This is a genomic window from Brachybacterium epidermidis, assembly GCF_015209585.1.
Classification (GTDB): domain Bacteria; phylum Actinomycetota; class Actinomycetes; order Actinomycetales; family Dermabacteraceae; genus Brachybacterium; species Brachybacterium epidermidis.
The window spans coordinates 1-56,095 of record NZ_JADEYR010000013.1; the positions used below are offsets into that span (position 1 = coordinate 1).

General features: G+C 70.8%; 58 protein-coding genes and 1 pseudogene (1 of these 59 cut by a window edge). 39 read left to right on the forward strand and 20 right to left on the reverse strand.

Annotated features, from left to right (window positions below):
- Positions 1-192: 192 nt before the first annotated feature.
- The 3 genes from IOE58_RS10910 (at position 193) to IOE58_RS10920 (ending at position 2,725) form a co-directional block, all read left to right on the forward strand.
- Positions 193-1,419 (forward strand): acyl-CoA dehydrogenase family protein, encoded by a 1,227-nt coding sequence (locus IOE58_RS10910; RefSeq protein ID WP_193866420.1) that lies wholly within the window; start codon positions 193-195, stop codon positions 1,417-1,419.
- Positions 1,420-1,768: 349 nt separating this feature from the next.
- The gene (locus IOE58_RS10915) at positions 1,769-2,119 is read left to right on the forward strand and encodes a hypothetical protein (RefSeq protein WP_228019776.1); all 351 of its coding nucleotides are present in this window, start codon (positions 1,769-1,771) and stop codon (positions 2,117-2,119) included.
- A gap of 201 nt (positions 2,120-2,320) precedes the next feature.
- Complete coding sequence (locus IOE58_RS10920; protein WP_193866422.1) at positions 2,321-2,725, forward strand: hypothetical protein; 405 nt, start codon at positions 2,321-2,323, stop codon at positions 2,723-2,725.
- 24 nt (positions 2,726-2,749) lie between these two features.
- Here IOE58_RS10920 and IOE58_RS10925 read toward each other — a convergent pair whose 3' ends face one another.
- The 4 genes from IOE58_RS10925 to IOE58_RS10940 form a co-directional block, all read right to left on the reverse strand.
- A complete protein-coding gene (locus IOE58_RS10925) occupies positions 2,750-4,228 on the reverse strand; it encodes a WXG100 family type VII secretion target (RefSeq protein WP_193866423.1) in 1,479 nt (492 codons plus the stop codon).
- On the reverse strand, positions 4,225-5,001 hold the full coding sequence (locus tag IOE58_RS10930; protein ID WP_193866424.1) for a hypothetical protein: 777 nt from the start codon (positions 4,999-5,001) through the stop codon (positions 4,225-4,227). Before IOE58_RS10930 ends, IOE58_RS10925 begins: the two co-directional genes overlap by 4 nt.
- 150 nt (positions 5,002-5,151) lie before the next feature.
- Positions 5,152-5,436: an antibiotic biosynthesis monooxygenase family protein gene (locus tag IOE58_RS10935; protein ID WP_133675197.1), complete on the reverse strand. Its 285-nt coding sequence runs from the start codon at positions 5,434-5,436 to the stop codon at positions 5,152-5,154.
- 187 nt (positions 5,437-5,623) lie between these two features.
- Entirely contained in the window at positions 5,624-6,199 is a 576-nt protein-coding gene (locus tag IOE58_RS10940) for an NAD(P)-dependent oxidoreductase (RefSeq protein WP_348981957.1), read from the reverse strand.
- Between the two features lie 124 nt (positions 6,200-6,323).
- On the opposite strand from IOE58_RS10940, the gene IOE58_RS10945 reads away from it, so the two are divergent.
- The 12 genes from IOE58_RS10945 (at position 6,324) to IOE58_RS10995 (ending at position 18,618) form a co-directional block, all read left to right on the forward strand.
- Positions 6,324-6,914 carry an SDR family oxidoreductase gene (locus IOE58_RS10945; protein ID WP_193866425.1) on the forward strand — a complete coding sequence of 197 codons (591 nt, stop codon included), beginning with the start codon at positions 6,324-6,326 and terminating at the stop codon, positions 6,912-6,914.
- Between the two features lie 98 nt (positions 6,915-7,012).
- Entirely contained in the window at positions 7,013-8,074 is a 1,062-nt protein-coding gene (locus IOE58_RS10950) for a substrate-binding domain-containing protein (protein ID WP_193866426.1), read from the forward strand.
- 283 nt (positions 8,075-8,357) lie between these two features.
- Positions 8,358-9,743, forward strand: a complete 1,386-nt coding sequence (locus IOE58_RS10955; RefSeq protein WP_193866427.1) for an extracellular solute-binding protein — start codon at positions 8,358-8,360, stop codon at positions 9,741-9,743.
- The gene (locus IOE58_RS10960; RefSeq protein ID WP_193866428.1) at positions 9,740-10,621 is read left to right on the forward strand and encodes a carbohydrate ABC transporter permease; all 882 of its coding nucleotides are present in this window, start codon (positions 9,740-9,742) and stop codon (positions 10,619-10,621) included. Before IOE58_RS10955 ends, IOE58_RS10960 begins: the two co-directional genes overlap by 4 nt.
- Before the next feature lie 64 nt (positions 10,622-10,685).
- Positions 10,686-11,507: a carbohydrate ABC transporter permease gene (locus tag IOE58_RS10965; RefSeq protein ID WP_193866429.1), complete on the forward strand. Its 822-nt coding sequence runs from the start codon at positions 10,686-10,688 to the stop codon at positions 11,505-11,507.
- A gap of 50 nt (positions 11,508-11,557) precedes the next feature.
- A complete protein-coding gene (locus IOE58_RS14405) occupies positions 11,558-12,073 on the forward strand; it encodes a glycoside hydrolase family 32 protein (protein ID WP_348981959.1) in 516 nt (171 codons plus the stop codon).
- Positions 12,007-12,870: a glycoside hydrolase family 32 protein gene (locus IOE58_RS10970; RefSeq protein WP_348981961.1), complete on the forward strand. Its 864-nt coding sequence runs from the start codon at positions 12,007-12,009 to the stop codon at positions 12,868-12,870. Before IOE58_RS14405 ends, IOE58_RS10970 begins: the two co-directional genes overlap by 67 nt.
- A gap of 275 nt (positions 12,871-13,145) precedes the next feature.
- Entirely contained in the window at positions 13,146-13,439 is a 294-nt protein-coding gene (locus tag IOE58_RS10975) for a hypothetical protein (RefSeq protein WP_193866430.1), read from the forward strand.
- Entirely contained in the window at positions 13,382-13,993 is a 612-nt protein-coding gene (locus tag IOE58_RS10980; protein ID WP_193866431.1) for a hypothetical protein, read from the forward strand. The genes IOE58_RS10975 and IOE58_RS10980 overlap by 58 nt, the downstream gene beginning before the upstream one ends.
- A 560-nt stretch (positions 13,994-14,553) precedes the next feature.
- Positions 14,554-15,153, forward strand: coding sequence for a hypothetical protein (locus IOE58_RS10985; protein ID WP_193866432.1), 600 nt, complete (start codon positions 14,554-14,556; stop codon positions 15,151-15,153).
- Between the two features lie 174 nt (positions 15,154-15,327).
- A complete protein-coding gene (locus IOE58_RS10990) occupies positions 15,328-17,499 on the forward strand; it encodes a 3-hydroxyacyl-CoA dehydrogenase NAD-binding domain-containing protein (protein WP_193866433.1) in 2,172 nt (723 codons plus the stop codon).
- A 132-nt stretch (positions 17,500-17,631) separates the two neighbouring features.
- Positions 17,632-18,618, forward strand: coding sequence for a hypothetical protein (locus IOE58_RS10995; RefSeq protein ID WP_193866434.1), 987 nt, complete (start codon positions 17,632-17,634; stop codon positions 18,616-18,618).
- A gap of 99 nt (positions 18,619-18,717) precedes the next feature.
- Here IOE58_RS10995 and IOE58_RS11000 read toward each other — a convergent pair whose 3' ends face one another.
- Positions 18,718-19,941 (reverse strand): aminotransferase class I/II-fold pyridoxal phosphate-dependent enzyme, encoded by a 1,224-nt coding sequence (locus IOE58_RS11000; RefSeq protein WP_193866435.1) that lies wholly within the window; start codon positions 19,939-19,941, stop codon positions 18,718-18,720.
- A 23-nt stretch (positions 19,942-19,964) separates the two neighbouring features.
- Complete coding sequence (locus IOE58_RS11005; RefSeq protein WP_193866436.1) at positions 19,965-20,534, reverse strand: GtrA family protein; 570 nt, start codon at positions 20,532-20,534, stop codon at positions 19,965-19,967.
- A 236-nt stretch (positions 20,535-20,770) separates the two neighbouring features.
- Here IOE58_RS11005 and IOE58_RS11010 point away from each other — a divergent pair, with 236 nt between their 5' ends.
- The 11 genes from IOE58_RS11010 to IOE58_RS11060 all read left to right on the forward strand — a co-directional run bounded on the left by IOE58_RS11010 (position 20,771) and on the right by IOE58_RS11060 (position 30,037).
- Positions 20,771-21,571, forward strand: a complete 801-nt coding sequence (locus IOE58_RS11010; protein WP_193866437.1) for a hydroxymethylpyrimidine/phosphomethylpyrimidine kinase — start codon at positions 20,771-20,773, stop codon at positions 21,569-21,571.
- A 159-nt stretch (positions 21,572-21,730) separates the two neighbouring features.
- Entirely contained in the window at positions 21,731-22,537 is an 807-nt protein-coding gene (locus IOE58_RS11015; RefSeq protein WP_284690647.1) for an amino acid ABC transporter ATP-binding protein, read from the forward strand.
- Between the two features lie 71 nt (positions 22,538-22,608).
- Positions 22,609-23,574 (forward strand): glutamate ABC transporter substrate-binding protein, encoded by a 966-nt coding sequence (locus tag IOE58_RS11020; RefSeq protein ID WP_193866438.1) that lies wholly within the window; start codon positions 22,609-22,611, stop codon positions 23,572-23,574.
- A gap of 70 nt (positions 23,575-23,644) precedes the next feature.
- Positions 23,645-24,343 (forward strand): amino acid ABC transporter permease, encoded by a 699-nt coding sequence (locus tag IOE58_RS11025; RefSeq protein ID WP_193866439.1) that lies wholly within the window; start codon positions 23,645-23,647, stop codon positions 24,341-24,343.
- Entirely contained in the window at positions 24,340-25,167 is an 828-nt protein-coding gene (locus IOE58_RS11030; RefSeq protein ID WP_193866440.1) for an amino acid ABC transporter permease, read from the forward strand. The genes IOE58_RS11025 and IOE58_RS11030 overlap by 4 nt, the downstream gene beginning before the upstream one ends.
- Positions 25,168-25,282: 115 nt before the next feature.
- A complete protein-coding gene (locus tag IOE58_RS11035; RefSeq protein ID WP_193866441.1) occupies positions 25,283-26,071 on the forward strand; it encodes a class II glutamine amidotransferase in 789 nt (262 codons plus the stop codon).
- 75 nt (positions 26,072-26,146) lie between these two features.
- Positions 26,147-26,986: an ABC transporter ATP-binding protein gene (locus tag IOE58_RS11040; RefSeq protein ID WP_193866442.1), complete on the forward strand. Its 840-nt coding sequence runs from the start codon at positions 26,147-26,149 to the stop codon at positions 26,984-26,986.
- Positions 26,983-27,663 (forward strand): ABC transporter permease, encoded by a 681-nt coding sequence (locus tag IOE58_RS11045; RefSeq protein ID WP_193866443.1) that lies wholly within the window; start codon positions 26,983-26,985, stop codon positions 27,661-27,663. Before IOE58_RS11040 ends, IOE58_RS11045 begins: the two co-directional genes overlap by 4 nt.
- The gene (locus IOE58_RS11050; protein ID WP_193866444.1) at positions 27,660-28,322 is read left to right on the forward strand and encodes an ABC transporter permease; all 663 of its coding nucleotides are present in this window, start codon (positions 27,660-27,662) and stop codon (positions 28,320-28,322) included. Before IOE58_RS11045 ends, IOE58_RS11050 begins: the two co-directional genes overlap by 4 nt.
- Positions 28,323-28,440: 118 nt before the next feature.
- A complete protein-coding gene (locus IOE58_RS11055; RefSeq protein ID WP_193866445.1) occupies positions 28,441-29,400 on the forward strand; it encodes an ABC transporter substrate-binding protein in 960 nt (319 codons plus the stop codon).
- A 163-nt stretch (positions 29,401-29,563) separates the two neighbouring features.
- Positions 29,564-30,037, forward strand: a complete 474-nt coding sequence (locus IOE58_RS11060) for an SRPBCC family protein (RefSeq protein WP_193866446.1) — start codon at positions 29,564-29,566, stop codon at positions 30,035-30,037.
- A 144-nt stretch (positions 30,038-30,181) separates the two neighbouring features.
- Here the strand turns inward: IOE58_RS11060 and IOE58_RS11065 are convergent, their stop codons facing one another.
- A complete protein-coding gene (locus tag IOE58_RS11065) occupies positions 30,182-30,529 on the reverse strand; it encodes a hypothetical protein (RefSeq protein ID WP_193866447.1) in 348 nt (115 codons plus the stop codon).
- Positions 30,530-30,762: 233 nt separating this feature from the next.
- Here IOE58_RS11065 and IOE58_RS11070 point away from each other — a divergent pair, with 233 nt between their 5' ends.
- Genes IOE58_RS11070 through IOE58_RS11080 form a run of 3 tightly spaced genes read left to right on the forward strand, consistent with a single transcriptional unit; the run spans position 30,763 to position 33,396 of the window.
- Positions 30,763-32,031 carry a DUF8612 domain-containing protein gene (locus IOE58_RS11070; RefSeq protein WP_193866448.1) on the forward strand — a complete coding sequence of 423 codons (1,269 nt, stop codon included), beginning with the start codon at positions 30,763-30,765 and terminating at the stop codon, positions 32,029-32,031.
- Positions 32,032-32,077: 46 nt separating this feature from the next.
- The gene (gene fdhD / locus IOE58_RS11075) at positions 32,078-32,950 is read left to right on the forward strand and encodes a formate dehydrogenase accessory sulfurtransferase FdhD (protein ID WP_193866449.1); all 873 of its coding nucleotides are present in this window, start codon (positions 32,078-32,080) and stop codon (positions 32,948-32,950) included.
- A complete protein-coding gene (locus IOE58_RS11080) occupies positions 32,947-33,396 on the forward strand; it encodes an ASCH domain-containing protein (RefSeq protein WP_193866450.1) in 450 nt (149 codons plus the stop codon). Before fdhD ends, IOE58_RS11080 begins: the two co-directional genes overlap by 4 nt.
- Before the next feature lie 148 nt (positions 33,397-33,544).
- Here IOE58_RS11080 and IOE58_RS11085 read toward each other — a convergent pair whose 3' ends face one another.
- A complete protein-coding gene (locus IOE58_RS11085) occupies positions 33,545-34,504 on the reverse strand; it encodes a sugar-binding transcriptional regulator (protein WP_193866451.1) in 960 nt (319 codons plus the stop codon).
- Between the two features lie 139 nt (positions 34,505-34,643).
- Between IOE58_RS11085 and IOE58_RS11090 the strand changes: the two genes are divergently transcribed.
- The 3 genes from IOE58_RS11090 to glpK all read left to right on the forward strand — a co-directional run bounded on the left by IOE58_RS11090 (position 34,644) and on the right by glpK (position 39,028).
- Positions 34,644-36,383: an FAD-dependent oxidoreductase gene (locus IOE58_RS11090; protein WP_193866452.1), complete on the forward strand. Its 1,740-nt coding sequence runs from the start codon at positions 34,644-34,646 to the stop codon at positions 36,381-36,383.
- Positions 36,384-36,598: 215 nt separating this feature from the next.
- Positions 36,599-37,342, forward strand: a complete 744-nt coding sequence (locus tag IOE58_RS11095; protein ID WP_193866453.1) for an MIP/aquaporin family protein — start codon at positions 36,599-36,601, stop codon at positions 37,340-37,342.
- 150 nt (positions 37,343-37,492) lie between these two features.
- Positions 37,493-39,028: a glycerol kinase GlpK gene (gene glpK, locus IOE58_RS11100; protein ID WP_193866454.1), complete on the forward strand. Its 1,536-nt coding sequence runs from the start codon at positions 37,493-37,495 to the stop codon at positions 39,026-39,028.
- Between the two features lie 407 nt (positions 39,029-39,435).
- Here the strand turns inward: glpK and IOE58_RS11105 are convergent, their stop codons facing one another.
- Together IOE58_RS11105 and IOE58_RS11110 are read right to left on the reverse strand one after the other, a co-directional pair.
- Entirely contained in the window at positions 39,436-40,356 is a 921-nt protein-coding gene (locus IOE58_RS11105) for an SMP-30/gluconolactonase/LRE family protein (RefSeq protein WP_193866455.1), read from the reverse strand.
- A gap of 117 nt (positions 40,357-40,473) precedes the next feature.
- On the reverse strand, positions 40,474-41,925 hold the full coding sequence (locus IOE58_RS11110; protein WP_193866456.1) for an MFS transporter: 1,452 nt from the start codon (positions 41,923-41,925) through the stop codon (positions 40,474-40,476).
- 92 nt (positions 41,926-42,017) lie between these two features.
- Between IOE58_RS11110 and IOE58_RS11115 the strand changes: the two genes are divergently transcribed.
- Entirely contained in the window at positions 42,018-42,506 is a 489-nt protein-coding gene (locus IOE58_RS11115) for an NUDIX domain-containing protein (protein ID WP_193866457.1), read from the forward strand.
- Positions 42,507-42,678: 172 nt separating this feature from the next.
- Here IOE58_RS11115 and IOE58_RS11120 read toward each other — a convergent pair whose 3' ends face one another.
- Positions 42,679-44,475: a 5-oxoprolinase subunit B/C family protein gene (locus tag IOE58_RS11120; protein WP_259891060.1), complete on the reverse strand. Its 1,797-nt coding sequence runs from the start codon at positions 44,473-44,475 to the stop codon at positions 42,679-42,681.
- On the reverse strand, positions 44,472-45,260 hold the full coding sequence (locus IOE58_RS11125; RefSeq protein ID WP_259891084.1) for a LamB/YcsF family protein: 789 nt from the start codon (positions 45,258-45,260) through the stop codon (positions 44,472-44,474). The genes IOE58_RS11120 and IOE58_RS11125 overlap by 4 nt, the downstream gene beginning before the upstream one ends.
- Positions 45,261-45,560: 300 nt before the next feature.
- Between IOE58_RS11125 and IOE58_RS11130 the strand changes: the two genes are divergently transcribed.
- Positions 45,561-46,640, forward strand: coding sequence for a PIN domain-containing protein (locus IOE58_RS11130; protein ID WP_193866459.1), 1,080 nt, complete (start codon positions 45,561-45,563; stop codon positions 46,638-46,640).
- A 52-nt stretch (positions 46,641-46,692) separates the two neighbouring features.
- On the opposite strand, the gene IOE58_RS11135 is transcribed toward IOE58_RS11130, so the two are convergent.
- Complete coding sequence (locus IOE58_RS11135; RefSeq protein ID WP_193866460.1) at positions 46,693-48,132, reverse strand: APC family permease; 1,440 nt, start codon at positions 48,130-48,132, stop codon at positions 46,693-46,695.
- A gap of 458 nt (positions 48,133-48,590) precedes the next feature.
- On the opposite strand from IOE58_RS11135, the gene IOE58_RS11140 reads away from it, so the two are divergent.
- Positions 48,591-48,830, forward strand: a complete 240-nt coding sequence (locus tag IOE58_RS11140) for a hypothetical protein (protein WP_193866461.1) — start codon at positions 48,591-48,593, stop codon at positions 48,828-48,830.
- Positions 48,831-48,837: 7 nt separating this feature from the next.
- On the opposite strand, the gene IOE58_RS11145 is transcribed toward IOE58_RS11140, so the two are convergent.
- From IOE58_RS11145 to IOE58_RS11175, 7 genes are all read right to left on the reverse strand, one after another.
- On the reverse strand, positions 48,838-49,236 hold the full coding sequence (locus IOE58_RS11145; RefSeq protein WP_193866462.1) for a type II toxin-antitoxin system VapC family toxin: 399 nt from the start codon (positions 49,234-49,236) through the stop codon (positions 48,838-48,840).
- Positions 49,221-49,478, reverse strand: coding sequence for a type II toxin-antitoxin system Phd/YefM family antitoxin (locus IOE58_RS11150; RefSeq protein WP_193866463.1), 258 nt, complete (start codon positions 49,476-49,478; stop codon positions 49,221-49,223). Before IOE58_RS11150 ends, IOE58_RS11145 begins: the two co-directional genes overlap by 16 nt.
- A 36-nt stretch (positions 49,479-49,514) precedes the next feature.
- Positions 49,515-51,152, reverse strand: coding sequence for an HNH endonuclease (locus tag IOE58_RS11155; protein ID WP_193866464.1), 1,638 nt, complete (start codon positions 51,150-51,152; stop codon positions 49,515-49,517).
- 156 nt (positions 51,153-51,308) lie between these two features.
- Entirely contained in the window at positions 51,309-51,485 is a 177-nt protein-coding gene (locus tag IOE58_RS11160) for a hypothetical protein (RefSeq protein ID WP_193866465.1), read from the reverse strand.
- Positions 51,469-51,756 carry a hypothetical protein gene (locus tag IOE58_RS11165; RefSeq protein WP_193866497.1) on the reverse strand — a complete coding sequence of 96 codons (288 nt, stop codon included), beginning with the start codon at positions 51,754-51,756 and terminating at the stop codon, positions 51,469-51,471. Before IOE58_RS11165 ends, IOE58_RS11160 begins: the two co-directional genes overlap by 17 nt.
- The gene (locus IOE58_RS11170) at positions 51,746-52,801 is read right to left on the reverse strand and encodes a Sir2 family NAD-dependent protein deacetylase (RefSeq protein ID WP_193866466.1); all 1,056 of its coding nucleotides are present in this window, start codon (positions 52,799-52,801) and stop codon (positions 51,746-51,748) included. The genes IOE58_RS11165 and IOE58_RS11170 overlap by 11 nt, the downstream gene beginning before the upstream one ends.
- Positions 52,798-53,472 (reverse strand): DedA family protein, encoded by a 675-nt coding sequence (locus IOE58_RS11175; RefSeq protein WP_193866467.1) that lies wholly within the window; start codon positions 53,470-53,472, stop codon positions 52,798-52,800. Before IOE58_RS11175 ends, IOE58_RS11170 begins: the two co-directional genes overlap by 4 nt.
- A gap of 215 nt (positions 53,473-53,687) precedes the next feature.
- Between IOE58_RS11175 and IOE58_RS11180 the strand changes: the two genes are divergently transcribed.
- The 4 genes and pseudogenes from IOE58_RS11180 to xylB all read left to right on the forward strand — a co-directional run.
- Positions 53,688-54,470 carry a DUF1206 domain-containing protein gene (locus IOE58_RS11180; protein ID WP_348981962.1) on the forward strand — a complete coding sequence of 261 codons (783 nt, stop codon included), beginning with the start codon at positions 53,688-53,690 and terminating at the stop codon, positions 54,468-54,470.
- Between the two features lie 8 nt (positions 54,471-54,478).
- Positions 54,479-54,802, forward strand: a pseudogene (locus IOE58_RS11185) (xylose isomerase); the annotation flags it as partial.
- A 16-nt stretch (positions 54,803-54,818) separates the two neighbouring features.
- The gene (locus tag IOE58_RS11190; RefSeq protein WP_193866468.1) at positions 54,819-55,889 is read left to right on the forward strand and encodes an NAD(P)-dependent alcohol dehydrogenase; all 1,071 of its coding nucleotides are present in this window, start codon (positions 54,819-54,821) and stop codon (positions 55,887-55,889) included.
- A 25-nt stretch (positions 55,890-55,914) separates the two neighbouring features.
- A protein-coding gene (xylB, locus tag IOE58_RS11195; protein ID WP_193866469.1) for a xylulokinase crosses the window boundary here: on the forward strand, positions 55,915-56,095 show its 5' portion. 1,202 nt of this gene lie beyond the right edge of the window; the window shows 181 of its 1,383 coding nt (coding positions 1-181); its start codon is at positions 55,915-55,917; the stop codon falls past the right edge of the window.

The following is a 56,095-nucleotide window of genomic DNA, read 5'->3' on the forward strand; positions in this document are numbered from 1 at the left end:
GCGCGCACCTCGGCCCCCGGCGCTGGCCGCCTGCGCCGCCGCCCTGGGGGTCGCCGCGCTGTCGCCGACCGGCCAGCAGCCCGACGCCCCGCTCTCCCCCCCCACCCTGGCCCCGCTGGCCGGCGCCCCCCCCCCCCCGCGCGCCCCCCCGCCCCCTCCCCTCCCCCGCCCCCCGCCGCCGGCCCCGGCCCCGTGATCTCCCTGCCCGACGCCGAGGCGAGCACCGCCGAGGCCCTGCTTCCCCGCACCGCTGACCACTACGCCCTGTTCCAGGACGTCGACGGCGAGGATCTCGAGGCCTGGCGGGTGGCCCGCTCCTTCGCCCCCGAGGTGCTGCCCCGCATCGACGAGTGCTGGGACCGCGGCGAGTACCCGACCGACCTCATCGCCCGTCTGGGCGAGCTGGACCTGTTCACCGACGGCATGGACATCCCCGGCCACCGCCGCCTCAGCCCCCTGGCGACCGGCCTGGTCACCATGGAGCTGTCCCGCCTGGACGGCTCCGTGGGCACCATGGTGGGCGTCCAGGGCGGGCTCGCCCTGCGCTCGATCGTGCTGCTGGGCTCCGAGGAGCAGAAGCAGCGCTGGGTGGAGCCCGTGGTGACCGGGCAGGCCTTCGCCGCCTTCGCCCTGACCGAGCCCGACCACGGCTCCGACTCCGTGTCCCTGGAGACCACCGCCCGTCGTGACGGCGAGCAGTGGGTGATCAGCGGCCAGAAGCGCTGGATCGGCAACGGGGCCGACGGCCACCTCACCGTGGTGTGGGCGCGGGTGGACGACCCCTCCGACGATGCCCTGCACGGCCAGGTCTCCGGCTTCCTGGTCGAGCAGTCCCTGCCCGGCTACGAGGCGCAGGTGATCCGCGGCAAGGTGTCCCTGCGCGCCATCCACCAGGCCCACATCCATCTGGCCGACGTGCGCGTGCCGCTGGATGCGCGCCTGCCCGGGGCCCGTTCCTTCAAGGACACGTCCCGGGTGCTGTTCGCTACCCGCGCCGGGGTGGCCTGGGGAGCGCTCGGCCACGCCGTGGCCTGCTACGAGGCCGCGCTCGAGCACGCTCGCACCCGCGTGCAGTTCGGACGCCCTCTGGCCAAGGCCCAGCACGTCCAGGTGCGTCTGACGGACATGCTCGCCACCCTCACCTCCATGCAGCTGCACTGCCGGCGCCTGGCGGACCTGGAATCGGCCGGTTGCCTGCGGCCCGAGCAGGCCTCGCTCGCCAAGGTGTTCTGCACCCGCTCGGCCCGCGCCATCGCGGCCGACGCCCGCGACCTCCTCGGCGGCAGCGGGATCCTGCTGGAGAACCAGGTGATCCGCCACATGGCCGACATCGAGGCGCTGCACACCTACGAGGGGACCGACACGATGCAGTCGCTGATCGTCGGCCGGTCGATCACTGGGACCAGCGCGTTCGCGTGATCGTTGAAGTTCCGTGACTCGGGAGGCGATGGGGAGTGCTCCCCATCGCCTCCCCTGTCAGCACGGGCTAGCGTCGGCGCCGAGAGACGATGACTCGAGTGACGGGGCGGGGCATGAACTTTCTCGGACAGGACACAGAGGCCGTGCGCGGCTGCGCGACCGCCTTGACGCGAGGGCAGACAGCGATCACGCAGGTCGTCTCCGACCATCCGCTGGAGAGGCAGACCAGCTAATGCAACGGACGGACGTCGGGACCAAGACCCTGACGCGGCGAGCGGCGCTCCTGCTCACCATGAGCGTGGTGACCGGATGCGGGCTCACACAACCTGCGGATGAAGGAGAAGGTGTCATGGAGCTGACCTCGGGAAAGGCGATCGACGACGCGATCGGTCCTCTGTGGGAGGGCGGTGGTGAGCGTGCTCTCGCCGACGTGGTCGACGTGGAGTTCGACGAGCTGATGGTGTTCCCGGAGGCCACCCCCGCAGATCGCGTCAACGAGGCGGCCGGCACGAAGCTGCTCACTGGGAAGTGCTACCAGTCCTCCACGCAGCTGTTCCTCTTCCGCGCGGGCGGCGCCGGCGTCCTCGCCGCGATGGTCTCCTCCGACGTGTTCGCGCACGAGGTGCAGAACGCGACCTTCGGCCCCGAGGTGCGGATCGTCGCGCCCGGCGGGAAGCAGCTGATCACCCTCGAGGGCTGAGGCCGCGTCCCTGCAGGAGCGCCATCGCCGGCGAGCCGCTGCACCTCGCGGAGCGCTGAGCGCGCAGGACGCCGGGGCCTGGAGCTCAGCGGGCGGACCGGGGAGACGCAACGACGGTGAGGGACCAGGCAGGATCTGCGATGCTGGAGCAATCGCAGCGGGGGATCAGGAGAGGCGGAGCGGATGCGGAGGCGAGTGCTGATGGCTGGAGGGCTTGCGGGCATGGTGGCCGCACTTGTGGGCTGCGGGCGCCTGCTGCCGTCGCGCACGGACTCGTTGAACGACCCGGTGGAGGAGTTCGAGCATGTGACCTCCTCGGAGATGGAGACCAGCGGCGGCGGGACCATGCGCACCAGCCTGCGCGGAGACATCCACTTCGACGTCGGGCAGGATCAGCTTCTGGAGGCCCTGGATCCAGTGTGGCGGGAGGTGACCGAGTACGTCTTCGAGCTCGACGACGGGTTCGAGATGCGCAGAGTCCTGGTGGTCGCCCACGGGGCAGATGGCTCCACCGTCGCGCCGAAAGAGCTGCTGGGCTCCGAGTATGCCGACCAGGACGCGGCCGTGCACTTCGGAGACTTCTTCGAGCACTACGGTCTGATCTGAGCGCTCCGAGGGGGCCGGATCGCGTCAGATCCGGCGGGCATCGATGACCACGTCCTCGGTGAGTGTGACGTCCTCGCCGATGTACAGACCGTCCATGCGATCCGCCTTGTCCGCCAGGGTCGGATGGTCGGGATGCTGGGTGAGAGTGCCGTAGTAGCCGGACGTATCCGAGTAGGAGCCGTCGCGACTGCGGTGCACCGACTCATGCGCGTTGTGGGCCGCGTCCGGCTGCGGGAAGTCCGGGTTCTCGTGCGGAGTCTGCATGTGCACGTCCTGCACGTTCTCCGCCGGATTGCCGCCGGGATGACGGAAGGAGCGCCCCTCGAGATCGAGCGTGGGGACGAAGTCCCCGTCGGTCCCCTCGTTCTGGACGTGCTGGACGTTGACCACATCGGTGGAGCTCTGCGCCGGGGTGTAGGTCTGCACCGGGGAGCCGACGGACAGGATGTCGGTGACGTTGTAGGTGCCCGCGGCGCCGGTGGAGGAGTTGAAGGCGGGATCGTCGGCCAACTGCGCGGCGACCAGGCCGCCCTGGGAGTGCGCCACGAAGGCGACGTCCGAGCCCGGGGGGATCCCGGCCTCCTCCATCGCGGCCGTCACGGCGTTCGCCCCGGCATTCTCCCGTCCCGCCATCGCGTAGATGTTGTTGGCCCAGCCGAAGGGCTGGCCCTGCCCGTTCCATCCCTCGAGGGTCCCCGGGAGACCGCCCTCCTCCGACCACAGGTCCGCACCCTGGGTCGGTGGCACGTGCACGATGTACCGCTCGGTGCCGTCGGCACCCTGGATGGTCTGGATCCGGATCTGTGCCGAATCCTCGGGGTCGTACTCTCCACCCGGCGGCACGGTCGTGATGTCGCGGCGGGTCTCGTCGTTGTCGAGGACGAGGTCGGCCAGATCCTGCGGGGCTTCGCTGTCCTGCACGTGGCGGGGCTCCTCGCCGAGCTCGATCTCGGATCGCTCGTCGAGGATCTCGATGTCCCCGTCGGGCAGGCCGTCGAAGAGGTCGCCGAGCGGTCCGGGCAGCCCCTTCAGGGTGTCGCGTCCGCCCTCGAGGAAGCCCTCGGCCCCTTCAGCGAGGTCGACGACGCCACCCGCGATCATCTCCGCCCAGGGGGTGTCGGGGAGCAGGCGCTGGAGCCCTTCGGGCAGTCCGCGGATCCCCTCGTCGAGCCGGTCCAGGAAGTCGGTGACGGACTCGGGCAGCAAGCTCTCGGGGTCGCCGCCGCCGTCGCCGCCTGGCTCCGAGGCCGCATCCTGCTGGTCGGCCTCCGCCTCGAGATCGAAGCCGAGTCCCTGGAGGCGCTCGCTCAGCGTGCTGACCTGCGGGCCGACCTGACCGCCCCATTCCTGGACGAAGGCCTCGCGGTCCGGGCCCACCCAGTCGACGCCCTGCACGATCGCGTCGATCTCGGCATGAATCTCATCGATCCGCCGGGATCCTGTGCGCAGGTGCTCGGCGTGGGTGCGCGCCTGCTCCGGGTCCATCCCCTGGAAGCCGCTCATGCCGCACCTCCCGCCGTTGAGTGCGCCCGGGCGATCCGCGTGCCCTCCTGCAGCAGGGGGATCACGGTGCCGAAGAAGTCCCCGTCCTCGACCGGGTGCCCCCCGGCGAGGGGCCCCGCCGGCCCGTCGGCGCTGTAGAGACCCCGCTCCCCGCTGGTCCACCGGCGCAGGAGGGTCACGCTCTCCTCCGGGGCGGGCGGGATGAGGTGGATCGCGAGGCTCGCTCGATCACCCTTGCTGGTCAGCGCATCGCGCAGGTCGGGATCGAGATCCGGGAGCGCAGCGATGGCGCTGTCGGCGGTGTCGCCGTGCTCGACGGCGCTGCGGATCTGCTCGACCTGTGCACTGCTCAGCTGCAGACGAGTGGCCTTTGAGCGGGTGGTCATGGACGCCGGGGCTGCCAGCCGGGATCCCGGAGGGGCCATCGATATGACGATCTCGGGGAGCGCCTCCGCGTCCACCGGCGACCAGCCGGCCGCTCCGTCGCCTCGCCGGGCGCAGACGACGGCGCCCTCGGCATCGACGGAGATCTGCAGCTCGGTGCGCGGGCCGTCGGCAGGGGTCACGCCGACCGCGGCCACGCACGGTGAGGTCAGGGCGCGCCGGAGGAGCGTCTCGTGCTCGGGATCGTGCTCGACCGGATCGAGGGACGGGGCGTCGGGGACGGTGATCATGGTCCGCCACAGCGGATTGAGGTCCGCGCCGGCGTCTCGTGCCCGTGCGGCGGCGTCGCGCACGAACGTGCTGTCCAGAGAAGCGGTGAACGCCGCCATCTGATTCCCCCTGAGGCTCGTGGTCCGTGCTTCCGAAGACTAGAGACCCGGAGGTGAGGAGGCCATGGGGAGTTCTCCCCGTCCCCGCGTCGGCCGAACGAGGCGGGAGGGTGGAGAGGCAGGGGCGGACCGGCGGGCCGAGCGCCCGAGTCACTCCAGGTCGACGACCTCGAACTCGAGCATGCCCTCGGCCCGGGAGACGGTGGTGGACGGGTCCCGCGCCTCGCGCTGGTCGGCCCAGGCCCGGAAGCTCTCCTCATCCGCCCAGCGGGTCAGGACGAAGTAGCGCTCCTCGCCCGCGACCGGGCGCAGCAGCTCGAAGCCCTCGAAGCCGGGCGCCCCGTCCACGGAGTGCTTCCGGGCGGCGAAGCGCTTCTCGAGCTCGGCCGCCTGTCCGGCGGGGACGGCGAGGCGGTTGATCTTCACGACGGTCACAGGGTCCTCCTGGTGGTCGGGACGTGGAACGGGCGGCGCGGCCGCCCTCTGCGGCCAGTATCGGCGCGCCGAACGCGACCGCACGCGACGGAGGGACCGGGACGACGTGCAGGGGTCGTGCTATAGGAGGTGCGGGGGGACCGGCTGATCGGCGCGTCGAGCGGGAACGGCGGCGCGCCGTCCAGGGTCAGGCACCGCGCTCCGCGACGAAGCGCCGTGCCACCGACAGGTCCTCCTCGCCGAGCCCCGCCGCGACCAGCTCGTCGTACGCGCCCCGCAGCGCATCGAGCAGGGCGGGGGAGGTGCCGGTGTCCTCGGCGACGTCGGCCGCGAAGCCGAGATCCTTGGTCATGTACGCGGCGATGCCGCCGGGGGAGTAGTCGTCGGTGACGAGCTTGTCGCGCTTGTCCGCTAGCAGCGTCGAGTCCGCGTAACCGCCCGCGAGAACCTCGAACAGGTCGGCCGGAGCGATGCCGCTGCGCTCGGCGAGGACGGTCCCTTCGGCGATCGCCATCATCGTCGCGCCGACGATCATCTGGCTGCACGCCTTCGCGACCTCGCCCGCTCCGAGCGGCCCGAGGTGGCGCACCGTCCCGCAGGGTTCCAGCAGCGTGCACGCTCGCTCGACGTCGGCCGACTCGCCGCCGGCCATGATCGACAGCGTCCCCGCCCGCGCCCCGGCCTCACCGCCGGAGACCGGCACGTCCACGAGGCGCACCCGGCCGCCCGACTCGCCGACCAGCCGGTCCGCGAGCTCGCGCACCCCGCGCGGGGAGCTCGGGCCCCGCTCGGGCCTGAGATCCTCCAAGGAAGCCCGGGCCCGTTCCACGGCCCGGGCCTCCTCGTCCGACCACGCCCCCGCACGTCCCTCACGAAGGAGAGACATCGTGTCCGACCTGTTCGACCTCACCGGCCGCACCGCTCTGGTCACCGGCTCCACCCGCGGCATCGGCCGTGCGCTCGCCACCGGTCTGGTCCGGGCCGGGGCGCGGGTGATCGCGCACGGCCGGGCGCCGATCGCGGATTTCGCCGACGAGGACTGGGACGCGCTGCTGGCCACGAACCTCTCCGCCGCCTTCTACTGCGCCCGCCGCGTCGCCCGCGGCATGATCGCGCGCGGCAGCGGGAAGACCGTGCAGATCGGCTCGGTCCAGTCCCAGCTCGCCCGCCCCTCCATCGCCGCGTACAGCGCGACCAAGGGCGGGATCGCGATGTTCACCAAGGGCCTCGCGGCGGACCTCGCCCCGCACGGCATCCAGGTCAACACCCTCGCCCCCGGTTACTTCGCCACCGAGCTCACGAAGGCCCTGGTCGAGGACGAGGAGTTCTCCGCCTGGGTCGCCCGCCGCACTCCCGACGGGCACTGGGGCGACGTCGAGGACCTCGTCGGCCCGCTGGTGTTCCTCGCCTCCGACGCGAGCCGCTTCGTCAACGGCCAGACCGTCCACGTCGACGGCGGGATGACCGCGGTGGTGTGAGCGGCCGGGCGGGCACGGGACGACTGGCCGGGAACGCGGGGAAGGAGCCACGGATCCCGGCCCGCCGCCGGTCGGAGGAGCCGCGTACCCTACGAGCTGTGAGCTCCTCGTCCCGCCGCCCCACCTCCGCCGACGTCGCGGCGCGTGCGGGCGTTTCGCGGGCCACCGTCTCGATGGTGCTCAACGGGCGCGTGGAGGGGACGGTCGCCGAGGCCACCCAGCAGCGCGTGCTCGCCGCCGCCGCCGAGCTCGGCTACACCCGCTCGGCCCTCGCGATCTCCCTCAAGGAGCGTCGCTCGCGCACGATCGGTCTCATCACCGACGAGATCGCGACCTCGCCCTTCGCCGGCCGTATGGCGCGCGCCGCCTCGATGGTCGCCGCCCAGCACGATCACCTCGTGATCACCGTGGACCTCTCGCTGCGCGACCACACCGTCGAGGACGCCGCTCGCCTTCTTGCCGAGCGCCAGGTCGACGGACTGCTCTTCGCGACCATGGGCCGCATGAGGGGCCCCCTCCCCGTCGTTCCGCCGGGGATCCCGCTGGTGCTGGCCAACCACGAACCGGTGTCGTCCGGGGCGGACGAGCGCGGCGAGGGTGCCGAGCTCCCGCCGACCTTCGTGCCCGACGACTACGGCGGCGCCCGACGTGCTGCTCGTCGCCTGATCGAGACCGGCCATCGGCGGATCGTCATGCTCTCCGGTGACGATCGCTCCGTGGCCGTTCTCGAGCGCGAGGCCGGCTTCTGTGACGAGCTGGCGGACGCAGGCCTCGATCCGCGGATGGTGAAGGCGGGGTGGCAGATCGACGACGGCTACCGGGCCGCCGCCCGGCTGTTCGCGGGGGAGGAGCCGCCGACGGGTGTGTTCTGCATCCGCGACCGGGTCGCTGCCGGGGTTCTCCAGGCCGCGGCGGCCGCGGGCATCGCCGTTCCGGGGGATCTCTCGGTGATCGGCTTCGATGACGAGGACTTCTTCGCCGAGCGGCTCGTTCCGAAGCTCACGACGATCGCTCTTCCCCACGAGGAGATGGGACGCCGGGCGATGGCTGCGCTGTTCGCGCGTCTGGAGGGCGAGGCGGCGGGCGGCGATGCGGGTCTCGTGGTCGTCGAGTGCCCGCTCGTTGAGCGGGAGTCGGTGGGGATCGCTCGCGGGCGCTGACCTCGCTCGACGTCTGCTGCGGGGGCTGGTCGAGGGGGACCGGTGCTGCTCCGGCTCGGTCGGGGCTGGTTCCAGGGCTGGGGAAACTGGGCCGCGTCGGGGGTTCCGAGTGCTGCCGCGGGATCAGGGTTGACACGTGTGAAAGCTGCGACCCATACTGGTCTCGCCCGACTTGGACACGTGTGCAAGTGGTGGCTCGGCGAGGACGCCGGACAGCCGCATCGACGCCCGCCTCCTCCCTGGAACCGCTTCAACCGTCCCGACTCTCAACGAAGAGGACCGCATGGCCAACCCCTCCACCCTCACCCGCCGCGCCCTCCTCGGCGTCGGCGGCGCGGCAGCGCTCGCCGGCACCGCAGCCGCCTGGCCCCGCCTCACCGCTGCCGACATCCCCGGCCGCGGCCAGGACGCCCTGACGATCCTGATCCTGGGCACCTCGCAGGACGCGGCCGGCCGTCAGGCGATCGCGGATGCCTTCATGCAGACCCATCCCGACATTCCCGTGCTGATCCAGTCGGTGCAGGCCACCGACTGGGGCGACTTCTTCGCGAAGATCCTCACCATGGTCGCCTCCGGCACCCAGCCCGACATCGTCTACACGGCGACTGAGGGGGCGCAGCTCTTCGCCGAACGCCTCGCGCTGCCGCTGGACGACTACCTCCTGCACGACGCGGAGGAGATGAAGGACTACTTCGAGGACGTCCACCCCAGCCTCATCGAGGCCTTCATGTACAAGGGCTCCCTCTACCAGCTCCCGCTCGACTTCAACGCCGCGAACATGTACCTCAACCTCGACGTCCTCGAGCGCAACGGCCTGGAGATGCCGGGGGAGGAGTGGACGAAGGACGACTTCACCGAGCTGCTGCGCGGCATGAAGGGCGACGCCACCCCGTACTACTGGACCAACCGACTCTTCGGTGGTGTGGTGCCTTGGCTGTACGTCAACGACACCTCCTTCCTGGTCGAGGAGCGGGCGAGCGGTGGCGAGGACTTCTGGTCCACCTTCTATCCGGGCGAGCAGCGCTCCGGCGGTTATCTCTGGACGGGTTCCAACGCGACCGACGACCGCGTCCACGAGAGCTTCGAGCACCTGCGCGGCCTCGTCAGTGAGGGTCTCGCCGTGCGTCCCGAGGAGGGCGGCGGCAACACCCTCGTGGGCCTGTTCGCCTCCGGTCGCATCGGCACCACCCCCGCGGGCGGCTACTGGGTCCAGGGGCTCGCCGAGGGCGGCATGCGCCCGGAGCAGTACGATGTGCAGTTCTTCCCGCGGTGGAAGACCCAGCGTCACCAGTTCGGGGGTGCCGGATACGCGGTCATGAAGACCACCGACAAGCCGGACCAGGCCTGGGAGTGGATCAAGTACACCGCCTCGAAGGAGGCGATGGAACTGGCCTTCCCCACCCCGGCCACCACCCCCACTCGGCGTTCCATGGTCAACGACAACCTCTACACCGGCATCGGCCCGGAGCACTGGTCCCGCTTCTACGAGACCCTCGACCGCTTCCCGTCCAGCGGCCCGATCCCCGCCCCGCCGCAGCAGGCCGCCGTGGAGACGGCACTGATCCGCAACGTCTCCACTGCCTTGTCCGCCGGGCCCGACCAGGTGGCCCGTTCCCTGGAATCCCTCGATCGCGACCTGCGTGACGTCTTCGCCGAGGAGGAAGCATGAGCACCGACCGATCCAGCGTGATCCTGCGCTGGCTGTTCCTGGCGCCCACCATGATCGGCGTGGGCATCTTCGTCCTGCTGCCCATCATCGGCTCGCTGCTGCTGGCCTTCTTCCGCTGGGACATCATCACCTCCCCCCAGTTCGTGGGCTTGCAGAACTTCACCGACCTGGCCACCGATCAGACGGTCGCCATCTCCTTCCTCAACACCGGGCTGTTCGTGGTGGCCGCGGTGATCGTGCAGCTGTCCGTGGCCATGCTGCTCGCGGTGCTGCTGCAGTCGAGGATGCCGGGATGGCTGCGGGTGTTCTTCCGCTCGACCTTCTTCTTCCCCCTCGTGCTCTCCGCCGCGAGCGTCTCGATCCTCATGAAGTACCTGTTCAACGAGAGCTACGGCGTCATCAACTGGGCACTGTCCTTGGTGGGGATCCCCGCGGTGCCCTGGCTGACCAGCCCCCAGTGGGCGATGGTCGTGGTGATCGCGGTGTATGTCTGGCAGAACTTCGGCTTCTCGTTCCTGCTGTTCGTCGGCGGCCTCTCCTCGATCCCCACCGAGGTGTACGAGGCCGGCTCCATCGACGGCGCCACCGGTTGGAAGAAGTTCAAGGACCTCACCCTGCCGCTCGTGAGTCCCACCGTGCTGGTGGCCTCGGTGATGGCGATCATCTCCGCTCTGCAGGTGTTCGACCAGCCCTACGTGCTCACCCGCGGCGGCCCCGGGGATTCCACCCGCACCGTGGTGATGGTGATCTACGAGAGCGCCTTCCGCCAGCTCGAGTTCGGCCGCGCCAGCGCCATCGGACTGGTGCTGATGCTGCTGATCATGCTGATCACCGCCGCACAGTTCCGGCTCGCCCGTCGATTCGTCTTCTACCAGTGAGCGCGGCCATGGAACGCGATGACGACGCCATGATCCCCGCTGCTCCCCACCCGAAGGACATCTCATGACACGCAAGCTTCCCGGGCTCGCCAGCTACGCCGTGCTGGCCGTGGCCGCCCTGCTCACCCTGGGTCCGGTGTGGTGGACCTTCACCACCTCCCTGCGACCGGCTGCCGAGTCCTTCAGCCTCCCGCCCAGCTTCTTCCCCCTGGAACCGGACTTCTCCAGCTATGCCGCGGTCTTCGAGCAGATCAGGATCCCGCTGCTGGTGCTGAACAGCGGACTGGTCACCGCCCTGATCGCCGTGGGCCAGATGATCACCGCTGCGATGGCCGGCTACGTGTTCGCACGCATGGATTTCCGCGGCAAGAACGCCCTGTTCGCGATCGTGCTGGCCACCATGATGGTGCCCGCCCAGGTGACCATCGTGCCGGTGTTCATGATCATCCGCGGGCTGGGACTGTCGGACACCCTGCTGGCGCTGATCCTCCCGGCCATCCCCACCGCCTTCGGCACCTTCCTGATGCGCCAGTACTTCCTGGGCCTGCCGCTGGACCTGGGCGAGGCAGCCGCGATCGACGGTGCCAGCCCCTGGCGCACCTTCTTCTGCGTCTATGCGCCGCTCGCGCTGCCCGGAATGGCGATCGTGGGGGTACTGGCGTTCAACTTCCACTGGAACGAGTTCTTCCGTCCGCTGATCTTCATGATCTCGGAGGAGAACTACACCCTCCCGCTGGGCCTGGTGACGCTGCAGGGCAACCTGGGCACCGGTTCGATCTCGATCGTGCTGGCCGGCGTGATCCTCTCGATGATCCCGGCAGTGGTGGTGTTCCTGTTCGGCCAGCGCTACCTGCGCGAGGGCCTCACCGCAGGCGCCTCGAAATGACCGACCCCGACCACCCCGATCACCATCGTCAAGGATCAGGAATTCCTCCCGTGACCACCTCGCTTCACTTCCCCGCCCTGCACCGGGTCCACCCCACGGGATGGATCAACGACCCCAACGGCATCATGCGCGTGGACGGTCGCTGGCACGTCTACTTCCAGTACAACCCCCAATCCGCCCGTCACGAGAGGATCCACTGGGGACACATGTCCTCGGCGGACCTCGCGCACTGGCGTGAGGAGCCGATGGGGCCCGTCCCGCGGGACGGCGAGGCGGATGCCGACGGCTGCTGGAGCGGCGTGGGGCTCCTGGATCGCCAGCAGGACCCGGCCGGGGTGCCGACCCTGGTCTACTCCGGGGTCGACGGGCGGGGCGACAACGCCTTCTCCCGGGTCCTGGTGGCGCGGGCCGACCGAGCGCTGGAGCAGCTCGTGGACCCGGGACGCGTGGTGGCCGAGGTGCCCCGGATCCCGGGGCTGATCGGGTGCGGGACCCGTTCGTGTTCGAGTTGGAGGGGCGACACTGGGCGATCCAGGGGGCCGGGGTCCGGGGTGAGGACGGCGTGACCCCGGTGATCCTGCTGTTCGCCTGTGACGATCTTGAGCAGTGGGAGTACGTGGGGGAACTGCTGCGCGGAGACGATCCCGTCGCGGCCGAGCATGCTCCGGCCGAGCTGTGGGAGTGTCCACAGCTGGTGCAGGTGGGGGAGCGATGGGTGCTGATCCTCTCGCTCTGGTACCGGCCCGAGGTGGTGGCCCGCTCGACGGTGCAGGTCAACTATCTGGTGGGCGACCTGGTGGCGGGGCCGGGCGGCTCCCCCCACTTCGAACCTGACGGTGGAGGAAGGGTTGATCAGGGCCCCGACTTCTACGCGCCTCAGGCCGTCGTGGATGCCGAGCAGGACCGCGTGCTGATGTGGGGCTGGTCCTGGGAGGGGCTCGCTCGCACGCAGGACGAGACGGACGAGCAGGGCTGGTCCGGCTGCCTCACCTTCCCCCGCGAGCTCGGGCTCGAAGGGGATCGTCTGGTGGCACGCTTCCCGGCTGAGCTGCGCACGCTGCGCGGAGAGCCACTGGACATCGCCCGGGGGCAGGGAGTGGAGGCGCAGGTCGATCTGCCGGCCCCCTTCCGCGCCGAGGTCGTGATCCAGGGGCCCGCCATCGTGGAGCAGATCCATGTCGACGGCCGGGTCGAATCCCTTGCCGCGCACGACGAAGGCGATGCCACCGTGATGATCGACGGCGGCATCCTCGAGCTGCTCCCGGCCGCGAGCACCAGCAGCACCGTGCGTCTCTACCCCGCCGAAGGTGACGTGATCCGGGTTCGCGGTGCGGTCGTCGACGGGTGGCTGCTGGGCGGCTAGGACGGCGATCTCCCGCAGTCCCCGCAGCATCGCCCTAGCCCCGCTCTGCGTACGCGCTCGGGCCCCGGGGCCGGGCTGGCAGGGGCCCACGCAGAGCCTGAGGATCCGGCCGGATTCCGAGACCGTTCCATGACCTGGCGGTGACCGTGAAGCAGGTAAAGGCTTAGTAAACTCTCGGTATGGCGTGCTCCTGGAGGCGCAGGTCAGAGCTGGACCACGCAGCGACGCGCTGCTGGCCGGCCTAATCCGAGGGGAACCGAATCTCGATGCGATCCATGACTCTGCCGCGCTCTGCCGCCCGTCTCACCGTGGGCGCGTTCTCGCTGCTGGCTGCCGGGGCACTGCTCGCCGCCTGCGGCGGAGGTGGCGACGTGGCCGAACCCGCTGCCGGGGGGACGAAGGAGCCGGCCGCCACCGAGCATCCCGCCACGACCGACACGGGAGAGGGCACGGGAGCCGGCGAGGACGAGGCCTGGCCCGACTCCGCCGCCATCGACAGCGCACTCGGGCAGTGGGCCGGCACGATCAGCGTCGACACCCTCGCCCCTCCAACGGGCTGCCGTTCCTGATCAGCCAAGAGCTGTACGACTCCTCCGACGGCCTCACCCTGGATGCCGCAGGGGTCGAGAGCACCGAATACCTCGGATCCCACAGCGCCACGTGCACCGGCGAGGTGAAGGTCGGCAGTTCGCCCGCGCTGTGCACCTTCACCGGGGTCGAGGGCGAGGAGTATGCCGGCAAGGACCTGACCGCCACCGTCCACCTGGTGCGCTCCGGTGCCGGCAGCCACGCACTGCTGATGGCTGTGGGGGAGGGGGAGACCACCGAGGTCACCCTTGCTGATGACACCCAGATGCTGCTCGGGAGGGTCGACCAGGGCAACGAGGTGACCGGCGAGACGATCGGCGCCGGTCTGGTCGAGGCCGCCCGGATGGCCGACAGGCCCGACGGTGACGTGACGGACAACGCGGAGGTCACCTGCAAGATCCACGGCGACGAGTCCCACGCGGTGTGCCAGCTGTCCGGTCTCGACGAGGGCACCTCCGGCTTCTGGTACGCCACCGTGCAGCCCGGGATCGACGGTGACAGCTACACCTATCTGTACACCCAGTTCATCGAGTGATCGCACGCGCCTGAGGCGCCGTCCGGCACAGCCGCCGGGCGGCCCCTCCCGCACTTCCTCCTACCTGTCCACCCACTTGCGGACGCGGGCCCCGGCAGCCTGCCGTATCGCGGCACCGGGGAAGCACTCGCGCAGTGCGGCCCGAGGTCCGATCGCCACGACGGTCAGTCGTACCTGTTCACCAAGGTCCAGGCCTGACCAGCTGGGGTCTATGCTCCGCCCATGACAACGCCGCCGTCGACACCGTCGACCTATGACTGGGACACCGAGCCCGACCCCACTGCGGGCAACGCGGACCTCGCGCCAGCCGCATCTGCTCCTGTCGGCTCCACGGCTGCGCCCGCCGGCCCGGCAGCGGCCCCCGTGCAGGCCGCACCCTCCCCGCCCATGGGGTCTGGCCCCGCCCCATCCTCGTCCTGGGCCCACCCCCGCCCTCGGCAGGCGGGTACTCGCCCGAGCCGCCGCACGAGATCGACGGATTCGACGCCTCCCACCCGGCTGGTGGCGCTCGGCCCTGGACCGCACCCAAGGCGTCCAAGGGGTTCCCCGACTGGGCTGTCGTGGCGATCGTCGCGATGGTGCTGCTGGCGCTGCTGGCCGGTCTCGGCCTGCTGGTATCGGCCGTCAGGGGCTTCATCGCGGAGGACTCGGTGTGGGTGGAGGTCGATGACGGAGCGACGTTCACCGACGGCGTGGTCACCGACACCTCCGGCAACCAGGTCACCGACGGCACCGGCATGCTCGGCCGGCCGGCTACGGCCGGGGAGCACACCTTCTCCTGGCCCACCACGGACGGCGGCACCATCAGCGTGCACGCCACCTCCATCGACCCCGACGCGACCGTCCCCCTCGCCGGCGGCGTCGACGTGCTCCAGCCGGGCTACCAGCTGGTGGTGATGACGCTCGAGGTCACCTACGAGGGAGACAGCTCCGTGCAGATCAAGGATGAGGTCTGGGTGTGGGCGGAGACCGACCTGATGGCGTACCCCGAAGTGGCGGGCCTGGTGCCGAATCCCCTGTCCGAGGGCGGGGCGCTGGCGGACGGCCAGACCCTCACCGCCGCCGTGGCAGTGGTGGTCCCGGAGGACGACCTGGACACCCTGCAGTTCTCCGTGGAGACCCTGGAGGGGGTGTCCCTGTACTACGGGGTGCCCAGGTGACCTGACGGCGCGAGGTCAGCCCTCGTTGACAGCGCGCGCAGCGGTGGACACCAGGGCGCAGCTCCGGCATGCTGTACCTGAAACCGGCAGTATCAGGAAGCAGTGGGGCGTGGCTCGACCGAACGCCCCTCCCCTGTGCCGCGCCCTCGAGGACGAGAACACGAAAGGCCCCCGATGCCCACCTACACCGAGCACGTCACCCGCGTCATCACCGAGGACATCGAGCATGCCGCGCTCGGCACCGTGGCGGTCCTGACCTTCGCGCCGCCGGAGGGCCAGGAGCGACGCCCGGCCACCCTGGGCCCGCAGTCGATCCAGGCCGTCACCGGTGCGATCAACGCCGCACTGGACCGTGCCGAGGCAGGGGAGCTGGGTGCGATCGCCCTCACCGGCACGGGGAAGGTGTTCCTGGCCGGGGCGGACCTGTCGATGTTCGCCGACCCCTCCGCGGCGGAGCGCGTCGAGGAGATGACCCGTGCCGCCCATGACCTGCAGGTCCGGGTCCGGGCCAGCGCCGCCCCGATCCTCGCCCACCTCAACGGCGCGGCCCCCGGTGGCGGCCTCGAGGTGGCCCTGATGGCCGACGTGCGCACCGCCGTCCCCGGCGCCCGCGGCATCGGCCTGCCCGAGACCGGCCTGGGCATCCTGCCCGGCTGGGGTGGCACCACATTGCTGCAGTCCGTCGTGGGGCCCGAGGTCGCTGTGCGAATGATCCTCGAGGACCCCACCCGTGACCGCCTGCTGAGCGCCCAGCAGGCCCTTGAGGCGGGGCTGGTGGACGCGCTCGCCGAGGACCTCCCGGCCGCCCTCGAGGAGTTCGCCGCCATCGTCGCGGCCCGCGCGGATTCCGCCGAGGCGGTCCGTGCCGCTGACGGGGCGGACGCCGCGGTCCCCAGCTACGCCCGCCCTCTGCCGCCCGCGGACTCCCCGGAGGCCGAGGCCCTGCATGATGCCCTGGACGCACCCCTGCCCACCGGCGAGACCCGCCGCGCCTGGGCCGCCCGGATGGAGGCCCAGGGCGCCCCCGCCGCGGCCCGCGCTCTCGAACTGCTCCAGCAGCTGCCCGGCAGCGAGCTGACCGATGCGCTCGCACGCGAATCCGCGGCCCTCGGGCAGCTGGTGCGCTCCGACGGCGCCAAGGCTTCGCTGTACTCCGCCGAGATGCTGCGCCGCGGCAAGCCCGGCCGCACCCCCGTCGAGGGCGCCCGGGAGATCACCCGCGTCGGCGTGGCCGGGGCGGGCCTGATGGCTGCCCAGATCGCCGCCCAGCTCGCCCTGGGCCTGCAGGTCCCGGTGATCATGCGGGACCTTGACCAGGGCATCGCCCAGAAGGGCCTGGCCGCCGCGCGTGAGGTCATCGCCCAGACGGCCGCCCGCGGCAGCCTCGACGAGACCACCGCCACCCGGATCGCGGAGCTGCTGGACGCCACCACCGACGTGGCCGACCTCGCCGGCTGCGACCTGGTGCTCGAGGCCGTCCCCGAGGTCCTCGCGATCAAGAAGTCCGTGTTCGGCGAGCTCGAGGGCGTGCTGGATCCCGAGGCGCTGCTGGTCACCAACACCTCCTCGCTCTCGGTCAGCGCCATGGCCGCGGATCTCCAGCACCCGCAGCGCGTGGTCGGCCTGCACTTCTTCAACCCCGTCGCGAAGATGCCGCTGGTGGAGGTGATCCACACCGACGCCACCGACGAGGCCACCCTGGCCACCGGTCTCGAGGTGGTGCGCCGCCTGCGCAAGTTCGCCGTGCGCAGCGCCGACGCGCCCGGCTTCATCGTCAACCGCCTGCTGTTCCGCGTGCTCGGCGAGGTGCTGGCCTCCCTCGACGCCGGCGCCGATCCGGTCGAGGTGAACACCTCCCTGGACCCGCTGGGCCTGCCCATGCGCCCGCTGGCCCTGCTGGACCTGGTGGGTCACGCGGTCGCCGACCATGTCGGGAAGGTGCTGGTCCAGGAGCTGGGCGACCGCTTCCACGCGTCCCCGGGGCTCTCGGCCATGGTGGAGCGGAAGGTGCGGTTCACCGAGTCCCGCCGAGGCAGCGTCCAGCCCGAGGTGTCCCCGGTGGTGGCGGAGGTGTTCGCTCCCGACGGCACCGGTTCTGCGCAGGCTCCCGTGGGGGAGGCCCTGTTGGATCGCGTGCTGGAGGGGCTCGCGGAGGAGATCGCACTGATGCTGGACGCTGATGTGGTCGAGCGCGTGGAGGACGTGGACCTCGCGCTGATCCTGGGGGCGGGCTTCCCGCGGCACCGGGGCGGTATCACCCCTTACCTGGACAGCAGTGGGGCGGCCCTGAGCGGTGCCGGCCGCACCTTTCATGGGAACCGGTTCGCATCCGGCACCGATTCGTGATCGGAAAGCGACATTCTGCGGCCGAGAACGTGTTTCGGGACACGTACCATATGCGTGTCGGGCGACGGGCCCGACATACCGTCGTGTCGTGAGAGGGGTACGGCGCTGTGCTACAGCGCCGGGTGAGAGAACATGTCGCAGCCACCGCAGAACGGATGGGGTCAGCAGTCCGGCGATCCCTACGGGCAACCCCAGGGCAATGGCCAGGACGGCTACGGCCAGCCCTCGCCGAACGCCGGGTACGGGCAGGACGCCTACGGGCAGGACGCCTACGGCCAGGGGGGCTACGGCCAGGACGCCTATGGCCAGCCCTCTCCCAACGCCGGCTACTCGGACTACGGCCAGGGCTCGCCGAACTCCGGCTACGCACCGTCCTTCGGGGACGGTGCGCAGGGAGCCGCCCCGCAGCAGGGCGAGAAGAAGTCCGGCTCCAAGCTGCCCCTGCTGATCTGCGCCGGCTGTGCCGTGCTGGCCCTCATCGTGGGCATCATCGGCGGCGGCATCTTCCTGTTCACCCGTGGTGGCGAGGAGGATCCGCCCACGGGTGGCGGTGACACGACCACCACCCAGGAGGAGACACCCGATCCGGACGGCACCACCGAGCCCGAGGGTGGGGATGACACCACCGAGCCCGAGGGTGGGGACGACACCACCGAGCCTGCCGGCGACGGTGACAAGGGCACGCGTGAGAACCCCTACGGGGCCGGTGAGACCTTCGTCCTCCCCGATACCGAGGACGGCGAGCTGGAGATCAGCTTCGGCAACGTGAACTGGGACGCCACCGAAGAGATCAAGGAGACGAACCAGTTCAACGCGGATCCGGGCGAGGGCGATGTCCACATCATGGTTCCCGTCACGCTCACCTACCGCGGTTCCGGCAGCGTCGAGCCTCTGCTGCTGCTGAGCACCAACTACGTGGCCGACAGCGGCAACTCGTACAGGTCCGCTCCGCTCGTGGTTCCCAACGACGCGATGGACGTGGGAGAGCTGTACGACGGCGGCACCGGTGAGTTCAACAGCCCCTGCACCATCCCCACCGATGCCGTCCAGAAGGGCTCGTTCAACGTGTCGGTGCTCTTGGACTTCGACGGTGAGGAGGTGTGGGTCGCTGCCGAGTGACCCACCTGCTGTGACGCCCGACGGCCCGCCCACCCCGCACGGGGAGGGCGGGCCGTCCGCGTGGCGGCCGTCGGAGGGATCGGCGGGTGCGTGCCGTGATCATCGGCCGGACCAGCCGGCCAGGCGCTCCAGGGCCAGTTCGATGGTGGGGCGGTCCTTGCAGAACGCGAGGCGCAGCAGCGAGCCGGCCGCGGCGGACTCTGCGCTGCCGGGCCGGTAGAACGCCGTCAGGGGGATCGCGGCCACCCCGGCCTCGGTGGGCAGGCGCTCGCACAGCGCCTCGGCATCGGGCTCGCCCAGGCCCGCGGTATCGGCCACCACGAAGTAGCCGGCCTCCGGCACCCCCACGGTGAACCCCACCGAGCGCAGCCCCGCCACCAGCAGGTCCCGACGCTCTCGCAGGTCATCCGCGATGCCGGCGATGGCCTCGTCGGGCATGCGCAGGCCCACCGCCACCGCGTGCTGGAAGGGCGCCCCGGAGGTGTAGGTGAGCCACTGCTTGGTCCCGGTGATGGCGGTGACCAGGGGAGAGGGCGCGGTGACCCAGCCGATCTTCCAGCCCGTCACCGAGAAGGTCTTGCCCGCCGAGGAGATCGAGACGGTGCGCTCACGGGCCCCGGGAAGCGTGGCGATCGGGACGTGGGCGGGACCGTAGGTGAGGTGCTCGTACACCTCGTCGGTGACGATCAGCGCGTCGTGCCGCACCGCCTCCTCGACGATCGCGACCAGCACCTCCCGATCCAGCACCGCCCCGGTGGGGTTGTGGGGCGAGTTCACGATCACCATCCGGGTGCGGGGACCGAAGGCCGAGCGCAGCTCGGCGGCGTCCACCGTGGTGGCCAGGTCCCCGTCGGCACCCGGCGCGATGCGCAGCGGGACGGTGCGGTGCACCCCGCCGGCCAGGGCGATCAGGGCCGCGTACTGGTCGTAGAAGGGCTCCAGGGTGACCACCTCGTCCCCCGGCTCCACCAGCGCCAGCACGGTGGCCGCCAGCGCCTCCGTGGCGCCGGTTGTCACCAGCACCTCCCCGGCAGGGTCCCAGTCGAGTCCGTAGCGGCGCTGCTGGTGCAGCGCGATCGCCTCCCGCAGCACGGGCTCGCCGGCCCCGGGCGGGTACTGGTTGTGGCCGGCTCGGATCGCTGCGATCGCGGCCGCGGCCGCCTTGTGGGGCGGGTCGGTGTCCGGGAACCCCTGCCCCAGGTTCGCCGCGCCCGTCTGCGCGGCGCGGGCGGAGATGCGGGCGAACACCGTGGGGCGGGCGATGCCGTCGGTGAGCAGTCCGGTGGCGCCGGAGGCGCGGGTCCAGGGGCCGGAGGTGTCCATGGCCCGAGTGTGTCAGAGCGAGGTCAGCGCTCGCGGGGGAACACGTACCGTCCGTAGGTCACGTACCGGAAGGTGGTCGAGACGATCTGCCCGATGAAGGTCCCGGAGACGTTGTCGGCCAGCACCGAGTCCAGGCCCAGCACGTAGCGGGAGAAGCCCAAGCAGCCCAGCTGCAGCCCCGCGGCGATCAGGTTCACCAGCACGAACAGCGCTATCGAGCGAGCCGTGTGGGGGCGGGGCCGGTCCCCGAAGGTCCACAGGCGGTTGCCCAGGTAGGTCAGGCACGAGGCCACCGCGATGGTCAGCAGCTTGGCGGCCAGCGGGTGGCCGTGCATCAGCCCCTGTCCCCATCCCTCCGCGGGGTCCCAGAACACCAGCAGGTTGTACAGCGCGGCGTCGAACAGGAACACCAGCCCGCCCACGGTGAGGAACGTCAGGGTGGGCCGCAGGTGCTCGGCGGCCAGGGCACCGGTGCGGGAACGGGGGGAGGAGCCCGAACCGCGCCCAGGGCGCGGGCCAACGGTGGCACGATGCGGGGACGGGCGGGGTGGGGCGCCGGCCTCCTCGGCCGTGACGGCATCGGGCCTGGACACGCACGGCACTGTACCCGAGTAGGATCGGACTGCGGTCGCTGCGACGGGTCCCCGGCACACGGGAGGCCCTGGGAGCGCGCGACCCGGCTGCTGCGACGGGCGCCCGGCACACGGGAAGCCCTGGGAGCGCGCGGCCATCGCCGCAGGAACGGGCACCGAGCCCTGGGAGCCCGCGGCACACCCATCACCGGCGGGCTCGCACGATCGGGACCCGCAGCACAGTTCAGGAAGGACACATGACTCACGTCGCCCTCGCCATCGCCGGCTCCGAGACCACCGGAGGCGCCGGTGCACAGACCGACCTCAAGACGTTCCACCAGCTCGACACCTTCGGCTGCGCGGCGCTGACCTGCATCGTCTCGATGGACCCGAAGGACAACTGGAACCACCGCTTCGTGCCCGTGGAGCCCCAGGTGATCGCCGATCAGATCGAGGCCTGCACGGGCGTGCACGACATCGACACCGTCAAGATCGGCATGCTGGGCAGCCCGGCCACCATCGACGTCGTGGCCGCCGCCCTGGCCGAGCACTCCTTCACCAACGTGGTGCTGGACCCGGTGCTGATCTGCAAGGGGCAGGAGTTCGGCCACGCGCTGGACACCGACAACGCACTCAAGGAGAAAATCCTGCCCAAGGCCACCTTCGTGACCCCCAACCACTTCGAGGCGCTGGCGCTGTCCGGCATGGACGCCATCGAGTCGGTGGAGGACCTCACCGAGGCCGCCCGCCGCATCCACGACGCTTACGACGTGATCGTGCTCGCCAAGGGCGGCGTGGTGCTGGAGGGCGCCGACGCGGTGGACGTGTTCTACGACGGCGAGCAGACCGTCGAGCTGCGCAGCCCCAAGACCGGCGAGGACCGCATCCACGGCGCCGGCTGCACGCTCGCTGCCGCCGTCACCGCCGAGCTGGCCAAGGGCGCCACCCCGCTCGAGGCCGCGCGCACCGCCAAGGCCGTGGTGGACAGCTCCATCGAGCACCGCCAGTCCAGCCACCTGCCCTTCGACGCCGTGTACCAGCGCGGCTACCAGGGCTGAGCGACAGCCGGCCGATCGCATCGACGGGTGACCGGGCGCCGCAGGAGGACCCTGCGGCGCCCGCCACATGAGCGCCGGGCGGTCACAAAAGCATTCCGAAATGTAAACAACTATTCCGCTTGCTGGACAGTCGGCGGTCGCACCAGACATTCTCGGTGCATGGAAGAGACCAGCAGCACACCCGGCGCCCCCGCGGAGCAGCGTGAGCCCTCGCGTGCCAGGCAGTCGAGCGAGCCCCTGATCTCGGTGCGCGGGGTCACCAAGTTCTTCGGCGACTTCCAGGCGCTGAAGGACATCGACCTGGACATCCACCGCGGCGAGGTGGTGGCCCTGATCGGCGCCTCCGGCTCCGGCAAGTCCACGCTGTGCCGCTGCGTGAACCGCCTGGAGACCATCACCGACGGCGAGATCCTGATCGACGGCGAGCCCCTGCCCGAGGAGGGCAAGGCCCTGACCGCCCTGCGCTCCGACGTCGGCATGGTGTTCCAGAGCTTCAACCTCTTCCCCCACCTCAAGGCGATCGACAACGTCACCCTGGGTCCGCGCAAGGTGCGCGGCGTCCCCAAAGCCGAGGCCGAGGCCCAGGCCAGGGAGCTGCTGGAGCGCGTGGGCCTGGCGGACAAGGCGGACTCCCTGCCCGCGGCGCTCTCCGGCGGCCAGCAGCAGCGCGTGGCCATCGCCCGCGCACTGGCGATGAAGCCCAAGGCGCTGCTGTTCGACGAGCCCACCTCCGCCCTGGACCCCGAGGTCATCAACGAGGTGCTCGACGTGATGACCGAACTGGCCCAGCAGGGCATGACCATGCTCGTGGTCACCCACGAGATGGGCTTCGCCCGCCACGTGTGCGACCGCGTGGTCTACATGGACCAGGGCGAGATCGTGGAGGAGGGCGAGCCGGAGGCCTTCTTCACCGCCCCCCGCAGTGATCGCGCCAAGGCGTTCCTGTCCAAGATCCTCCCGCACTGACACCCGACCGGCACCGACCGGCACCCGCGAACTCCCGCACCTGACGATCACCCCACGAAACGGAGAACACCATGACCACCAGCACCTTCCGCCCCGGCCGCCGTGCCCTGGTCGCGGCCGCCGCCGCACTGCCCCTCGGCGCTGCCCTGGCCGCCTGCGGCTCCGACACCGGTGACGGACCCTCGCTCGGCGGCGAGGGCGGCGCAGGCGGCGGCTTCGCCGATGCGGTCGCCTCCGGTCCCGTCGCCGAGGACGCCGCCATCGAGGCCAGCGCCTGGGCCACCCGCATCAAGGAGGCCGGTACCCTCAAGCGTGGCGGCACCGTCGCCAACCAGGTGTTCTCCCTGGCCGACACCTCCGGTGGCAACCCCACCGGCTTCGACGCCGGCATCACCCAGCTGCTGGCCCGCTACATCCTGGGCGAGGACGGCGCGGACAAGGTCGAGTACATCGACACCACCGTCGACACCCGCGAGACCATGGTGCAGAACGGCACCGTGGACTGCGTGATCGCCACCTACTCGATCACCCCCGAGCGCCTCGAGGTCATCAACTTCGCCGGCCCGTACTACCTCTCCGGCACCGCCATCCAGGTGCGCGCCGAGGACGCCGAGTCGATCTCCGGGCCCGAGGACCTCACCGGCAAGAACCTGGTCACCCAGTCCAACTCCACCGGCATCCAGGCCATCGAGGAGCACGTCACCGATCCGGGCGATGTGCAGCAGCTGCCGGACAACGAGTCCTGCGTGGCCGCCCTCAAGCAGGGCCGGGCCGACGCCTACGTGCTTGACCAGGGCGTGCTGCTGGGCAACTCCAAGGCCGATCCGGACGTCGTGGTGGTGGGCGAGCCCTTCGTGGACGACCCCTACGGCGTGGGCCTGTCCAAGGACGACGAGGACGCCCTGGACTTCGTCAACACCTTCCTGCAGGCGATCATCGACGACGGCACCTGGGAGAAGCTCTGGACCGCCACCATCGGTGAGGTCGTCCCGGGCGACGCCCCCGAGCCGCCCGTCCCCGGCGACCTGCCCGCCTGATCCTCATCGCCTGACCGACGGGGCCCGCCCGACAGCGCGGCCCCGTCGGCGCCTCCCCCGGAAGGTCCCCATGCACGCCATCAGCGAGAACATCCCCCTGCTGCTGCAGGGCATCGCGACCACCGTCGCGCTCACCCTGCTGGGCTACGTCTTCGCCCTGGTCGTGGGCACGGTGCTGGCCGTGTGCCGGGTGAGCCCGATCCCGCCGCTGCGGTGGGCGGCCACGGTGTACGTGGAGATCTTCCGCAACATCCCGCTGCTGAGCCTGCTGATCCTGATCGCCTTCGGACTGCCGGACGTGGGGCTGACCCTGCCGTACTTCTGGTGCGGCGTGCTGGGCCTGACCCTGTCCTCAGCTGCCTTCGTGTGCGAGAACGTGCGCTCCGGCATCAACACGGTGCCGGTGGGGCACGCGGAAGCCGCGCGCTCCATCGGGCTGGGATTCTTCGGCACCCTGCGCCACGTGGTGCTGCCCCAGGCGTTCCGCACCATGATCCAGCCGCTGGTGAACGTGTTCATCGGCACCGTCATCGGCTCCTCACTGTGCTCCGCGATCGCGGTCATGGAGATCACCGGCGTCACCCAAAGGCTCAACATCCAGTACGCCCAGGCGGTCGTCATGTTCCTGGTGGCCGGTGCCGTGTACCTAGTGCTGTCCCTGGGCGGCGCCTACCTGGGCGGGGTGCTGGAGCGGGCCGTGTCCCCGTCGGACGCCCGCCGTCGGGGCCCTGACCGCGCGCTCGACGTGCAGGCAGGAGCGCAGGCATGAGCGCACGCACCAACACCGCCACCCAGGTGCTGTTCGACGCGCCCGGCCCGAAGGGCCGCCGTCGGATCCTGGTCCTGTCGATCCTCAGCGTGCTGGTGATCCTCGGCGTGATCGCGCTGGGGCTGCGGCAGTTCGCGATGAACGGCGAGCTCGATCCCGGCAAGTGGGTGGTGTACCTGCGCGCCGACTACCTGGCCTTCCTGGGCAAGGGCCTGATGGGCACCCTGAAGGCCACCGCCATGGCCGCCGTGGTCGCCTTCCCGCTGGGCCTGCTGCTGGCCCTGGGCAGGCTCTCCCGCATCACCCCGCTCAGCGCGGCGGTGGCCTGTTGGATCGAGTTCTTCCGTGGCATCCCCATGCTGCTGGTGGTCTATGCGTTCCTGCTGGCCCTGCCCGCCTACGGGGTGAACGTGCCGCGGTTCTGGATGCTGGTGATCCCGATGATCATGGTCTCCTCCGCCACCACCGCTGAGGTGTTCCGCGCCGGCATCAACGCCGTGGACAAGGGCCAGCACGAGGCCGCTGCCGCGATCGGCCTGACCCCGCGCGACTCCATGCTCCACGTGGTGCTGCCGCAGGCCGTGCGCCTGGTGCTGCCCAGCCTGATCCTGGCGCTGGTGAGCCTGCTGAAGGACTCCACGCTGGGCTACGTGGTCAGCTTCAACGAGCTGCAGTTCCAGGGCAAGACGATGGTCTCCATCACCCGCTACCTGGTGCAGACCTACGTGGTGGTCTCGGTCATCTACATCGCCATCAACTTCCTGCTCACCCGGATCGCGCTGGCGCTGGACGCGCGGATGAAGGCGCGCGCGACGGGCGGCTGAGCAGGCAGCGTGCACCCGCTGCTGCGCAACCCCACTCCGTCGAATTCCCCAGCACAACCCCGCTCCGGAGAACTCCCCCTGCGGAACCCCCGTCCCACGGAAGAAGGACCCTCCCATGTGTCGTCTGCTCGGTGTCGTCAGCCGTGAGCGCATCTCCCTGGACCGTGCCATCGCCCACGAGCTGGAGCCGTTCACGGAGCTGTCGGAGCTGCACCGGGATGGCTGGGGCGTGGCGTGGTTCGAGCAGGACGGCCCCGCCCAGCGGTCAACCCCGCAGATCCTGCGGCAGCTGGACGTCGCCCGCGAGTCCACCGCCTACCGGGAGGCGCTCGCCGCCGCGCACGGCCCCATGATGCTGGTGCACCTGCGCAAGGCCAGCCCTGGCCTGCCTCTGCAGATCACCAACACCCATCCCTTCCGGGAGGGCGACGTGGTGTTCGCCCACAACGGCCAGTTCGACCTCTCGGGCCCCCTGCGCGAGGAGATCCTCTCCCGCGGTGGCCGCGTGCCCGAAGGGACCACGGACTCGGAGCTGTACTTCTCCCTAGTGGAGCTGTACGCCCGCACCGAGGAGCCGGTCGTCGCCGTGCAGCGCGCCGCCGCGGAGATCACCGCCCTGTGCCTGCGCTACGGCACCCGGGTGCCGGAGGCACTGAACTGCCTGTACATGACCCCGGACCTGCTGGTGGCGTACCAGCAGCACGACCCGGCACAGGCCAAGCCCCACCATCACCCGGACAACTACACCCTGCGCTACCGCATCGACCCCGAGCGCGTGATCGTGGCGTCCACGGGCATCCCACAGCCCGACCACCTCGAGCTCGAGCAGGGAGAGGCCCTGGTGGTGGACCGTCGCACCCTCTCGGTGATGCGCCACCCGGCGATCGTGCCGATCCCGGTCTGAGAGGCCGCGGCGATCTCCGCTACTGTGGGTCGCCCGGCGGAGCACACCGCCCCTCCCCGTCGTACGGAGCACACGGTGATCGGATTCGAGAACGTCCGCAAGGAGTACCCCGGCGGCACGGTGGCCGTGGAGGACTTCACCCTTGAGATCCCCTCGCACCGGAGCGTGGTCCTGGTGGGCTCCTCCGGCTCCGGCAAGACCACCCTGATGCGGATGATCAACCGCATGGTCGACCCCACTGCCGGGCGCGTGCTGATCGACGGCGAGGACGTGGCGCACCTGGACCCTGTGCAGCTGCGCCGCTCCATCGGCTACGTCATGCAGGCCTCCGGGCTGCTTCCGCACCGCACCGTGCTGGACAACATCACCACCGTCCCCGTGCTGCGCGGCACCTCGCGTCGCGATGCGCGCACCCGCGCCGCCGAACTGCTGGAGCTGGTGGGACTGGACCAGCAGGTCGCCACCCGGTACCCCGCCCAGCTCTCCGGTGGCCAGCAGCAGCGCGTGGGGGTGGCGCGGGCCCTTGCAGCGGATCCGGACATCCTGCTGATGGACGAGCCCTTCGGCGCGGTGGACCCGATCGTCAGGGCGGACCTGCAGCAGGAGCTGCTCCGCCTCCAGCGCGAGCTGCGCAAGACCATCGTCTTCGTCACCCACGACATCGACGAAGCATTCCTGGTGGGGGACCGCGTGGTGCTGCTGCGTCCCGGGGGCATCATCGCCCAGCAGGGCGCCCCGCGGGAGATCCTGGCCCGGCCTGCCGATGACTTCGTCTCCCGCTTCGTGGGTGCGGACCGCGGCACGCGCACCCTGCACCTCGAGGAGGTCGACGGCAGGCGCGTGGTGGTCGACGCCGACGGGCGGGCCACCGGCGTGCTCGACCATGACCGCACCGCCGGGGAGCACATGACGTGAACTGGCTGCAGTCCAACCTCGACCAGATCGTGGCGTACACGGGAGCGCACCTGGCGCAGTCGCTGCCGCCCATCCTGATCGCGTTCCTGCTCGCCCTGCCGTTCGCGAAGCTGGCCAATGCCGCCGGCTGGCTGCGCACCGGCATCACCACCGCCTCCGGTCTCATGTACGCGATTCCCTCCCTGCCGCTGTTCGTGCTCCTTCCGGGCATGCTGGGCACGGGGTTCCGCAGCCCCGTGAACATAATCCTGGCGCTCACCTTGTACGGGCTCGCGCTCATGGTGCCCTCTGCTTCCGACGCCTTCCGCTCGGTGGACCGCGATGTGCTCAGCTCCGCCACTGCCCAGGGGTACGCACCGGCGGCCCGGTTCTGGGCGGTGGAGCTGCCGCTCGCCGGCCCGGTGCTGCTGGCCGGGCTGCGGGTGGTGGCGGTCAGCACCGTGTCGCTGGTGACCGTGGGGGGAGTCCTCGGGGTCCCCAGCCTGGGCATGCTGTTCGTGGACGGGTTCCGACGCGGCATCCCGGTGCAGATCCTCACCGGTGTGGTGCTCACCGCAGTGCTGGCCCTGATGCTGGACGCACTGCTGGTCCTGGCGGGCCGCATGCTGATGCCCTGGACCCGACGGGGCGCCCCGCGGCGCTCCCGGGGCCGCGAGCGCACGGGGGCGGCGGCATGAACGGGAGTCCCCTGGGGCAGGCTCTGGAGTGGATGGCCGATCCCGCACGCTGGACCGGCCCCTCCGGCATCCCCGCGCGGATGCTGGAGCACCTCGGGTACACGGCGCTCGGGGTGCTGGTCGCTGCCCTGATCGCGATCCCGCTGGGCCTGCTGGTGGGGCACACCGGGCGCGGGAAGGGGATCGTCGTGATGGCCGCCGGGGCGGCGCGCGCACTGCCCACCCTGGGCCTGGTCACCCTGTTCGCCCTGCTGATGGGCATCGGCCTCACAGCCCCGCTGCTTGCTTTCGTGGTGCTCGCGGTACCGTCCCTGCTGGCCGGCGCGTACTCCGCCGTGGAATCGGCGGACCCGGCCACTGTGGACGCGGCCCGCGCGCAGGGCATGACCGAGATGCAGATCCTCACGCGGGTGGAGATCCCACTGGGCCTCCCGCTCCTGATCGGCGGGCTGCGCGGCGCGACGGTGCAGGTCGTCGCCACCGTCATGCTCGCGGCCTACGTGGGCAACGGTGGTCTGGGCCGGTACATCTTCCTGGGACTGGGCTCGCAGGACTACCCGCAGATGATCGCAGGCTCCGTGCTGGTGATCGCCCTGGCGCTGGTTCTGGACCTGCTGCTGCTGGGCGTCCAGCGGCTCACCGCGCCCCGCGGCGTGTGAGGCCGGTGACCGGATGGTCGAGGTCGGGCCCGCGCGGGCCCGTACCCTGGAACGGTCCCGAGCCCGTCCGAGTTCCTCGAGCCCCGAGCCCGTCCGAACCCACCCGTAGGAGTTCGCCATGACCATTCGCAGCACCCGACGCTCCCTGCTCGCAGCCGGGGGGACCGCTGGGGTCGTGCTCGGCGCGGCCGCATGCTCGAGCTCCGACCCCTTCGAGGAGGACACCGCGCAGGGCGGCGAGGAGGGAACGGCGCCATCGGACGGCGGTGGTGCCGTGGGCTCCAGCACGCTCGTCATCGGCTCGCAGGCCTACTACTCCAACGAGATCATCGCGGAGCTGTTCGCTCAGGTGCTCGAGGCCGAGGGCTTCACCGTCGAGCGGCAGTTCCAGATCGGGCAGCGCGAGGTGTACGTGCCGGAGCTCGAGAACGGGTCGCTGGACGTGCTGCCTGAGTACCTGGGCAATCTGCTGCAGCACTACGAGCCGGACGCCCCCAGCGCCTCGCCGGAGGAGATCCACTCCGCGCTCGGGGAGGCCCTGCCCGGGGCGCTGCGGGTGCTCGACTTCGCCGAGGCCTCCGACCAGGACTCGTACACCACGACCGCTGCGTTCGCCCAGGAGCACTCCCTGACCACGATCGCGGACCTGGCCGGCATCCCGGATCTGAGGATCGCTGCCAACAGCGAGTTCGAGGTGCGTCCGTACGGCCCCGAGGGCGCCAAGAGCATCTACGGGGTCGATGTCACCGTGGTGCCCGTGGAGGACTCCGGTGGCCCCCTCACCGTGCAGGCCCTCACCGATGGTGACGTGCAGCTGGCGGACATCTACACCGCCGACCCCGCCATCGCCGCCAACGACCTTGTGGTCCTGGAGGACCCGGAGTCGATGATCCTGCCGCAGAACGTGGTTCCCCTGGTCACCGAGAAGGTCGACGAGACCGCCGCCGCTGCGATCGAGCGCGTGATCGAGCAGCTCAGCGCTGACGACCTGGTGGCGATCAACCAGCGCAGCGTCGAGGAGCAGGCGAACTCCGCCACCATCGCCACGGACTGGCTAGGGGAGAAGGGCCTGGTCTGACGCGCACCCGATCCTGCGCCCGCCGGTGCGACTCACGGTCGCGGAACCGCGCGGTCGAGCGGTCGACGTCATCGCAGGTCAGCTCGATAACCAGGTCTCGGCGCCCGGGGGACGATCTCGAAGTCTGGGTGACATTTCCAGGCGTGTGCGGCATGGTGGCGACATGAGCCAGAACCAGACCTCCCTCACCGTCACCCGCACCATCGACGCCCCCGCGAAGGACATCTTCGAGGTGCTCACCCTGCCTGCCCGCCATCACGAGTTCGACGGCTCGGGCATGGTGCGCTCTGCCGAGAACACCGAGCGCATCACCAAGTCCGGTGAGAAGTTCGTGATGAACATGCACGCCGAGATGAACGGCGGCGACTACGTGATGCACAACCACGTGACCGCCTTCGACGAGAACAAGATGATCGGCTGGCAGCCCGCCCAGGAGAAGAACAAGGACGAGCCCGGGGGCTGGGAGTGGCTGTACGAGCTCAAGCCCGTCGATGCCGACTCCACCGAGGTATCCCTGACCTACGACTGGTCCAAGGTCGACGAGAAGCTTGCCAAAGAGGTCGGCTTCCCGGCCGTCCCCGAGGAGAAGCTGGAGGAGTCCCTCAACCTGCTCGCCGGCGCCGTCGTCAAGAACTGATCGGTCGCACCCGCGCCGATTCCGCCGGTCCGGAACCGGCCACGCTGACTGCGTCGGTCCCCGGACCGGCCCCTGCACCGCAGCCCGTCCCGCCACCTCGGTGGGGTGGGCTGCGGGCTGTTCAGCGGGCGCCGTCGAGCCTGCTCAGCGAGGGGCGGGCGCACCCGCCTGCGGTGGCCGGGGCGCCTGCGGCGCCCTTACCAGAGCGGCCGCGCCCCCCAGGGCGGCCAGGAACGGCACCGCCACCAGCGGATCCCCGTAGACGATCCCGGAGGCGAAGGGCGCCACCACGCAGAGCACCACGATCCCGGTGACGGCGGTGCGGAAGGTGCTGTACGGCAGCGCGCTGCAGCTCACGGCCAGGATCGTCAGCAGCAGACCGATCACCACCACGCCGAACGAGTGCCCCCAGCCGGCGCGATCGTGGAAGGCCCAGACCAGCAAGGGGGTGGCGATCAAGATCGGCAGCGGCCATATCCGGGTCCGGTACATCGAGGCTCCCTCGCGGTGTGGGGCACGTGTGCTCTGGGTTGGAGGTGGCCCGTTGCCTCGAACAGTACGCGACAGTCGGGTGGGTGGCGGGCAACCGGAACCGGTGTCTGCAGCTTGCCGACCTGGCCTTCTGCAGAATGTCGAATAGTCGTTCTGCAGGATGTCGATCAAGAATCCTGCAGAATGCCGGACACAACCTGTGACCTGCATCGTTCGTCCTCTAGAGTGGCGGCGTGGACACCTTGACGAACTTCGGCGTGGCGTATCGCCCGCGCGTGGTCGACGCAGTCGTGTCATCGGCTTTGGCCGGCTCCGGGGCGGTGATCATCGAGGGGCCACGGGGGTGTGGGAAGACGATGACGGCTCTGAATCTGGCGGAGAGCTACGTCTTCCTCGATTCGCCGGAGGCCCAAGAGCTCGCCGAAGTCGCACCGCAGGTGCTGCTGGACGGTGCACAGCCCCGGCTTCTCGATGAGTGGCAGGTGATGCCTGAGATGTGGAACCGGGTGCGTCGACAAGTCGACCTCGGCGGACATCGGGGGTCATTCATCCTCACCGGGTCAGCGGTCCCTTCTGACGATGTGACGCGACATTCCGGTGCAGGGCGCTTCCTCAGGGTTCGGGAGCACACTCTGACCTGGTTTGAGAAGGGATGCTCTAGGGGCTCGGTCTCCCTGCGGTCTCTCCTTGATGGAGAGCCCGTGGAGACTGTCGCTGCTGCTCCGACTCTTGACGATGTCATCGCGGGTGTGGTGCGCTCCGGCTTTCCGGGGCTGGTGGACCTTTCGGAAGAGGGTGCACTGCGGCAGGCCCGGGCATACCTCGGAGAGGTGGCGCGTACCGACCTTCCCCGGCTCGCCTCCACGCGACAGAGGCCCGTTGTCATCGACCAGTTGCTGCGTTCCTTTGCGCGGTCCACCGCCTCGGAAGTCACGCAAGCGGCGATACTGAAGGACCTCGAGCCGGTGGCGGGATCGATGGCTCGTGAAACCTTGGCGAGCCTTATCGAAGTGCTCCGTCGGATGTTCGTCGTTGAGGCGGTCCCCGCGTGGATCCCGCGGCTTCGATCCAAGGCTCGGGTGCGAACGTCGCCGAAGTACCATCTGGCCGATCCTGTCCTGTCGGCCGCTGCTCTCGGGGCGACGTCAGCCGATCTCAGGCGGGACCTTGAGACTCTCGGGCTGATGTTCGAGTCCGCAGTTGTGCATGACCTGATGGCGCTTGGCGAGGCTTCGGGCGCCCAGGTCCATCACTATCGGGATTCGAACGGGAGGGAGATCGATGCGGTCCTCACCTGGCCGGGGGGACGCTGGGCCGCGGTCGAGGTCAAGCTCGGAGGCCGCGCAGCTGGGGCAGCCGCTGAAAAGCTCCGAGTGACGGTGGAGGACATCGCAACGCACGCCGGGCCCCCGGTGTTCACGGCCGTCGTCACGGGGACGGGAGCGACCATGCAGCTGGACAACGGCGTGTCCACGTTCCCGCTCGCTGCCCTCGGATCCTGAACGGCTCCGCGCGGAACTGCCGGCATGCACCAACTAGGCTCTGACCATGGGCAGGGTGACCGAGACGAAGCGGATCCGCACCGTGCGAGTGCGGGACGGTCGGCTGTACGCCGGCCGCAAGGGCGACCATGTCGCCGTCGAGGAGCCCCTGGACATCCGGTTGAACGGCCAGCAGCTCTCCCTGACGATGCGCACCCCCGGCAGCGATGTGGAGCTGATCCACGGCTTCCTGCACGGCGAGGGGATCATCGCCTCCCGTGAGGACATCGTCGAGGCCCGCTACTGCGACGGCGCGGTGGTGGACGACGGCAGCGGGTTCGCGCAGAACACGTACAACGTCATGGACTTCACCACCGCCCGCCCGCAGCTGCAGCAGGTTCCCACCAAGCGCTTCACCACCACCTCGGCATGCGGGGTGTGCGGCTCCGAGAGCATCGACGCGGTGCGGCAGAAGGGCCGCTACGTGCTGATGGGCAGCTGGACGGTGGATCCGCGCGCCATCCTCGATGCCGCCCGCAACCTCACCGACGACCAGGCCGTGTTCTCCCGCACCGGGGGAGTGCACGCCGCCGCCCTGGTCACCCGGGACGGCGAGGTGCTGGTGGTGCGGGAGGACGTGGGCCGCCACAACGCGGTGGACAAGGTGATCGGCTGGGCCCTGCTCGAGGACCGCCTGCCGCTCAACGACTGCTTCCTGCTGGTCTCCTCCCGTGCCAGCTTCGAGATCGCCCAGAAGGCATTCATGGCCGGGATCCCCCTGCTGGCCTGTGTCTCGGCTGCCAGCTCACTGGCGATCGACACCGCCCAGGAGGTGGGGATGACGCTGGTCGGCTTCACGCGTGCCTTCGACGACGGCGACGGCCGCATGAACGTGTACACCCACCCCGAGCGCCTGGACCTCACGGACGCCGAGGGGTGAGCCTCGACGCCTTCTGGGCCACCGCGCGAAGAAGCTGCCCCGCGCTGCCGTGCGAGCTCCCCGAGGCCTGGGCCTTCGGGGCCACCCCCGAGCAGGCCGACGAGCTGCTGGCCCTGGTGCTCGACGGCATCAAGACAGCCACCGCCTCCTCCCTGCAGGACTACCGAGTCTCAGGCGACCCCCTTCCCCGGGAGGGCGACCTCTCGATCGTGCTGGACGGTGCCGGCCGGCCGCGGGCGGTGCTCGAGACGACCCGGGTGAGCGTGGTGCCCTTCGACCAGGTGGACGCCGCCCATGCGCATGCCGAGGGGGAGGGCGACCGCTCCCTGGCCCACTGGCGGCGGGTGCACGAGGCGTTCTGGCGCGAGCACGGGGAGGATCCCCGCGGTGTCACCCCGGACATGCCGGTGGTGTGCGAGAGGTTCCGCCTACTGTTCGTAGCGTGACGGTGTCGGAGCGGCGGTATCGAGGACCGGCTCAGTCTCGAGTGCCGCGATCGCCTCCGCGCTCACGGCGGTCGCATCCTCCAGCCAGACGGGCACGTCCCCGCCCACATAGGGCCGTACCAGTCCGTACGGGCACAGTCGCGGCGCCTCAATCCAGCGCCAGCAGGCGCGCGGCGGTGGCCTCATCGAGCACCAGGTCCGTCGCGCACGCCGCCCGCAGCGCCGCACGCAGGGGCACCGCCTTGCGGGCACCGGAGGCCACCAGCACCCGCCGGGGGATCGAGGCCAGCGCCGCGGGGCTGGGCCCCGAGCAGCGCTGGTTCATGCGCACGTCGCGCCAGGACCCGTCGGCCCGCAGGAACACGGTGCACACGTCCCCCACCGCCCCGTCGGAGTACAGCTGGGCGAGATCGTCCTCCGTGAGGTAACCGCTGGCGTGGACCTGGCTGGGCACCTCGGCATCGAAGGCGCCCACCCCGAACACCGCCAGACGACAGCGGCGCTGCATCTCCAGCACGTGCCGCACCGAGCGCTCGCGCCACATGGCCTCCCGCGTGGAGGGATAGTCGAAGATGGCCGGCACCGGGAAGTGGTGCACCGTGGCAGACCAGCGCGAGGCCACCCGATCCATCACGGTGGACACGTTGGCCAGGCCCGAGCCCTCGGTGTTGATCGCCCCGTTCAGCTGCACCACCTGCGCTCCCAGCACGGGTCGGGGCGCCAGCTGCTCCACCACCGCCGTGACGGTGGTGCCCCAGGCGATGCCCACCACCTGATCCGGCTGCAGCAGGTCCTCGACCACGCCCGCGGCATCCGCCGCCACGGCGCGCAACCGCTCCCGCTCGGAGCTGTCGGGTCTGGTGGGCACCACGTGGGTGCGCACGCCGTAGCGCTGACCGATCGCCGAGCGCAGGTCCGCCAGGCGGCGCACCCCCGGGGGCCGCAGCGTGATCCGCACGATCCCCTGCTCCCGGGCATCGCGAAGCAGGCGGGACACGGTGGAGCGGGAGATGCCGAAGGCGGAGGCGATGGCCTCCATCGTCTGGCCCTCGTCGTAGTACATCCGTGCAGCCTCGTAGGCGCTCTGCTGCCGTGCATCCTGGGCCATGCCCCCAGTGTTGCACGTTCGTGCACCCCGCTTGCCGAGCCCCGCACGTTAGCGTCATCCTGGGCCCTAAGTCCCGGTCGTCTGGCGATGGACCCCCAGTCCGCCCGGGCAGCCGAACCTCTACGCGAAGGAGCGCCCCGTGCCGAACAAGAGCGCCGCCACCCTCACGCCCGCCTCCCGCCAGGAGCACCTGGACCGGCTGCGCGACGCGACGGCCCAGAACCCGCTGGACGTGCTGGTGGTGGGGGGCGGTGTCAACGGTGCCGGGGCCGCCTTCGACGCCGCCACCCGCGGGCTGTCCGTAGGCCTGGTCGAAGCTCGCGACTGGGCCTCCGGCACCTCCTCGCGCTCCTCCAAGCTGATGCACGGCGGCCTGCGGTACCTCGAGATGCTCGACTTCAAGCTGGTGGCCGAGGCCCTGCGCGAGCGCGACCTGCTGATCAAGCACACCGCGCCCCACCTGGTGCACCCCATCAGCTTCGTGTTCCCCTTCTTCCACAAGGTCGTGGACCGCGCCTTCATCGGCTCCGGCGTCATGCTGTACGACGCCATGCAGATGATCGGCCGCAAGCGCGCCGTGCCCATGCACCGCCACCTGCTCAAGAAGAAGATGCTCGAGTACTTCCCGGCGCTGGACGGCGAGAAGATCGTGGGCGCCCTGGAGTACTTCGACGCCCAGATGGACGACGCCCGCTTCGTGATGATGCTGGTGCGCTCGGCCGCCCAGTACGAGGCCGCGGTCACCAACTACACCGAGGTCATCGGCTACCTGCGCGACGGGGAGCGGATCGCCGGCGCCCGTGTGCGCGACGTCCTCACCGGGGACGAGTTCGATGTCCACGCCTGCGAGACCATCCTGGGTGGCGGTGTGTGGACCCAGGAGCAGCAGGAGCTGGCCGGTTCCGAGAAGGGCCTGGAGGTGCTGGCCTCCAAGGGCATCCACATCACCATCGCCCGCGACCGTATCCCCGCCGCGCGCGACACCGGCGTGATCACCAAGACCGAGAAGTCCGTGCTGTTCCTGATCCCCTCCGACGAGTACTGGATCATCGGCACCACCGACACCCCGTGGACCCACGACCCCGACCACGTGGCCGCCACCAGCGAGGACATCGACTACGTGCTCGAGCACGCCAACGAGGTGCTGGCCGAGGACCTCACCCGGGACGACGTGATCGGCGTGTACGCGGGCCTGCGCCCGCTGCTGCAGCCGATCAAGAAGTCCGAGGGCTCCTCCTCGAAGGTCTCCCGCGAGCACACCGTGATGCGCATGGAGCCGGGACTGTCCGCGATCGCCGGCGGCAAGTACACCACCTACCGGGTGATGGCCGAGGACATCGTGGACTTCGCCGTCAAGGACACCTACCCCGGCCGCCACAGCCTCACCCGCTCGGTGCCGATCATCGGCGCGCAGGGATACGCGGAACTCAAGCGCGACCAGGCCGAGCTCGCCGCCCGCCACGGCTTCGACGAGATCCGGGTGGAGCGGCTGCTGTTCCGCTACGGCGCCCTGCTGACCGACGTGCTCGCGCTGGCCGAGGAGGACCCCTCGCTGCTGGAGCCGCTCGAGCAGGCGCCCCGCTACCTGCGCGCCGAGGTGCTGTACGCCGCCCGCGCGGAGGGCGCCGTCCACCTGGCCGATGTCATCACCCGCCGCCTGCGCCTGGACTACGAGGTGCGCGACCGCGGGGTCGGCGCCGCCGAGGAGATCGCCGCGATCGTCGGCCCTGAGCTGGGCTGGGACGAGGCCCGCACCCGCACGGAGGTCGAGACCTACCGCGCTTTCATCGCCGCCCGCCTCGAGGCCGAGGCGTCCCACAGCGACGACGAGGCGGCCGCGGCCGTCTCCCGGGCCCCGGAGGTGCCCGTCATCCCCTGACGTCGGGCGCTCCCACCACGGGCCTTTGGCCCATGGCGCCCGACCTCTCCCCCAGGACCGGCCCCTTCGAGGGGCCGCATCCCGCCATTCCCGGCGGGAGGACATGCGCTGGTCACCCGACCGGCGCACCATGACAGACCCCCGTACGAGCGCATACTCTGCGGGGTACCCCGGGCCACACCGACGCGGCCCCGGGGGCTCAATGAGGAGAACCTATGGGAACGATCTTCCTGTACGAGATCGCCGGCACCGCCATGCTGCTGCTTCTCGGTGGCGGCGTGGTCGCCAACAACATCCTGGCCAAGACCAAAGGCTTCGGCGGCGGCTGGCTGATGATCAACTTCGGCTGGGGCCTCGGCGTGTTCGCCGGTGTCTACGTGGCCTACAAGACCGGCGCGCACCTGAACCCGGCCGTCACCCTGGGCCTGCTGGCCAACGGCTCGGACATGTTCGCCGGCAACCCCGACGCCGGGCTGGCGGCCATCCCCGGCACCATCCCCAACGTGCTGGCCTACCTGGTCGCGCAGCTCATCGGTGCCTTCATCGGCGCCGTACTGGTGTGGCTGTCCTACAAGCAGCACTTCGACGTGGAGGAGGACCAGGGCAAGATCCTGGGCGTGTTCTCCACCGGTCCGGAGATCCGCTCCTATGGCTGGAACCTGGTCACCGAGATCATCGCTACCTTCGTGCTGGTGCTCGTGATCATCATGTTCGGTGCCACCCCCTCGGGCCTGGGCCCGCTGGCCGTGGCCCTGCTTGTGCTCGTCATCGGCGCCTCTCTCGGTGGGCCCACGGGCTACGCCATCAACCCAGCGCGTGACCTGGGCCCCCGCCTGGCGCACGCGATCCTGCCGATCCCGGGCAAGGGCAGCTCCGACTGGGGCTACTCGTGGGTCCCGATCGTCGGCCCGATCATCGGCGGCATCCTCGCGGGCCTCGTCGCGAAGATCCTCGCCTGACCTGTGCGGGGGCCGTCCTTCCCGGGCGGCCCCCGCTCCACAGCCCCGGGGCGCGCCGCGATGCGCCCCACCCCCGAACCACCCGACGGCGGGCCCCCGTCGACGGGCGCACCATCACCACCGCTCGAGATCATCATCGAAGGAGACCCGATGAACGACGAGACCATGTACATCCTGGCCATCGACCAGGGCACCACCTCCACCCGCGCGATCATCTTCGACCACGCGGGCCAGATCATCTCCACCGGCCAGCAGGAGCACGAGCAGATCTTCCCGAAGTCCGGTTGGGTCGAGCACGACCCCAAGGAGATCTGGCGGAACACCCGAAAGGTGGTCGGCGAGGCCCTGGTCGGTGCCGAGATCAACCGCCACCAGCTGGCCGCCGTGGGCATCACCAACCAGCGCGAGACCGCGGTGGTGTGGGACAAGAACACCGGCGAGCCCGTCTACAACGCGATCGTCTGGCAGGACACCCGCACCGCGAAGATCTGCGACGAGCTGGCCGGCGACGAAGGTGCGGAGAAGTACAAGGAGCGCGTGGGCCTGCCCCTGGCCACGTACTTCTCCGGGCCCAAGGTCAAGTGGATCCTGGACAACGTCGAGGGTGCCCGCGAGAAGGCCGAGGCCGGTGACCTGCTGTTCGGCAACACCGACTCGTGGCTGGTGTGGAACATGACCGGCGGTGTGAACGGCGGCGTGCACGTCACCGACGTCACCAACGCCTCCCGCACCATGCTGATGAACATCGACACCCTCGACTGGAACGAGGACATCGCCAAGGACATGGGCATCCCGCTGTCCATGCTCCCGGAGATCAAGTCCTCCTCCGAGGTGTACGGGTACGGTCGCAAGCAGGGCTTGCTCATCGACACCCCGATCGCCGGCATCCTCGGCGACCAGCATGCCGCCACCTTCGGCCAGGCCTGCTTCGAGGTGGGCATGGCCAAGAACACCTACGGCACCGGCAACTTCATGCTGATCAACACCGGTGAGGAGCTGGTGCGCAGCGAGAACGGTCTGCTGACCACCGTGTGCTACAAGATCGGTGACAACAAGCCGATCTACGCCCTGGAGGGCTCCATCGCGGTCACCGGCTCGCTCGTGCAGTGGGTGCGCGACAACCTGGGCCTGATCAAGGACGCCCCGGAGATCGAAAAGCTTGCCGAGCAGGTCGACGACAACGGCGGCTGCTTCGTGGTCCCCGCGTTCTCGGGCCTGTTCGCACCGCACTGGAAGGCCGACGCCCGCGGCGCCATCGTGGGCCTGACCCGCTTCCACAACAAGGGCCACATCGCACGTGCCGCCCTGGAGGCCACCGCCTTCCAGTCCCGTGAGGTGCTCGATGCGATGAACGCCGACTCCGGCGTGGACCTCACCGAGCTCAAGGTGGATGGCGGCATGGTGAAGAACGAGCTGCTGATGCAGTTCCAGGCCGACATCATCGGTGTGCCCGTGGTGCGCCCCAAGGTCATCGAGACCACCGCCCTGGGTGCCGCCTACGCGGCCGGCATCGCCGTGGGCTTCTGGGACGGCGAGCAGGACGTCATCGACAACTGGGACGAGGACAAGCGCTGGGAGCCCTCGATGGACGAGGAGACCCGCGAGCGGTACATGCGCCTGTGGAACAAGGCCGTGGAGCGCACCTTCGACTGGATGGACGACGACGTCGAGGCGCTGCAGGCCTGACGATGCACGGCAGGCCCGCTGCGCGCTGGCGGCGGGCCAGCTGGCCTGATCAGGCCGGGCGCACTGCTCTCGCCTGCCGGACGGGCACGCACTTGATCTGGCGGCGGTTGCGCCGCGCCGGCCTGATCGCAGACACGCCGTCCTCCAGTCTCGAATCCCCTGATTGCCACCGCCGACGGTGGCAATCAGGGGATTCGCATATGTGCAGCGGCGTGTCAGAGCGGGAGGTGGCCTGGGCACCCCGTGCCCCGGGAGCACGGGCCCGGCACCGTCTGCTGCATGAGTTACGGGTGAGTACGTTCCAGATCCTGGAATGTACTCACCCGTAACCGTCGGTGAAGTGGGGTGGGTGGTGTTCCGGGCCGACGAGCGGGGACGGGTGGTGTGTGCTGCAGGGCCCCGTTCCCTCACCCTCCGAACAGGCGCTCCTCCGCGGAGCCTCGCACGCCGCCGCCCACCTGCACCGCGAACAGCGATCCGGCCTGCGGGTCCTCGCCGGCCTCGAGGTTCTCCCGGCTGGTGGTGATGAACAGCGTGGAGCGGTCGGCGCCGCCGAACGTGCAGGCCGTCACCTGTCTGGCGCCCACGGTGATCCGCTCGGTCACACTGCCGTCGGAGTCCAGCCCCAGCACCTGGGAGCCGCCGTTCATCGCCACCCACACGTTGCCCTCCGCGTCCAGGCACAGCCCGTCGGGATGGCCGTCCTGCTCGTTCAGGTCCGCGAAGGTGCGCCGCTGCACCAGGCCCGCGCGGTCGTCCCAGTCGAAGAGGTCCACGCGCCCGGTGGGGGTGTCCACGTAGTAGGCGCGGGCGCCGTCGGCCGTGAAGGCGAGTCCGTTGGAGACGGTGATGCCGGCGAGAATGCGGGTGGTGGTGCCGTCGGGCATCAGGCGCCACATCGCGGCCGCGCCCTCGGCCTGGTCGTAGTGCATGGAGCCGCACAGGAAGGAGCCGTCCGGGGCGATGGCTCCCTCGTTCATCCGCACGTTTTCCTCCCACAGCGGCGGCAGCTGCTCGATGGAGCCGTCGGCGTCCTCGAGGGCGAAGCCCTTCTCGATCGCCAGCACCGCGCCACCGCTGGAGGCGGGGCGCACGCAGGCCACCACGGGGCTGGGCGTGGCGATGCGGGCGACGGCGTGATCGGTACCGGCGCTTCCCTCGGAGCTCGCGCCGTCGGACCCCACACTGCCCACGCTCGTTCCTTCGGCCGACAGCTGCATGATGTCACCGGCCAGCATGTCCACCCAGCGCAGGCCTCCCCAGGTGTCGGACCAGTGGGGCCCCTCGGCGTGGTAGCAGATCGAGTCGGTGATGCGGTCGGCGTGCATGGGGCCTCCGGTTCCGTGGCGGCCGCGCGGTCCCGAGCCGGGATGCTCGGAATCGAAGCGGCAGGACTGCTACCACCGTACGCGCCGTGAAGGGTCACGGGGGCATGCCCCGTGGACCTACTCCTCCAGCGCCCGCCCGCGCTGCTCGGGAAGGGTGAACGCCGCAGCCGCGGCCAACGCGAACGCCCCGGCGAACACGGCGAAGGCGAGCACCTGGGTGCCGGTGGCCACCAGCACCGGTACCAGGAACGGCGCCAGCAGGGAGGCGATCCGCCCGAACCCTGCTGCCGCCCCGGTGCCGGTGCCGCGCACGGCCGTGGGGTACAGCTCCGGGCCGATCGCGTACAGCGCGCCCCAGGCGCCCAGGTTGAAGAAGCTCAGCGCGCAGCCGGCCGCGATGATCATGGTCTCGCTGTCGGCCATCCCGTAGGCTCCGGCGGCCAGTGCGGAGCCGGCCAGGAAGATCGTCAGCGTCCAGCGCCGACCGATCACCTCGATCAGCCAGGCCGCTGCCGCGTAGCCGGGGATCTGGGCCAGCGTGATGATCAGGGTGAAGGTGAAGGACTTGGTGAGGTCGAAGCCGCGGTCCACCAGCAGGGTGGGGATCCAGATGAACGCCCCGTAGTAGGACAGGTTGATGCAGAACCACACCACCCACAGGGCGGTGGTGCGGCCCCGCAGGCCGCGGGACCAGATGCTCTCGCGGTGCTCGGTCCCCGCGGCCGGCGGCGAGGGGTTCGTGGCGGCCGACGGCGAGGCGTTCGCGGCGGCCGACGGCGAGGGGTTCGCGGCGGCCGACGGGGAGGTGCCCCGGGCATCGACGCCCGAGTCGCCCGCCGCCGACGCGCCCCCACCCCCCGGCTCGATGCCGGCGGACTCCTCGAAACGCTGCACGATCTGCTCGGCCTCGTCGTGGCGGCCCTTCTTCTCCAGGAACCGCACCGACTCCGGCATGCCCAGGCGCACCACCAGCGAGTAGAACGCGGGGACCATGCCGATCGCGAGCGCCCAGCGCCATCCGTTCTCACCCTCCGCGGCCACGAAGGTGCCGATCACGGCGGCCAGGATCCAGCCCAGCGCCCAGAAGGCCTCCAGCCACACGATCACGCGCCCGCGGATCCGGGCGGGGGCGAACTCGCTCATCAGGGTGGAGGCCACCGGCAGCTCGGCGCCCAGGCCCAGCCCCACCACGAAGCGCAGTGCGATCAGCATCGCGACCCCGCCGGCGAGGGCCGAGGCGCCGGTGGCCAGGCCGTACACCAGCAGGGTCAGGGCGAACACGTTGCGGCGGCCGATGCGGTCGGCCAGCAGACCGCCCAGGGTGGCGCCGATGGCCATGCCGGCGAACCCGGCAGAGGCGATCATGGAGGCATCGCCCTTGGTGATCTGCCAGTGCACGGACAGCGCCGCGATCACGAAGCTGATCAGGCCCACGTCCATCGCGTCCAGGGCCCAGCCGATGCCAGAGGCGCCCAGCATCCTGCCGTGGCGGCGGGTGAAGGGAAGGCGGTCCAGGCGTTCGGCGCGGGTGAGGGTGGGGGGCTGCGTGGCGGCGTCGTGCTCGCTCATCACGTTCTCCGGTCCAGGGGGAGGGGATGGTCGCGGGACATCGTGCCACAGTGACGCTAAGGGTCTCTCTCCTGCTCTGCGACGATGGGGGCATGCCCGCCCTGCTGCCGGATCCCGCCTACTTCGCGACCCTGCCCAAGATCGTCTCCTCCGGGGCGGTGATCCTGCGCGACGAGCTCGACCGGTTCGTGATCGAGAAGCCGAACTACCGCGACCACTGGCTGCTGCCGGGCGGCACCGTGGATCCGGGGGAGGATGCGCGCCAGTGCGCGCAGCGGGAGGTGCGCGAGGAGCTCGGCCTGGATGTCGAGGTGGGGCGGATGCTGGCGGCGAACTGGGTGCCGGCGCGGGCCTCCCGCGGCGCGCCGATGGGGGTGCACTTCGTGTTCGACGCCGGGGTGATCCCCGCCCCGCAGCTCGAGGAGCGGATCGTGCTGCAGCGCTCGGAGCTGGATGCCTGGATGCTGGTCGCGGAGTCCGAGGCGCATCTGCTCTCGCCCTGGGGAGCGCAGCGCGCTGTGCGGGCGCTCGCGGTGCTGCGTGGAGAGGCCGAGCCGGACCTGCTGGGCTGGGGCGGCTGAGAGGGTTCGGAGCCGCCCCAGCGCCTGGCCGGTGCCGCGTCGGCCGCAGAGCCCCCGGCCCGCACCCCGGAGTCCTCACACGCTCGGTGCGGGGCCCGCCGGCTGGGTAGGCTCGGGCACCGGCGCGCGGGCTGTACTCGGCCGATGGACGGGAGCAGCCACCAGCATCCACTCACCGCGGGGCTGCCTCCCGGAACCGCAGCGTCGTTCCCGGCGCGGCCTGGGCCAGCAGGTCCAAACCGCGCGGGGTCAGCACCCCGATCACGGGATACCCGCCGGTGGCGGGATGATCGGGCCCGAACACGACCGGCAGTCCCGAGGGCGGCACCTGGATCGCTCCGGGCACCATCGGCTCGCTGGGCAGGGTGCCGCTGCCGTCGGGCACGGGCAGTGCCTCGCCGTCCAGGCGCACCCCGACCCGGTCCGAGTCGGCCCGGACGGTCCACTCGCGTGCGAGCAGCGCACCAACGGCGGCCGTACCCAGCTCGGAGTGCCGCGGGCCCAGGGCCACGGGGATCTCGATCCGCTCCTCGTCCTGGCCTGCGCCCAGCGCTGCCGGCACATCCTCGCCGCCACCGTCCCCTCCCGGGGCGCACCACGGCACCGCGTCGAGTCCTCGCTCGGGGCCGACCAGCACCTGGTCTCCTGACCCCAGCGGTTCCGGGCCCAGCCCCGAGAGGGTGTCGCGGGAGGCGGAGCCGAGCACCGGTTCCGCCTGAATCCCGCCTCGCACCGCGAGCACGATGCGCAGGCCGTGCGCGACCGGGCCGATCTCCACCGTGTCCCCGGGATCCAGGGCGATCGGATGCTCCCTGGTCTCCGCCGCCGCCACGTCGAGGTGTCCGCTGTCCTCATCATGCCTGGTCACGACCACAGCAGCGGGCGCGCCGGCGATCGCGATCACCGACGGGGCGGTAGCCCGCAGCCGCACGGGACCCAGCAGCGCTTCGAGGGCAGGCACGAACGGGGGGTTCCCGACGGCCCGGTTCGCTCGGGCCAGGGCACCGCGGTCGAACGCACCCGAGCGGCTCACCCCGATCCCGGCATGCCCGGGCCGGCCTCCGTCCTCCACCAGCAGGCGCGGCCCCGGCGATTCGACCACGAGCACCGGTCGGGCTGGGTGCAGGCGCGGCACGCGCACCGATCCGCCGGAGGTGCGCCTGGCCAGAGCAGCGGTCACCGCCGAGGCCCTCCTGGCCGCCTCCGTCGGGGCCGTGGCCAGGCGGCCCGCCGTGTGCAGCAGCGCCGCACCGCGACGGGACTCGAAGCGCCCCCGGGTGCCGGGGGTGAGCAGGGCCGGCTGCTGTCGGGCGGCGTCGAACAGCACGGCGTCGGTGCGGCCGATGAGCTGCCAGCCTCCGGGGGAGGGCCGCGGGTAGATGCCGCTGTAGCCGGCGGCCAGGGCCACCGACCCCGCAGGCACCGAGGCGCGCGGCTCCTCGCGCCGGGGCACCTGCCACCTCCAGCGGTCGAGGTCGGGCCCGGCTGCAGCGTCGCCGGGCGATCCCCCGCCCGCCGTCTCGGGCAGCAGGTAGGCGAACCCGGGTGCGAAGCCGCCGAAGGCGGCGGTCCACGTGGTGGAGCAATGGGTCTGGACGAGTCTTTCCCGGGAGATCCCCAGCACTGCCGCAGTGGAGTCGAGGTCCTGCCCGTCGTAGACCACGGGGATCACCACCTCACCCGCACCGGTGTGGCCCGGTGCCCCCACGGGCAGGTCCACCAGCAGCGCCGAGAGCTCCCCGGGAGTGGACAGTGCGGTCCCGCTGAGCAGCAGGGTCCGTTCGGCCGGCACCACCTCCAGCAGGGCAGCAGGGGCGAGGTCGCGCAGCGCCGAGGCGACCTGCAGCACCGTCGCGGTGTCGGCGTACTCGGCCAGGACGGCGCGCTCGCCGATCGGCCGCACCGTCAGCGGAGGCGGAGCGAGGGCGCGGTCCTCGTCGGCCCCGGGATGCTCGGCATCGATGGTCACAAGGCCGCCTCGAGCCCGACGCCCGCCTCCCGCAGCGCGGTTCGCACACTCCGCGCCAGGGCCACCGCGCTCGGCGTGTCGCCGTGCAGGCACAGGGTGCGGGCCTCGAGCTCGATCCAGGTGCCGTCCAGGGCCCGCACCCGCTGGTCGATCGCGATCGAGACGGCCTGCGCGGTCACGGCCTGCGGATCGGTGAGCACGGAGCCGGGGCGCGAACGGGGCACCAGGGTGCCGTCGGGCGCGTAGGCCCGGTCGGCGAATGCTTCGGCGAGCACCGGGATCCCGGCCTCGGATGCGAGGCGGCCGACGAGCGACCCGGGCGCGGCCACCAGGGGGAGCGGCGTCGGTCCCGGGCCTGCCGCACCGCCGGGCGCGGGACCGGCGGCCAGCTCGCGGATCGCGGTCACCACGGCACCGGCCTGGGCCGCGTGGTGGACCACTGCGTTGTACAGCGCGCCGTGCGGCTTGATGCCCCGCACCTGCGCGCCCTCCACGGCGGCGATCGCCTGCAGCGCCCCCACCTGGGCGATCACCTGGTCGGTGAGCTCGGTGGGGGAGATGTCCAGGAAGCGTCGCCCGAACCCGAGCAGGTCCGGATACGCCACGTGCGCTGTGACCGCCACCCCGTGCCGATTCGCGCCCGCGCAGGCCCGACGCATCGTGGTGGGATCCCCGGCATGCGCCCCGCAGGCGATGTTTGCCGTGGTCACCACCTCGAGCATCGCCTCGTCGTCCCCCATCGGCCACACCCCCAGGGCTTCCCCGAGGTCGGCGTTGAGGTCGATCGATGCGCGGGCGACAGGGGACGCGGTGAGGGACGCGGGTGAGGTGCGGTCCTGCTGTGCGGCGAGGCGGCGGTCCACGTCGGCTCCTCCCATGGCGCTCGGCGGTCGTTGCCACCATTGTCCGCTGTCGCGCCGTCGGATCCACAGTGCGGGACATCGATGGACTGCAGACGAGGAGATCGCCGAGGTGTTCTACGGACCGGCATGATCCTGCTCGACACCCACGCCTGCTGTGGCTGGTCGGGGACGACCCCCGGCTCGGTTCGTGCCGTCTGCCCTCTGCTGTCGCGGGAGGATCGCGTGTGCTTCTCCTCGATCTCCATCGCCGAGATCACCATCAAGCACATGCTGGGCCGGCTGTCGCTGCCCGGGCCGGAGACCTTCCCGGGGGTGTTCGGGGATTCTGGTCTGGTCGAGCTGTCGTTCCGCTCCGATCACGCGATGACGCTGCTGGAGGATGACAGTGCCCGATACGCTCGCACGATGGACGCCCAGCACACCACGCACCGCACGGACGCCGCCCCGGCCTACACCGCCGGCAGCCTGGACAGCGCGGCGCAGGTGCTCCAGCAGGCCGATGGCTCCACGCCCGCACCGGTGCTGTCCCTGACCGATGAGCAGCTGGCGGGCACGGACGGCGACCGCGCCGACCAGCTCACCGCCCTGCCGTGGCTCGCCGAGAACACCGAGGACATCGAGGACATCGAGGGCGACACCGTCACGGGCCGCCGTGCGTTCGCGGCCGGTGTGGGGCTGCGCTCCCTGGTGGCCTCAGGGTTGGTGCGGATCGTTGCTGATCCCATCGGCACTGACGGGGACGGAACAGGGAGTCGCTGGCAGGCCGTGCCGGTGCTGGACGGCTGCCTGGTGCTGCGCCGCGCCGCGAACGTGGTCACCTCGGTGGAGCGCACCATGAACACCCCCAGCGGGCCGCAGGTGAACCGTCTGTACTACTACACCCATCCCAGCGGAGTGCTCGAGGAGGAGGTCACCGCCTCCGGGATCCACCACTTCACACCGTTGCGCCCCGAGCAGGCTCCGGAGCGGATCGCCGCCCTGGTCGACCCGGCCGGCGTCGCAGGTTCGGCCGCGGGCCGAAGCGAGGGCCTGGCCGTCCTCGCAGGCTCCGACGGCGGTGCCGACCCGCTCGCTTCCACGTCGGCCGCGCAGGACCTCGCCGGCCGATTGGCCGGCACCCTGGCGATGAGCGTGGTCACCGTGGTGCGTGCCGGAGGCGGCGGCGTCGAGCAAAGGAGCCTCACAGCCACGGCCACCGAGCTGCTGCTGATCGAGGGAGCAGACGCGCAGGTGCGGGCCCGGGTGCTCGATGCCGAGGCGCTGCGGGAACTGGCGGTGGGCCTGGTGGCCTTAAAGGTCTGAGACGGGCGCGGAGCCTGCCGCGGTAGTACTGGCCGCGAGTCCACGGGCGGGACTACACCGACCAGCGGCCCTGCTTCCGCCCGGCCGCCGCGAGCGTCTCCGCGTGCGGTCCCAGCATCTCCCGGAACGCGCCCTCGCGGTCCTTCGGTGCCGGGGTGATCAGGAACAGGAACGCGCCCAGCACCGCCCAGGCGGCCAGCAGGATGTACTCCTCGGGCCAGATCAGGGACATGCCCGTCTGCGGGATCAGGGCGAAGGCGATCACCAGCACCGCGCCGATCGCGCCCAGGGCCGGCAGGAACGCGGGCCGGGCCCTGTAGCCGTACTCGAGGCCGGGGTAGCGGCGCGGCATTCGGTACTTGGCGATCACCACCAGCAGCCACACGATGCCCAAGAACACGCCACCGGCGTCGAGGAACCACACGATGGCGCCCGGGCCCAGCCAACCCAGGCCCAGCGTCGCGGCCAGCACGAACAGCAGCGCCCGGCGGGGCACCCCGGAGCGCTCGTCGATGTGGGCGAGGCCCGCGGGCAGCAGTCGCGCCCGGGCCAGGGCCAGCACCACGCGGCTGGAAGCCACGAACAGACCGATGAAGCTGGTGATCAGGCCCAGCACCGCGATCATGAACGCGGCGAAGCCAAGGATCGGCATCCCGGCGGCGGTGAAGGCGTCAAGGGTGCCCAGCTCCATGCCGGCCACGTCCTCCCATGGCACCACGTAGGCGGTGGCCAGCAGCACCGCCGAGTAGAACGCGGCAGCCACGGCGACGGTGAGCACCACGGCCCGGCCCACCTGGTGGGGCTTCAGGCTGGACTCCTCGGCCAGCACCGCCACCAGGGAGAAGCCCACCACGTAGGTGATACCGGGGACCACCATGCGCAGGGTGGAGGCGACGGGGGGCTGCTCCGGGGTCCACATCGGCCACAGGTTCGAGGGCGAGCCCGTCACCAGGGCGGCGATCACCAGGGCAGCACCGATCAGCAGCATCACCGTGAACAGCGCCACCTGGATCTGCGCCCCCAGCGACACCCCGAACCAGTTCAGCGCGAACACCGCCAGCGCCAGGGCGATGCCCACCGCCAGCACGGGCAGCGTCACCGCCTCCCCGGCCACCTCGTACAGCGGGATCGACCCCATGGCGGGCACGTACTTGGCCAGCAGCGTGCCCAGCGCGGTCACGTAGAAGGAGAGCGAGGCGATGTAGGCGCCGATGTGGAACCATCCGGTGGCGAACCCGGCAGAGCGCCCCAGGGCGGCGTAGCCCCACACCACCTCACCGCCGGCACGGGGGATGGCGGAGGTGAGCTCCCCGTAGGCCAGCGCCACGCAGGCCGCGAGGGCCGCGCCGGCCAGTAGCCCCAGGATCATGCCGCCCGCGCCGAGATCCGCGAAGAAGGTCGAGGAGGTGTAGATCCAGCTCGAGCCGACCACCCCGGCCACGCCGAGCGCGATCAGCGAGGTGAGGCCGAGGGACTTCTTGAGCTCCGCCATCGGAGGTCCTTCCGTTCGAGGGTGTCGCCACATTGTGCACGCGGTCGCCACCCCATGCGAAAGCGGGTCTCTCGGTGGAGCGGACCAGGCGCACGTGGACCGGGCCGCGGGCCTGGTCGAGCAGCTGATCCGCCGCAGCCTCGAGCACCTGGCAGAGGAGGAGACGGAGATCGACGTCGAGGCCCACCACCAGGTGGCCCTCGAAGCGGCCCGACGTTCGATCGTGCTGCTGGAGAACGACGGGATCCTGCCGCTCGCGGAAGGGGCCGAGGGAGCGCTTGCGGACTCGGTCGACGGCGCGCAGGACGCTCCCCCCGGGACTGCCGATTCCGTGATCGCCGTGATCGGCGACTTCGCCCAGACCCCCCGCTACCAGGGCGCCGGCTCCTCCCACGTGAACCCCACCCGTCTGACCTGCGCCCTCGGTGCGATCCGGGGCGATCTCCCGGCCTGTCCGTGTGACCGGGGACGAGCCGACCCCCGTGGTGGACACCACCTGGACGGTCGGGGAGGTGATGGCGCTGCCTGCCGCGCAGGCCGTGCTGGCCCCGCTGTTCGCGCAGATGCCTATCTCGCAGGACGAGGAGATGCAGAAGATGATCGAGCAGATGCCGCTGAACCGGCTCTCGGGCCTGGGCGGCCTGGACCGCGCGATGATCCAGCAGCAGCTCGTGGACCAGGTCAACGCGGCCCTCTGATCGCGGTTCAGGGGTTTGCGGCGACCACGCCGGGAAGATCACCGAAGCGTGCCTGCGCGTCTCTGCTGAGCAGGATGCGACCGGTCTGTGCGGCATGGGCGGCGATGATCAGGTCGTGCGCTCCGCGAGGCCTTCCCGAGCGCCGTGCGTGGGCGATGAGTCGACCATGGTGGGCAGCAGTAGCCTGGGTGTACTCGAGTACGTCGACCATGTCGATGATCGTGGCCAGAGCGCGTGCGCGGGCTGCGGCGTGCGCGGCGGTACGCGCCAGCTCGATCCCGGTCCGGTACTCGGCAACCGTGACGGCGGCGATCGCCAGCTCGTCATCGTCGAGCGCCCTCTGGTCCAGCACACCGTGCTCGTAGTCGATGAGAACGTTGGTATCGATGATCAGTTGTCGTCCCACGGCGTCCCCGTGCTTTCGGCTACGAAGTCGAGGGCTTCGGCGATATCGGCCCTGAGGTGCTCGTCCGGGGGTGGCAGCGCCGCAAGTGCATCCCGGAGGTCCCTGCCGGTACGGCACACGGCCGGGCGCATCTCGGCGATGGGCCGGTTCCCCCGGGTGACCACCACGGACTCGCCTGCTTCGATGGAGTCGAGCAGGTCCGAGAATCGCCGAGACGCCTCCGTGGCGCTGATGGTTCGCATGACCCCAGAGTATCTGATAATCAGACTCTGCATGCGTCATTCCCTTCGGATGAACCGCGATGGGGCCGGGGCTGGATCACCAGGTGGTCTCGGGGGAGGGTCGCTTGTCGGTCCAGGTGGCTGATCACTGGGGGTGATTGCCTGCCCGTGGATGCCGACTGCCTCCCATTGGTTCGGGATCGGTGAGCGGTGGCGATGGCCCGTGGGCGTCGTGATGACCAGATCCCCGCTTGCGGCATCCCGGGACGTCGACCAGCCGGGCAGTTCCACCACGTAGTTGAACCGCTCGCACAGGCCGGCGCCGTTCTCGGGCGTGGTTCTGCCACCGCGGGCGTGCCCCTCGATGTGGTGGACGTGGCGGGAGGCGGCCTCGCACCCCGGCGTGCGGCACTGCCGTTCCCGGGCCAGTACGAAGCGCCGCATGTGCCCCGTGAACAGCCGCTTCCTGGCATCCATGGATGTCAGTTCTCCCGTCACCGGGTCGGCGTAGAGCCGGCGGATCCAGCGTCGCACCTCGGTCGGTGGTGGTTCTGAATCGGACGCTGGTGCTGGTACTGGTGCGGGACTGGGCACAGACCCTGGCCCGGAATCGGACGGAGGCGTCGCGGTGGATACGAGTGTCGAGGACGGGGTGAGGGCAGCTCCGGGCGGGGTTGCGTCCTCTGCCGCCTTCGGCTCCGGGAAGAGCCGGCCGGTGAGGGCGAGGTGGCGCGCGACGGGGCCGGGAATGGGGTGCCCCTCCAGCTGGGCGGTGTCGTTCGCACCGGCCAGCAGGGTGCGGTCGGTCATCAGCAGCTGGATCTCGACCGGGGCGATGGCGTGTTCCTGACCGGTGACGCGGGTGGTGAGGGCGTCGGCCATGACCTGACCGCGAGAGCGTCCGTCGCCCTCTGCGCGGGCGGCATCGGCGGCGGCACTGAGGGAGGCGTACGCGGCGACGCCCTCGTGCAGGGGCAGCAGGGCCGACAAGCGCATCATCCCCTCCGCGGCCGGGCGCTGACTCACGTGACGCTGGTCGGCGTTGCGCTGGAGTCGGGCAACGGCGGCCTCCTGGTCCAGGGCGTCGGCCCGCGCCCGGGCCCTCCGACCGGCGGTGCGAGGGGACACCTGGTGGAGAGTCGGGGCGAGCTCCGCGTCGATCTGCTTGCGGTCCTCGTCGTCCAGGAGGATCACGGCGCGGGCGACCTCTTCCGCGGCCCACCCGGAGACGGCTCCCTCGGCCATCCGCTCCCAGATGCGAGGCAGGGTCTCGACGATCACGCGACGCAGCGCGAGCTGATTGCCCGCCCGCGACGGTGAGATGCCGCGTGCGAGAGCGATCTCGTCACCGGTGCCGGAGCCGAGCTTCGATGCGGGAAGACCGGCTGCCCTCTGGGTCTTGATCCGCTCATTCCGCAGAGCGATCTCGTAGCCGGATTGAAGGGCATCGAGAATGTTCTTCAAGCCCTCGATGGCACTGATGGCCTCGACCAGCTCGATGGCGTCGGGCGCTGATGGGGCATGGGGCCGGTGGGAGGCCGCAGGGGTGCCGGACGCGGCGACGGAGTGCAGCGCCGGGGCGGTACCGGGGCGCACGGAGACGATGCTGCTGGTCAGATCGCTCAACTGGGCCCGCACGTCCGAGAGTGCATCAAGGGTGGGTGAGGAGGGTGAGGCGGCAAGTGCAGTGCTCATCATCATCCCCTCCGATGCTCATATCGAATGCGTGTACGAAATCAGGATAGGTGGGCTTCGGGGAGTTTGCAATGCTTTTCGAAGAAATGCATCAAGAATGTGGATAACAGGCCATTGTGGAGGAACCTCTGGGCGTCGATGTGGATCGTGCAGGACTCAGAAATCCCCCGCGCCGGTGGAGTCCAGCAGTCCACGGACGTAGGTGACGTCCCGGTCGTACATCTCCGCGTGTCCGGACAGCTCCGGGTTCTGCTGCTCGACCGACTGATGCCGGGAGAAGTCCGCCAGGATCCGCAGGCGGTCGTACGGCGCGAAGTCACTGTGGCACGCCACCTCCGGCCAGGGCCGGTCGCTGCCACACCCATCTCGGCATCGGATACGCGGGCACGGTGCCTGGCAGGAACTCCACGATCTCGCGGCCGGCCTCATCGAACCCGAGCGGGCGGGGGACCTCGGTGACCCCGGCTGCACGGCAGTGCTCCATGAGGCGGTGCACCGCCGGGGACCACGGACCACCGGGACGCAGCACCGTCGCACCCCGACGCGACACCGGCCCCATGTTCCCACCGGCCAGTGCGATCTCCTCGCCCATGTCATGATCCACTCCACGCCTCCAGCACGTCCTCGATGCGCCCGTGGATGCGCAGCGTGGCCTGCTCGTCACCGCGGGTCGGACCGTCGTTGACGATCACCACCGGGGACCCTGCCCTCACCGCTGCCCGCACGAACCGCAGCCCCGACTGCACGGTGAGGCTCGACCCCAGCACCAGCAGACGGGATGCCTCCTGGACCGCGCCGTACGCCGCGGCCACCACCTCCCGACGGGCCGACTCCCCGAAGAACACCACGTCGGGCTTGAGGATCCCGCCGCAGAGCCCGCAGGCCGGGTAGCGGAAGTCCGAGGTGCGATCCACCTCCGCATCGCCGTCGGGCGCCTGCGCCGCATCGGCCGCGAGCTCGGGCAGGCGGGCGGCGAGCTCGGGATTCATCGCCAGCATCCGATGGTGCAGCGACTCGCGCCGGGTGAGGGTGTCGCAGCTCTGGCAGCGCACCCGGTCCAGCCGTCCATGCAGGTCGATCACCGGCTCCGAGCCCGCCTGCTGGTGCAGGGCGTCCACGTTCTGGGTGATCACCGCGGTGACCGGCAGGGTCGATGCACCGAGCTCCGCCAGCAGCACGTGCCCCCGGTTGGGACGCGCCCGCAGGAACTGCGTCCAGCCCACCGTGGAGCGCGCCCAGTAGCGCCGCCTGGCGAGGTCCGACCCCATGAACTCCTGGAACGTCATCGGTGCCCGGGGCACAGCATCGCGCCCGCGGTAGTCCGGCAGTCCCGACCCGGTGGACATCCCCGCCCCGGTCAGCACGGCCGTCGGCTCCCCGGTGAGCAGATCCCTTGCCTCCTCCACCAGCTCGGGGGCGCTCGCCAGCCCATAGCTCGCACCCTCGACGGGGCCCCAGGCGGGCATGCGCATCAAGGGGCGAGAGGAGGGGGCCAGGGCCGACGAAGCGCTGACCGGGGCCGACGGGGGAGCGCTGGCAGTAGCAGACCGGGGAGCGTCGATGCGGGCCGGGGCGGTGGCGGTGGAGAACCAGCGGCCGACGTCCGCGGCCGGTCCGGCCTGGCCCGTCTGCTCGCTGTCGGTGCTCATCGCTCCAGCGTAGAGCCCACGTCCCCGGGGTCGTCAGGGCTTTCACGGGGGCTGCCGGCGGTGTCGTCGCGGCGCCGGGCTCGCATCCGCTGCATCACGAAGCCGATCCCCGCGATGAGCCCGAAACCCGCCACGATCACCGAGTAGATCCGCACGAAGCCCTCCAGCGCCTCCCCGCCGGCCACCCCGAAGAAGTACCCGGCCACCACGAAAGCCGCGTTCCAGATCGCCGAGCCCAGGCCCGTGGCGGCGGCGAACAGGCGCACCGGCATCCGCTCGATGCCCGCCGGGATCGAGATGAAGGTGCGCACCATCGGCACGAACCGAGCGATCGCCACCGCCGGGAAGCCGTGGCGGTCGAAGAACCGCACGGCCATGTCCACGTCCTTCTCCTCCAGCAGCGGCAGGCGCCGCACCAGGGCACGGGTGCGATCCAGGCCCAGCGCCCGGCCCACCGCGTACACCCCGAGGCCGCCGACCACGGATCCCAGCGTGGTCCAGAAGATCGGCACCAGCACGTGCTGGTCGTTCGCGGCCGCGCTCACCCCGGCGAAGGGGAGCAGGATCTCCCCGGGCACCGGAGGGAACAGCGCCTCGGCGGCGATCACCAGGGCGATGCCCGGCCCACCCAGGAACTCCATGACGCGGATCGCGAGATCGGCCAGATCCATGCGCGCTCCGTCCTGCCCTGGTGCCGAGGTCACTGCCAGGGTCCGACGGGGAGAGTACCGACCGCGGATGACGCGCCGGTGAACATCTCGGGACGGCCCTCCCCGGTCTGCCCCGATCGGTCCCGCGATGTCCGTTTGCCACCTATCCTTCGACTACGGCGACGAGTGGTGGCGCCCGCGGGGCAGCGAAGGACGTCGAGGACAAGGCCGAGCAGGTGGCCGACCACCCGTGGATGGAGAAGGCCGCCCGTGCCGGCGTCATCATGAGCGGGGTGGTGCACCTGCTGATCGGCTGGATCGCCCTGCAGGTGGGCTTCGGATCGGACTCCGAGAGCGCCGACCAGTCCGGCGCGCTGAGCACTCTGGCCGAGGCCCCCGGGGGCATGGTCCTGCTGTGGGTGGGCGGCATCGCAATGCTGGCCCTGATGCTGTGGTTCGTGGCGGAGGCGTGGTTCGGCTCCAAGCGCGAGACTGACACCAAGGGCCTGGTCAAGCACGCCGTGAAATCCGTGGGCAAGGCCGTGGTCTACGCCGCCCTGGGCGTGACCGCACTGCGCTTCGGCACCGGCAACAGCAGTGACTCAGGGGAGAAGACCTCCGAGGTCACCGGCATGTTCCTGGGCAACCCCGTGGGGCGCGTGCTGATCGCCGTGGCGGGGCTGGCGGTGATCGGCATCGGCGTCTACCACATCGTCAAGGGCGTCACCCGCAAGTTCGAGGAGGACCTGCAGGCCACCGGCGGTGGCAACGTGGGCAGGGCCGTCGTGGTCACCGGGGTGGCCGGGTACGTGGCCAAGGGCCTGGCGCTGGTCGGCGTGGGCGTGCTGTTCGGCTGGGCCGCTATCGGCGCCGATCCGGAGAAGGCCACCGGCATGGACGGAGCCATCAAGCAGATGGCGACCCTGCCGGCCGGCACCGTGCTGCTGGTCGTGGTGGGCGTGGGCCTGATCCTGTACGGGATCTACTCGATCCTGCGCTCGCGCTACGCGTCCATGTGAGACCGGGCCGCGCGCTCGATCCAGCGCCCTCCCGCACCGAGCACGAGAAGGGGCAGTACGACTCCGCGTACGCCAACATGGAGATGTACCTGATGCTGAAGGAGCGTGCCGTGGCCTTCCGCCAGGCCCCCGAGGTGCAGGAGGCGCTGGCGTACTCGGGCATCGAGGAGCTGGCCCAGCCCACCCTCGGCGAGGGCGAGTCCGTGGAGGACCTGCTCGCGGACCGATCGACCTACGAGGACTTCGACGTGGACGCGGCCGGTGCGCGCAACTACGGCTTCGTGCGTCTGAACCAGCTGGCCATGCAGCACCTGCTCGGCTTCCGGGCCTGAACTGAAGGAGAAAGCGATGACGACGCCTCCCGGTGCCCCGGCCACGATGCGAGCCGCCGTCCTGCACGGCGTGGACGACGTGCGCATCGAGGACGTCCCGGTCCCGCCCATCGGCGAGCACCAGGTGCTCGTGCAGGTGGCGGCCGTCGGGGTGTGCGGCTCGGACGTGCACTACCACCGCCGGGGGCGCATCGCCGACTTCGTGGTCGAGGAGCCGATGATCCTCGGCCACGAGGCTTCGGGGGTGATCGTCACCGTCGGGCCCGCCGTTGCCCAGGAGCGGGTGGGCCAGCGGGTGTCCATCGAGCCGCAGCATCCCTGTCGTCGCTGCGAGTTCTGCCGCACCGGCCGGTACAACCTGTGCCCCCACATGGAGTTCTACGCGACCCCGCCGATCCACGGCGCGTTCGCCGAGTACGCCGTGATCGATGCCGACTTCGCCCACCCCATCCCGGAGGCGATGAGCTGGGAGGCAGCTGCGCTGTGCGAGCCGCTCAGCGTCGGTGTATGGGCGTGCGGCAAGGCCGGGATCGGCGTGGGCGGCAGCGTGCTGATCGCCGGCGCGGGGCCGATCGGCCTGATCATCGCCCAGACGGCCCGCGCCCTCGGCGCGAGCCGCGTGATCCTCAGCGACCCCGCTCCGCTGCGCCGTGAGGCTGCGCAGGCGGCCGGGTTCAGCGAGGTGCTGGACCCGGGTGCCCCAGCGACCGGCGGCTCAGCGCCCGGCGGCACATCACCCGCGCAGGTCGATGCGTTCATCGACGCCTCGGGAGCGGAACCGGCCGTGCGGGCCGGGATGCGCATAGTGCGGCCCGGCGGCCGGGTGGTCCTGGTGGGGATGGGGGCCGACGAGATGACTCTGCCCGTCTCGACCATCCTGACCCGCGAGATCGTGCTGACCGGGGTGTTCCGCTACGCCAGCACCTGGCCGACCGCGATCGCCCTGGTCGCATCCGGGGCGGTGGACCTCGATTCGCTCGTCACCGCCGGGTTCGGCCTGGCCGAGGTGGAACGGGCGCTGGAGATGGCCACCCGCCCCGAGCACCGCAAGGTCCTCGTGCTGCCCTCCGATCTCCTCACAGTCTGAGCCGCATCCCCGAAAGGAACTCGCCATGACGCTCGTCCTCGGTATCGACTCCTCCACCCAGTCCACCAAGGCCCTGCTGGTCGACGCCGAGACGGGCGAGATGCAGGACGAGCGCCGCGCGGCCCACCCCGAGGGCACCGAGGTCGATCCTCGTGCCTGGCTGGACGCGGTGGACGAGGCGGCCGGTCCCTTCCTGGAGCGGGCCG

Bases quoted from the DNA above. Each gene is read 5' to 3' on its own strand.
- IOE58_RS10915 (WP_228019776.1), top strand. From the start codon at position 1,769: ATGGAGCTGACCTCGGGAAAGGCGATCGACGACGCGATCGGTCCTCTG.
- IOE58_RS10920 (WP_193866422.1), top strand. From the start codon at position 2,321: ATGGCTGGAGGGCTTGCGGGCATGGTGGCCGCACTTGTGGGCTGCGGG.
- IOE58_RS10925 (WP_193866423.1), bottom strand. From the start codon at position 4,228: ATGAGCGGCTTCCAGGGGATGGACCCGGAGCAGGCGCGCACCCACGCC.
- IOE58_RS10930 (WP_193866424.1), bottom strand. From the start codon at position 5,001: ATGGCGGCGTTCACCGCTTCTCTGGACAGCACGTTCGTGCGCGACGCC.
- IOE58_RS10955 (WP_193866427.1), top strand. From the start codon at position 8,358: ATGGCCAACCCCTCCACCCTCACCCGCCGCGCCCTCCTCGGCGTCGGC.
- IOE58_RS10960 (WP_193866428.1), top strand. From the start codon at position 9,740: ATGAGCACCGACCGATCCAGCGTGATCCTGCGCTGGCTGTTCCTGGCG.
- IOE58_RS10965 (WP_193866429.1), top strand. From the start codon at position 10,686: ATGACACGCAAGCTTCCCGGGCTCGCCAGCTACGCCGTGCTGGCCGTG.
- IOE58_RS10975 (WP_193866430.1), top strand. From the start codon at position 13,146: ATGACTCTGCCGCGCTCTGCCGCCCGTCTCACCGTGGGCGCGTTCTCG.
- IOE58_RS10990 (WP_193866433.1), top strand. From the start codon at position 15,328: ATGCCCACCTACACCGAGCACGTCACCCGCGTCATCACCGAGGACATC.
- IOE58_RS10995 (WP_193866434.1), top strand. From the start codon at position 17,632: ATGTCGCAGCCACCGCAGAACGGATGGGGTCAGCAGTCCGGCGATCCC.
- IOE58_RS11000 (WP_193866435.1), bottom strand. From the start codon at position 19,941: ATGGACACCTCCGGCCCCTGGACCCGCGCCTCCGGCGCCACCGGACTG.
- IOE58_RS11010 (WP_193866437.1), top strand. From the start codon at position 20,771: ATGACTCACGTCGCCCTCGCCATCGCCGGCTCCGAGACCACCGGAGGC.
- IOE58_RS11015 (WP_284690647.1), top strand. From the start codon at position 21,731: ATGGAAGAGACCAGCAGCACACCCGGCGCCCCCGCGGAGCAGCGTGAG.
- IOE58_RS11020 (WP_193866438.1), top strand. From the start codon at position 22,609: ATGACCACCAGCACCTTCCGCCCCGGCCGCCGTGCCCTGGTCGCGGCC.
- IOE58_RS11025 (WP_193866439.1), top strand. From the start codon at position 23,645: ATGCACGCCATCAGCGAGAACATCCCCCTGCTGCTGCAGGGCATCGCG.
- IOE58_RS11030 (WP_193866440.1), top strand. From the start codon at position 24,340: ATGAGCGCACGCACCAACACCGCCACCCAGGTGCTGTTCGACGCGCCC.
- IOE58_RS11035 (WP_193866441.1), top strand. From the start codon at position 25,283: ATGTGTCGTCTGCTCGGTGTCGTCAGCCGTGAGCGCATCTCCCTGGAC.
- IOE58_RS11050 (WP_193866444.1), top strand. From the start codon at position 27,660: ATGAACGGGAGTCCCCTGGGGCAGGCTCTGGAGTGGATGGCCGATCCC.
- IOE58_RS11055 (WP_193866445.1), top strand. From the start codon at position 28,441: ATGACCATTCGCAGCACCCGACGCTCCCTGCTCGCAGCCGGGGGGACC.
- IOE58_RS11060 (WP_193866446.1), top strand. From the start codon at position 29,564: ATGAGCCAGAACCAGACCTCCCTCACCGTCACCCGCACCATCGACGCC.
- IOE58_RS11065 (WP_193866447.1), bottom strand. From the start codon at position 30,529: ATGTACCGGACCCGGATATGGCCGCTGCCGATCTTGATCGCCACCCCC.
- fdhD (WP_193866449.1), top strand. From the start codon at position 32,078: ATGGGCAGGGTGACCGAGACGAAGCGGATCCGCACCGTGCGAGTGCGG.
- IOE58_RS11085 (WP_193866451.1), bottom strand. From the start codon at position 34,504: ATGGCCCAGGATGCACGGCAGCAGAGCGCCTACGAGGCTGCACGGATG.
- IOE58_RS11095 (WP_193866453.1), top strand. From the start codon at position 36,599: ATGGGAACGATCTTCCTGTACGAGATCGCCGGCACCGCCATGCTGCTG.
- glpK (WP_193866454.1), top strand. From the start codon at position 37,493: ATGAACGACGAGACCATGTACATCCTGGCCATCGACCAGGGCACCACC.
- IOE58_RS11105 (WP_193866455.1), bottom strand. From the start codon at position 40,356: ATGCACGCCGACCGCATCACCGACTCGATCTGCTACCACGCCGAGGGG.
- IOE58_RS11110 (WP_193866456.1), bottom strand. From the start codon at position 41,925: ATGAGCGAGCACGACGCCGCCACGCAGCCCCCCACCCTCACCCGCGCC.
- IOE58_RS11115 (WP_193866457.1), top strand. From the start codon at position 42,018: ATGCCCGCCCTGCTGCCGGATCCCGCCTACTTCGCGACCCTGCCCAAG.
- IOE58_RS11135 (WP_193866460.1), bottom strand. From the start codon at position 48,132: ATGGCGGAGCTCAAGAAGTCCCTCGGCCTCACCTCGCTGATCGCGCTC.
- IOE58_RS11150 (WP_193866463.1), bottom strand. From the start codon at position 49,478: ATGCGAACCATCAGCGCCACGGAGGCGTCTCGGCGATTCTCGGACCTG.
- IOE58_RS11155 (WP_193866464.1), bottom strand. From the start codon at position 51,152: ATGAGCACTGCACTTGCCGCCTCACCCTCCTCACCCACCCTTGATGCA.
- IOE58_RS11170 (WP_193866466.1), bottom strand. From the start codon at position 52,801: ATGAGCACCGACAGCGAGCAGACGGGCCAGGCCGGACCGGCCGCGGAC.
- IOE58_RS11175 (WP_193866467.1), bottom strand. From the start codon at position 53,472: ATGGATCTGGCCGATCTCGCGATCCGCGTCATGGAGTTCCTGGGTGGG.
- IOE58_RS11190 (WP_193866468.1), top strand. From the start codon at position 54,819: ATGACGACGCCTCCCGGTGCCCCGGCCACGATGCGAGCCGCCGTCCTG.